The following is a 57,671-nucleotide window of genomic DNA, read 5'->3' as shown; positions in this document are numbered from 1 at the left end:
GTGATTTTGGTTATCAGCGTTCGCGCTGGAGTACGGAGCTACTGGCAATAAAAATCAATGAAATAACGGGTTGCAGACTGCATGCCTCCACCGTGCGGCGCTGGCTTCCCGCTGCCGGGCTGGTCTGGCGCAGGGCTGCACCTACCTTACGCATCCGGTATTTTATGAGGACGAGGTGGATATTCACCTGAACCCAAAAATCGGTGCCGACTGGCAGCGCCGTGGTCAGCAAAAGCGGGTGGTCACGCCGGGACAGAATGAAAAGCATTATCTTGCCGGAGCCCTTTACACCGGTACTGGCCGGGTCAGTTATGTTGGCAGCAGCAGCAAAAGCTCCGCGCTGTTTATCAGTCTGCTGAAGCACCTGAAAGCCTCATACCGGCGGGCAAAAACCATCACGCTGCGTGGATAACGACATTATCCATAAGAGCCGGGAAACGCAGCGCTGGCTGAAAGAAAACCCGAAGTTCAGAGTCATTTATCAGCCTGTTTACTCGCCGTGGGTCAATCATATCGAGCGGTTGTGGCTGGCATTACACGAAACCGTAACCCGCAATCATCAGTGTCGCACAATGTGGCATTTACTGGGCAAAGTACGCCACTTTATGAAAACGGTCAGCTCGTTCCCGGGAGGAAAACACGGGCTGGCAAAAGTGTAGCGATATTAGGACTTATTTAGGCTCTCTGCGCTGAATGCCTGATACGATGCGGGAAAGAGGAGAGGATGACGAGACGGGGGCTGGCCTGAGCTTACGTGCTGCTGTTTGCTCCTTTCCCTACCGGCGATAAATGGTACTCTGTGACTGAATTCATAGACTCTGTGTAACGGCTCTGGCATCGGGATGATAATGAACGAAGAAAAATATATCTGTCACGCCTGTGTGGGCGAGGAATACATCAGTAAGTTGATTATGAATACAGGTAAAGCGAAAAGAAACTGCAGCTACTGTCGGAAAAGAAAAAAGAATGTACCTCTTGAGGAATTAGTTCCAATTCTTCACAAGATGTTTATGGAACATTATGAGCAACCCGAGGATGGGCCATTTTATCACCAGGCTGGAGATCCCGCTGTTGATATAATACAGGATCAACTTTCAGTTGATGAGCAAGCAGCCAAAGATCTTCTCAGTTCTCTCGAAGATGAAAATAACGATTTACATGGACTCGAAATAATTTATGACGAAACCTACAATTACATCAAAGTGAACCGTTCTGAAAATGCTCTAGGCATAGCCTGGGAGAAACTGGAGGAGTCATTAAAGAAAGAGTCACGATATTTTAACCACCAGGTAAAAGACTTTCTTGACCAATTGTTCACCGACATTGATAAGCTGCAGACAAAGAAGAATCAGAGCGCGATCCTTACGCCCGGCATCGATATGACGTTCTATCGTGCAAGGGTGTTTGAGAACGAGGAAGACGTGGTAAAGGCACTTCAGCATCCCGAAAGGTATTTCGGGCCGCCCCCACACGATCTCGCCCCGTCAGGCCGCATGAATGCACGCGGCATACCGGTATTTTACGGCTCCACCTCGCCTGAGATTGCGGTGGCAGAAGTTAGGCCCGTTGTCGGCAGCTTCGTAGTGGTGGTGCCGTTCAGAACGCTTTGCGAGATGCGCATTCTGGACATCTCCGCGCTGAAGAGCCTGAGGGAAGTCGGAGGCAGCATCTTTGATGATCAGGTGGCCATACGGAACGACAAGGCAAATTTTATGCGTACCCTGGCGAGAAAACTGACTCTCCCGGCCAGCGGAAGGAATCCTGAGAACGATTACCTGATTACACAGGCCGTGGCGGAATATCTGTCGCAGTCAGAAGAAAGCAGGCTTGACGGTATCAGTTTTAATTCGACTCAGCACCCCACAGGAAAGGGGGAGAGAGAAAAGCATCAGAACGTGGTGTTATTCAGCAAATCTGCCAGAATTATGGGAGCTGAACCCAATTCCCGATCCTATCAGGTTGAGTTGTACGATAATGTAGAAGATGATCGCTGGGTTTTTAGTCCGACCATTGAAAAGGTTGAGGTAAATAAAAGAACTAAATATTCCTTCTCATACTTCTCTGAAAAATTAAACCCCTCACTGCAAATAAGGTCTGACCAGATTGTGATTCACAAAGTGAAGGGGGTCAGCTATGAGACAAGCCAGTCGGGAATAACCCTTATAGTCCCCTTGCAGCCTGAATAACCGTCCCGAACAGACTCAGACGATGAAATCAGTTTCATGTAAGAACCTTAAATAAGGATAGGTTGTGAGTAAAATGAAAGATGTATACGAAACCCTGATTAACCATAACATATTGAGAGCCCATGCGGATGGTCTAAAAGATGAGGTGCGAATTTCAACAAATATGTGTGGGTCCCCGGGAAGGTTCGAGAAAGTGATGAATAAACGCCGTCTGGCACTGCATGGATATAAGGTACGGTGCTTACGGCTCCGTACGGTTATCCCGAAAAGATGAGTGGAATTTTTATCAGGATATTATAAGCTATATGTTTAAACCTGAAAAAATTCGGAAGTGAGATTGGTCATTTCATTTGGTCTCATGCTCGTTTAATTGAGTTGACTTGAAGGATAAACATCATGGATTTTAATTACATTAAGACATTACCCTCAGCAATTGAGACTATAAAATCTAATTATGAGGCCTTCATTCTAGAAAATTATAAATTGGATCACATTGGCTTATTTCATGATGAAAACAATCTATATGCAGTTGTAAATAATCTAACAGCATCTGGTCTTTCCTTGCAGGAAGTGAATAAGTTATATGATCATAATTTCAGAACAATCGGAGTTCCTGGCCCTCTATTTGTTGAAAAGCAAGAAGAGAGTTTTATAAGGGTGCCTTTAAGAAATACGTTTGAAAGAGTGAACCTCTTTGGACAGTTTTTCAACGTGTCAGATTTCAACAATAAAATGAATATGTCACTGCCTCTTGAACGGCATCCGTTTAAGGTGAAAATTAGTTGGGTAGATAATACGCTAAAATTCACTTTTAAAAAAAAGGTTACTGAATCAGAATTCCAAGACATTGTTTTGATTTGTGAAGGGCTGGGGTTTTATGGATATAACTATGAAAACAACACTGATGAAGACCTACCAGATTATGACTTTAACATCGAAAAAGCCAGAAAGTCGCCGGGAAATCTGACGCTCATTTCAAGCAGTTATCAGAGAAATGTCCTCCCTACATTAGTGTCAGAGAAGTATCAAGAAGATCAGGATTTTTGGTCTCAGAATAAGTTTTCTGTTTTTTCTGATGTCTCCATGTCACGAGAGGACTGTCTGACCGAATCTTTCAGGAATACTGTAAATAGCTGTTTTGTTGATGCTACTGTTTTTCAAAGAAACAACATACGTGAATATCTCTCACTTTACGATACCGTTATCATTGCCGCTCCGCTCGCTGATTCTTCAATGTGCCATGAGTTTTATGAAACCTTCAGGCTTAACCGGACTGAACTTTTAGAACTTGTGAAAAGAGGGCGCGTGAAGTTTGTAACTTATCAGAACCTGCATCGCTACGACCTCGCTTTTATTGCCGATGTGCTCAATGCTGATCCTGATTGTGTGCTGTTTTCAAGGAGGTTAGCCTCAGCGTCTCTTATTGAGATCAGAAAAAAAACCGGTTTATTTGGTTTCTCCTTTGATACTGACATGCAATACCGTATTCAGAAAAGCTGCTGGGAATCAGGAAATCTTGCCCTCAAAATTCTGGCAGAGACATTATCGCATAATGGTTCCTTCCTCGAGCACTCATTAGATTTCCGAGGGGCAATGGGTTTAAGTCACTTTGGTGCAGGTATATTTGCAGACAATATCTACAAGCAACAGGGGAAGGATTTTTCTATTGAACTAATTTCCAGCGCCATGAGTTTTGAATTCGCACAGGGGCTCAATGCACATCATTTCCCATTTGATAATCCAGGGTATTCTGAATTAAATGCGTGTCGAATTATTCATGGGATTTATAATGGTGTACAAGCGTCCACTCACAAGATAAGAGAGTCCGAGGTCAAAACGTTACTTTCTGAGGTGCTGACCATCAGCAATGATATGGGCGTTCTGGAACTTGACGATATCATGAGCGAACATGGCCGAAAGAAAATCCCGGAGATCTTATCAAAATACTCTGGGCTGTCCAAAGACGAACTGGCATTTGAAATTTATAATCTGAATAAAGAGATTAAAAGAATTGAAAAAAGAGAGGATCGCATTTCAGGCATGGATATAGCCGGACTGGTACCAACCGCGGCAGGTGCATATATGGAATATAGAGGGATTCCTGGCGGTGCTTATGTGGCTTTACTACCTTGGGTCATTAAATCACTGAATATGCCCCTCAGATTTCTGGACAGCTATGAGAGTGAAATCATTAACAGGCTTTCTCAATTAACCCGCGGTGGGTCATCCAATACTTTACTGATACAAAGAATACGAAAAGATATTAGCTAAAAGTCACTGTTCCACCTCAAAGCTTAGAGGTTGTGCCCTAAATAGCCGCGCCTAATACCGCTACACTTTTGCCACTCCATGTTTTCCTCCGGGGAATGGACTGATGGTTTCCATAAAACGATGAACCTTTCTCAGCAACTGCCACATTGAACGGCACTCATGATTGCGCGTTATCGAGTCATGAAGTGCCTGCCATAACCGCTCAACATGGTTTACCCACGGTGAGTAGACAGGCTGATAAAGCACGCTGAACTTTGGATTCGCTTTCAGCCAGCGCTGTGTTTCATGGCTTTTATGGATAATGTCGTTATCCACGATAAGCGTGATCATTTTTGCCCGCCGGTACGTGGCCTTGAGGTGTTTCAGCAGGTTGATAAACAGCGATGAACTTTTGCTGTTCCCACCCACGTAGCTTACCTTTCCCGTACCGCTTTGTAAGGCTCCGGCAAGATAATATTTTTCATTCTGGCCGGGCGTGACAACGCGCTTTGTTGTCCGCGAAGCTGCCAGTCTGCGCCGATTTTGGGGTTGAGATGGATATCCACTTCATCCTCATAAAAGACGGGATGCTCTGCGCTGCATTCGTCCAGCGCTTTATGGATTGCAGCCATCTTTTCCTCCTTATGCGGGTCACGGATACGCAGGGTTGGCGCGGCCCTGCGCCAGACCAGTCCGGCTACTGGCAACCAGCGACGTACGGTTCCGGCGTGCAGCCGACATCCGGTTATCTCATTGATTTTTATTGCCAGCAACTCAGTGCTCCAGCGCGAGCGTTGATAACCAAAATCGGCGGGTGTGTGTTTAATCAGTTCACGTAACAATGTGCAGATATGCTCAAAAGGCCAGCGACGAGAACGGCCTGCGGGCAAGGATTTTGATCCATCAACACCCGACAACGTAAACCAGTTAATCCACCGGCCAACGGATGAACGAGCACAACATAGCGTTCTGGCAACGTCACTGACGCGGTCGCCCCGATGCAACATCAGAATGGCAGTGAGCCTGCGGGCATGGTTTTTATCGCGCGTTTCAAGAATTGCTTTTTGCATCAGGCGTCGTTCGTATCGGGGAATGGGTGTTATGATCGGCATCGCTCAGTCCGGTTGGTGGTTTGTGATGTTTGGCGATTGATCAGATCGCACAATCCGGGCTGAGTTCCCTCAAGTGATCTACTATACCGTTTCCTACTTATCATCAACCTCTGGAATGGACTGGAGCTTTACGGCCAATGGATGCGGCAGTGGACAATCCCGGTGCAGCAACGACGATTCAGCATGTTCGCCGCAAATATAGTCAAGCTGGGGTTTACTTAAAAGATAGAGGAGTAATGAAATCCCGGCCAACAGACCTGATTACTTGTGGCTTTTCCGCTCTCGGCGCTGGTAAGCTTGTGGTTTAGAACAACACTTGCTTCTCACTGGATAATGTTGGACCAAAATCTAGGCAGTGACTAGGATGACATGGCTCCCACTTTAGCAAGAGCTTGGTGCTGTGTTTATCGCTGAATTTGTGGTTACACGTTTCCGGACGGAAATGCTGAGACACTCAGCAGCGAGAAGGGTTATAAGCCGCCGGTTTACGTCGCTCTGAATAACTTTGAGCTGGTTAGGTTCGTTCATCGTTAAAAACTCCGCAGCAGAGCCTGTCATCACAGGATGCTTAACAGGTAGCCCGAAGCGGTCAGGTAAACTTAGATAGCTTCATAAAGATGATATTAATCAATATGATACATGGCTTCGGATAATGCTAATTATGCTAAATAGGGTATCTGAGGCGCAGTACAGACTATGAGATGTTTCAACTACCATCTCTAATGTTCCCGAAAAAACTTAAACAAAATCTTCCCTTAAAAATCGCCCCCCTTTCGAATAAACTCTGTCAGCGCTCTCAGCGCAGGCGGCACCAGCCGGTGGCCTTGATAATAGAGACAGAGCGCACCCAGATTGACATGCCATTCAGGCAGCAATCGCACCAGCCTTCCAGCCTGCACATCTGCCGCAATATGTCGTTCCGACAAACAGGCAATCCCTAATCCGGCTATCGCCGCTTTGTGCATGGACGCTAAATCGCTCGCGGCAAAACGGGGTTCACCCTGCAATTTGTAGGATTGCTGCTGATGGCTCAACTCCCAGCGATAAAGACTGCCGTCGGACATGCGCATACACAAGGTTGCGTGTTCGCTGAGTTGCTCTGGCTGCGTGGGTGCCTGGACACGATCAAGATAATCCGGTGCAGCGACGACAATCATGCGCAAATCTGGCGTCAGCTTGACCGCAATCATATCGGCGGGAATGTCTTCCGCCAGACGAATCCCGGCATCAAATCCCTCGGCCACAACATCCACTCGCTCTCTCTGGCTGCAGATATCGACACGGATACGCGGATAGCGCTGCAAAAAGGGGATGAGCACTGACTCGTACCAGAGTGAACAGCTTTCCGGGGGCACATTAAGACGCAGAATACCGGCCGGATCGTGAGGCTCGCTGCTGACCTCCTCCGATGCGCTACGAATAATTTCCAACGCTGGTGCGATCTTCTGCATAAAGCGGCGTCCCGCATCTGTCAGCGCCACGCTGCGCGTGGTGCGGTTGAACAGGCGCACGCTTAAACGTTTCTCTAACGCGGCTATGGCGTTGGTGACAGCAGAAGGGGACATTTCCAGCTCGCTGGCAGCGGCTTTAAAGGTGCCACGCCGCGCGACAGCCAGCATGATTTCCAGTTCAGTGATACCTGTTCGGCTCATTGATTATTCCGTTAAACGTAATACCCCTTGCAGGGTTTCGCGGATTATTCCCGCACACAGAACATGATAATTTTCCTGCCAATTCATCTCAGGAGCAGCGTCATGCATGTTATCGAACACATCTACATTAATGGCCGTTTTGTTACCCCTGTCGGCGACGAGTGGCTGGACATTATCAAGCCTGCCGACGGCAGCGTCATTGGCAAAGCGCGTCTGGCAAATGAACAGGATGCCGAACGCGCTATTGCTGCTGCTCATGCAGCGTTTCCCGCCTTTTCCCGCACTTCAGTCACGGAGCGTATCACGCTGCTGGAGCAGATGTACGACGCCGTAAAGCGCCGTGAAACGGACCTGCACGCCGCCATCCTGGAGGAGTATGGCGCACCTTCATCACGATCGCAGTGGATGGCAAGCTATCCCGCGGATGTCATTCTCCAGGTGATGGAAGAACTGAAAACCTATCCATTTATACAGCAAGCCGGGCGCGCCCGTGTCCAGATGCTGCCGCTTGGCGTCGCCGGACTCATTACCCCCTGGAACAGCAACGCGGGCTTTATATGCCACAAGCTGGCGACTGCGCTGGCAGCGGGTTGCACGACAGTGATTAAGCCCAGTGAATATAGCCTGATTCAGACCGAGGTGATCACCCAGGCATTGCACCGCGCCGGCTTGCCTGATGGCCTGTTCAACATCGTCACCGGACGTGGCGCCCAGGTCGGTGATGCCATCAGCCGCAGTGAGAAGGTGGCAAAAATATCCTTCACCGGTTCAACCGCCACAGGCAAAGCCATTTTGCGCACGGCCGCCGACACGTTCAAACGCGTCACGCTCGAGTTGGGCGGTAAATCACCGACGCTGATCCTGCCGGATGCCGATGCCTCCACCGCAGCAAAACTTGCCGTTCAGGCCGGATTTATCAATAGCGGACAAGCCTGTATTGCCGGCACGCGAATTATGGTGCCTGAAGCCCGCAAAGCCGAGTTCGAACGTGCATTGGCGGCAGAAGTTGAGGCACAGCATTCCGGCGATCCCGCCGATGCCAGCACCACCATCGGCCCGATGATCAATGAAAAGCAGTGGCAGCGGGTACAGCACTATATTGGGCTCGGCGAGCAGGAAGGGGCGCGCCTGTTGAGCGGGGGTGCGGGACGACCGGATGGGTTAACTCACGGTTGGTATATCAAGCCCACACTGTTCAGCGACGTAAACCCGCAGATGCGCATTGCCCGTGAAGAGATCTTTGGCCCGGTGCTCAGCCTCATCAGCTATCGCGATGAAGCGGAAGCAATTGCGATCGCTAACGATACGGAATATGGCCTGTCCGCGCTGGTGATCGGCGCAGATGAGCAGCATGCGCGTGACGTGGGCGAGCAGATTCTGGCGGGCCGGGTGATGATCAATACGCTGGCGCACGAACCCCGCGCGCCTTTTGGTGGCTTTGGCCATTCCGGAATAGGTCGGGAAATGGGGCAATGGGGTATCAGTGCCTTTCTGGAACCGCGCGCGGTGACGATTGCTTAAACCGATCAGGATGCGCAGAAATGCGCACCCTGCGATCATCGCGACGGTACAAGCAAGGTCGCCAGCAATGGCGACCTGCATTTACGTCCTTGCCTCTTTGAGCAACTGCTGAATCACGCGTTCCTGCTCCGCGTAATTACCTTCACCAAAGGCGGTGTACCGCAACTGACCATGCGCATCGAAAATATAATGTGCGGGCCAGTATTGATTACCAAAACGATTCCAGATGCTGTAGTTATTGTCCGCTACCACGGTATACGGCAGTTGCCACTGTTTGATCGCGCGGTTCACCGCTTTCTCATCCCGTTCCCACGGATATTCAGGGGTGTGAACCCCAATGACCGTTAATCCCTGAGACTGATACTTGTTGGCCCAGTCACGTACGTGCGGCAAGGTGTGTTGGCAGTTAATACAGTCGTAGGTCCAGAAATCCACCAACACCACTTTGCCTTTTAATGTCTCAGGCTTCACCGGTGAACCGTTCAGCCATGACGTACCACCATCCAGTGAGGGCAGGTCGCTGCGAGTTTTTGGCATCACGATAGGTTCGAGGCGAGGTGTCGTTGCGGGCCGAGGTGTCCACTCACTGAGACGCTGCTCCAGATGCTGTGCAAACGCAGGGCCACTCTGTAACTGACCTTGTGTTCCGCTAGCGATCAGCGCGACCGCTGCCAGCATGAATATCCCCGCCACCTGGCGCAAACGTGTAGTGAATGCCAAACCCGGCCGCAATCGTGTGACTAATCCCCGTCCTGCCACGTAAAGCAGTGCCAGCATCAGTGCCGCACCGCTGCCATAGGCTGCCAGCAAAAGGCCAACCGAGACAGGATCCTTCCCCACCACGGCCAGGCTGAGAATCGCACCCAGCACCGGCCCGGCGCAGGGTGACCACAGCATTCCGGTCGCCAACCCCGCCAAAAATGCGGCCGTTAAACCGCGACGGCGATGGCTGGCATTATTGATGCGATTACCCAACGCCACAAAGGATTGGGTAACATGCTGAGCAATACGCGGTGACAGTAAGGTTAGTGCGGTTACCGCCAGAAAGGCCAGCGCGAACCAACGTCCAGCCGCCGTGACACTGGCAACCCAATCACTGGCTACTGTCACCAGCAATGCCACGGCGGTGAACATCATCACCATACCGCTCAACAGTGCCAGCAACTGCCCTTTTTGACCGCGCACGCTGGCAAACACAAACGGAATCACCGGTAAGGTACAAGGGCTGAGTAACGTCAACATGCCTGCAAAGAAAGCAATAATGAAAGACATACGGCCTCCTTAATGGGCGTTAACCGCAGCGGTGATTACACGCACCACGCTATCCGGCTGGCTCAACATCGACACATGGCTTGCCGCGACTACACTCACGTGCGCGTGAATTTTTTTCGCCATCGCACGCTCAAGATCGGGGTTGATCATGCGATCCTGGCTGCTGACCAGATACCAGCTCGGCTTTTCCCCCCAGGCGGCTTGCGTCACTTTGTCGCCAAAGGCGGCAGCACGAATGGGGCCTTGCGTCACGGCAAGCAGTCGTTGCTGTGCGGGTTTCACATCTGGCGCGAAGTCCTGCGCTACTACATTGGCTGGGAGCGTGAGAAATCCCTGTGCCGTTTTGCTGATCCTGGCGCTGCCTGGGGGAGCCGCATAGCTGTCGGCCAGTTCAGCCGTGGATTCCCCCTTATCCGGCGCAAAGGCCGCAACATATACCAGCGCTTTGACTTTATCGTTATTACCGGCTTCGGTGATCACCGTACCGCCCCATGAGTGACCGACCAGCACCACGTCGCCATGCGCCTGCGCAATGGCGCGTTGCGTGGCGGCGACATCATCCTGCAGTGAGGTGAGCGGCAGCTGTACGGCAATCACTTCATCATGTTTGGCCTGCAGTTGTTCAATGACGCGATTCCAGCTACTTCCATCAGCGAAGGCGCCGTGGACAAGTACCACCGAGTGCAGATTATCGGCCTGCGCGAAGGGGGTAACTGAAAGTGCCAGCAGGGTAGTGGCGAAGAGTTGAGACAATGCTTTCATAGGAACCTCGTGACAGTGGTTAAAAGGCTGCGTGCTTTAGCAGTGCGCTCATTTAACCAGGCTGATGTGTTCACGAAGTGTCTGATACCGCCCGTATTGTCAGTCTGTATGTGTACGGGCGGCGCAGATACAAAAGGCTACAAATCGGTTTGTTGCAGAGTGATGTGTGCGTCGAGCCCGCCTTCAGGTCGATTGGATAGATGCAGCGTGCCGGACATCTGACCCACCAGCTGCGTGGCAATCGCCAAACCCAATCCAGTGCCGCCGGTGTGACGATTGCGAGAACTCTCAACGCGATAGAAAGGTTCCAGCACAGCCTGCAGTTCCGCTTCAGGAATACCCGGTCCGTTATCCAGTAAGTGAATCTCTACCCGATCCCCTTGCGGCGCGCTCAGTACAATGCCAGCCTCGCTACCAAACTTCAGCGCGTTATCAATCAGGTTGGTCATGATGCGGCGCAGCGCTTGAGGCCTGACGGCAAAATTATCTCTGCCGTGACAGGGCGTGAAACTGACCGCTTTGCCGATGTCCTGATAGTCGTAGGCAATACTGTCGAGAAACGCATTCAGACTCACGACCTGCCGCGCTTCCTCCAGCACTTCCGATGAGCGCGCATAGGCAATGCCTTCCCGCACTAAGCGGCTCATGTTATCGAGATCGCCGAGTAATTTATCGCGCAATTCCGGCTGTTCCGACATCTCCACGCGCAGCTTCATGCGGGTAATCGGCGTTTGCAGATCGTGGGAGATCGCCGCCAGAATCTGGGCTCGCTCTTTTAGATGATCCTGAATGCGCGTCTGCATGGCGTTAAACGCACGCGCCGCCTGTTGCACTTCTTCCGGACCACTCTCTGGCATCAGTTGCGCGCTGTTTGACGCGGGTTTCAGCCCTTCGACGGCCTGGGTGAATCGCATGAAGGGTCGCACCACCTGACGTACCGCCAGCCAGGCACAACACAGCAACAGCAACAGTTGGCCGATTAATACCGCTGGCAGCCAGCGCGCGATGGCGGGCATGCGCGGCCAGAGATCCAGCGTCAGCGGCGCGCCATCGTGGAGTGTCAGATGCACCTGAATATGCTCTCGCGGGCCGGGAATGGCGTGAATGCTCATCTGATAACGTCCACCGAGGCTCTCCTGCAGGGAACGGACGGCATCCCGTGCACGCCAGCTACTGGGATAAGGGCCAGGCAATCCTTTTGTTAATTCATAGCGATAGTTACCGCGCTCCAGTTTTGCCAGCCAGCCTGGTCGCTCTGCCGCAGGGAGACGGTCGAGAATGGCGACGCTGGTTGCCACATCATATTCGAGGTTGCCGAGCATCACCGTTTTGGCACTGCTCATACGCTCGATCATCAAACTCACTAAGGTGGTGGCATTCGCCAGCAACAAGCCACCCAGCACGATAATCAGCAGTCGCGCCAGTAACGATCGCGGCCAAAGCTTCATTCATGCGCCTCTTTTATGATCACCGGTGCAGCCAGCACATAACCTTCGCTGCGCACTGTTTTGAGGTAGGCGGGCTCACGCGCATCATCACGCAGGCGCTGGCGTAAGCGGCTGACCAGCAGATCAATGGATCGTTCGAACAGCTCGGCATCGCGGCCCTGTGTCAGATTCAATAGTTGGTCGCGGTTTAATACCCGCTGTGGATGATCAAGAAACACGCGCAGCAGGCGATATTCAGCCCCACTCAATGCCACAATCACGCCCTCGTGATCGATGAGATGTCGCGCAGAGGTATCTAATTGCCAGTCGCCAAAAGCGATAATACGACCGACCTCGGTGATTTGCAGATTTGGCGGCAAGGCGCGGGTGCGGCGCAGAATGGCTTTGATGCGCGCTAGCAGCTCGCGGGCGACAAAGGGTTTGATCAGATAATCATCCGCACCCATCTCCAGGCCAAGAATACGGTCGGTATCCTCGCTGCGCGCGGTGAGCATCAGAATCGGCAAGTTTCGCTGGGGATCGCTGCGCAGCTGACGGCACAATGTCAGGCCATCATCGCCTGGCATCATGATATCGAGCACCACCAGGTCGATAGCATTCGCTGATAACATCGCGCGCATCTCCCGTCCATTGGCAGCGCCCGTCGCACGATAGCCGGACTTGATGAGGTAATCGGTAATCAGTTCACGGATATCCCGGTCATCATCGACAACCAGGATGTGATCAATGTGCTCCAAAACAACCTCCTGTTTTCAACCTACGCAAAAAAGACCGGCATCATGGATACCGGCCCTGAAAAATCATTGTTATAGCGCAGCGGCATCGACCACCGCTTTGACAAAGTCCTGCGGATCTTCCGCTGGTGGATTATGTCCGATGTTGCCGGTGAACGTCCGATGCTCATATTTGCCGCTGAATTTGGCGCGATACGCCTGCGGTGCCGGATGTGGCGCACCGTTGTTGTCTCCTTCAATGGTAATCGTTGGCACGTTAATCACCGGCAAGGTGGCTAACTTTCTCTCATAAGCATCATACTTTTGCTCGCCTTTTTCCATGCCAAGACGCCAGCGGTAGTTGCTGAGGGTCACCGCTACCTGATCCGGATTATCCAGTGCTTTAGCGCTCACGTTGAAGGTGGCATCACTAAATTTCCAGCCCGGTGAGGCTTGCTGCCAAATCAGTTTGGCAAAATCATGGGTGTTTTTCGCATAGCCTTGCGCGCCGCGTTCAGTCGCGAAATAGAACTGATACCACCACTGCAATTCCGCCTGCGGCGGTAAAGCTTTTCTGCCAACGTCCTGGCTGCTGATCAGATAACCGCTCACTGAGACCAATGCTTTCACGCGTTCAGGCCAGAGTGCCGCCACAATATCCGCCGTGCGTGCGCCCCAGTCGAAGCCGCCAAACACCGCCTGTTTGATGCCCAGCGCATCCATCAATGCCACCGTGTCGGCAGCCAGTGCCGAAGGCTGGCCATTGCGCGGGGTTTTATCGGAGAGGAAACGCGTACTGCCGTATCCGCGCAGATAAGGCACGATGACGCGATAACCCTTTGCCGCCAGTTGTGGCGCAACGCTGGCATAGCTTTGTATGTCATAAGGCCAGCCATGCAGCAGAATCACGGCCTGTCCATCGCGTGGACCGATATCGACGTAACCCACGTTCAGCACGCCTGCTTTCACCTGATGAATAGTATTGAAAGCGGCAGCATAATCCGTTTCCGTTGAGGTGGCGGCAAAGGCAGAGGTCGTTGCGGTTAACACCAGTGCAGCCAGCAGCGATTGACGGAAGATTTTTTTCATTATATTTTCCTCGAATAATCAATGATGTGCAGCTTGCGCAGGCACGATGAAGTGAATGGTTTTGCTATCGATAGGTTTATGCGTGGGATCGGCGAGAATAATCTTCACCTTATGTGGCCCAGCGGGCAGTCCAACCAAAATGATCGGTTCGCCGCTGGTATCCGCCCAGTGCCACGGGTTGCTATCAACGATTACGTGGATATGGCCAATGCGTGGAGTCACCTTTAGCGCTTCGGGACCGAAAACCGGCTCGATGCGCAGGTTTTCAGCGCGATATTGGATGAACACCGCGCCCTTGCGCAGCGGTCCCGCTAACGGCGCGTCCACGATCAATTTCGCCGGAGGCTGTGGATTATCGAGTGGTGCCACGGCGGCAGCGCCCAGTACATCTGCGGCGCCGAGGTCGTTGAGTTTTTCGGCCCAGGCACAGGTCGCCGAAGCGGCCATCAGGAAAGATGAAATCAGGAGTCGGGTTAACATCGGGTTATCTCTACGCAGTTGTTGAGTGCGTACAGAAGAACACGGCAATGTACGTGGGATATGTTCAGAACGGTGGGTTGTGCAACGCGGTGTATGCGTGCAGCAGACAGATACACTGCGATACAAAACGACTATAATTTTTTTGAATTTCTGCTTTTCTGAAAACTCACAAGGATTTCGTGAACATGAAGAAGTTGCTTTACCCCCTATCCATGATCTTAATCGGTGTTGTTCTCACACTGGCATCACTTTTTATACTCATGGCATTCCACAAAGCTATTCCGGCAAGTAAAGAGTATCAACAAGAATGTACAAAGCTGACTGACTCACAGATCAAAACCAGTTTCATCAAGTCATGGTTCAGAACGGCCGCTGAGGGTGAAGGAATGGATTCGATTGGATTGTCCAGCATTCGGTTTGAGACAAACCCAACGTTTTCCGACAACAGTTGGTCTGGTGAACTGAAGGTATTTGGCGAGAAAGGGCATTACTCTGCGCATGTTTATTTAGATTGTTATAACGGTTACTTCGATTATACCGGGCCGTTCGAAATTGAACCCTGATCCTTGTTCGTTTCGCCATCAGGCGAAATCCACGCGGATAACCGTGATTATCGTGAGGTGCGCATAAATGCGCACCGATTATCCTGATTAGCTTTATTGCGGGTGCCGTGCGTCCGTTAAGTGACGGAAGGGCGGTTGCGCATGGTCGCGGTAAGCATCGTCATCACTTATTTTATCCTGCACTACAGCGGGTCGCGTCGACCATATGTAGTTGGCAGATGCCAGGAAGCAAATGCTGTAACCCAATAGCTCTGTACCTTCTTCCGCCATGTTTTTTACCACGCGGTTATAGCCGTCCAGCATAAGATTTTGCCACAGCTGATGCATACCAAATAACCGGGAAAATACCAGCACGATTAATAATCCTGTAGCTGTCATCAGCCAGGTTTTATGCCCGGTAAATCTGACCAATCCTGAAAGAATGCTTTCTGGCGCTTTCATTGCAGTTGCCAGGCTTGCCAATGCTGTCAGCAGCGCAAAAATGACCCAGCTGCCATGAAATATCATATCGAAGATAAAATCGAGTTCCCTGATTAACATACATGTGTAAAAACCGCCGATGAGAATAAGCGCACCGCGTAGTTCAGGACGGCGTGACGCCGAAAAGAAAAATCCACCTGCAATTAAAGCCAGCATCACTTCCTGAGCAAGTTCAGTTATTGATGATTCATGCAAAGCGTTATGCATCCAGTTTACGTCTATATAGATCGACGACATCATCAGGGTTATAAAAATGGCAAAAAATAAAATAGCCGCACATTGGCGGCTCAAAAGTCTAATGTGTTCGCGCATGGAAATCTCTTCATGATAATTAGCGCGCTTATTATATTGATGTCTGAGTTATTTCCTTCTCATTTTATGCGTTAGCCGGCAGCGATTTTCCCGCCAGATGTGCCTGATAAAGCGTGGCGTAGACACCTTGCTTAGCCATTAACGCATCGTGGCTGCCTTCCTCCAGGATCTGCTGCTCACCCACCACCACGATGCGGTCAGCATGTTGAATGGTAGAGAGACGGTGAGCGATGATCAGTGAAGTGCGGCCTTGCGAAAGCTCATTCAGCGATTGCTGAATGGATTGCTCGGTGGCCGTGTCCAGCGCCGAGGTGGCCTCATCAAGGATCAAAATAGGGGGATTACGCAAAAATACGCGGGCAATCGACAGACGCTGTTTTTGACCTCCTGAAAGTTTCACCCCACGTTCACCCACGACGGTATCTAATCCGTCAGGCAGGCTTTGTATCAGACTATCGAGATGGGCACGCTTCGCGGCTTGCCAGATTTCATCTTCACTGGCGTCCAGTTTGCCATACGCAATATTTTCGCGGATGGTGCCGCCAAACAGAAAGACATCCTGTTGCACGATGCCTATTTGATTCCTCAATGCGCGTTGCTGGTAATCACGCACATCAATCCCATCAATACGAATGGCGCCATCCTGCACATCGTAAAACCGTGGGATCAGTGCACAAAGTGTTGTTTTGCCTGCTCCACTTGGCCCTACGAATGCCACGGTCTCCCCGGGTTTGATCGTCAGCGTGATGTCTTTCAGTACTGGTGTGTCGCTATAACCGAAAGTGACATGATCAAAAATGATGTCTCCCTTGAGGGCCGTAACGGCCTGGGCATCGGGTCGATCAACAATATCAGGCAGGGTATCGATCAGATTGGTGAAACGGCGAAATCCCGCGATCCCTTTTGGATAGCTCTCCAGCACCGCAGAGATTTTTTCGACCGGGCGGAAGAAGACCTCGGTGAGCAAAAGAAAACCGACAAAACCGCCATAGCTCAACTCGCCTCGCAGCACATAAGCCGTGCCAGCCACCATGATGACCAACTGGGTTAAGCGCGTTGAGAGGTAGCTTAAGGTCATGCTGGTGGTCATAATCCGGTAAGCGCGCAGTTTGGTCTTTTTGTAGAGCGCGTTGTCTTTGGCAAACAGTCGGGTTTCCTGCTGTTCGTTGGCAAAAGCTTTGACGACGCGAATCCCCCCGATGCTTTCCTCAATACGGGTATTAAAATTCCCCACTTGGTGAAAAAGATTTTGCCATGTCTGCGTCATCTGCCGGCCGTAACGACTGACCAGCCAGACCATGCCCGGTACGAGAACCAGCGTGATCAATGCCAGATTGAGATGAATATTGGCCATCAGAATAAATGCGCCGATAAAGGTCATCACGGCAAGGAACAGATCTTCCGGACCGTGATGGGCTATCTCGCCGACTTCTTCAAGGTCCTTGGTCACATGCGTGATGATATGACCGGTTTTCGTATTATCGTAATAACGGAGCGAAAGGGTTTGCAGGTGTTCAAAAGCTTCCCGGCGCATATCCGTTTCAATACCAACGCCTAATGCATGCCCCCAGTAATTCACGATGGCCATAAGGCCAGTGTTAATCAGATATATAGCTAATAATGCCAATGAGGCAAGCAAGATGAGCTCCCAGTTTTGCGCAGGGAGTAATTTATCAATAAACATCCGGACTGCCATGGGAAAGGAGAGTTCCAGCAACCCGGCGACAATGGCGCAACCAAAGTCCAGAAAAAATAGACGTTTGTAGGGAAGGTAGTAATTAAAAAATCGGCGCAACATAGCGTCTTCCTTGTTATTTCGAAGCCAGAAGTTTCATTAAATTTTGGTACTAAACAGTTCCCGATATACAACCCTCGTCCATCATTTTTCCATCCCAGGTGCTTGAAACAGACCTTAACCATACGCTAGCCATGCCTTCCGTGCCGTGTACAGTTGCCAGACAGCAGCAGTTAAGAAGATTCAGCGATCGGTTAATAATCTTTATTGATAACGATACTGATAGTGATTATCATTCCGTTTCGTGTAATTAACTGTAAATAAATATCTCATGCTTATCAAAAAAATTACAAAGCGTACTCTACTCTCCCTCGCAGTCTCGCAACTGCTGTTATCTTCCTACGGGATGGCTAAGGCTATGAATGAAATGGATTTTAAGACGCAGCCTTTAGGCCATGGTGTTTATGAAATGGCCTATGTGAAGGAGCGTAACGCCCTGTTCGCCGCTTCATCGCCCTCGTTTGACGAGGATAAAAGGGCAGGAGTGGTGTTTGAACTGGCTGCCGATACGTTGCGGATTGATAAGAAAATCCCCACAAATCGTCGTGTCTTTTCCGCGGCACTCGATGAAGAGAGCCATATCCTGTATCTCGGTAACGCGCTGGATGGTTCCGTCACCCTGCTGGATAGTCGTACCGGAAAAGAACTCCGCACGCTGCAGTTAAGCGATGATGCCGTTGCGGAAAAAAAAGCCCATGTGCGTGAAGTCGTTCTGGATAAAAAACATCATCGTCTATATGTGTCGGGTATCGGTGGGAAAGACAAAGGGTTGCTCTGGGTTGTCGATACGCAAAAACAACAGGTTATTAAAACGCTCGATAACATGGAGCCGGTTGGCTTTGCAGTCGATGAAGCGGGTAATAAAGTTTATGCCGTTACCGGAAAAGGCGAGATCATGACATTGGATGGCGTATCCTCCCGTCTCATTTCCACGGTGAAAGTCGACCCTGCAGAAACCAATCACTACTTCCTGAATATCGCCCTCAATACACGCGAGGGACTTGGCTATATCGCGGACTCCAATACACGTGACGTGCTGGTGGTCCAAATGGATTCCGGCAAGCTTCTGCACCGCATACCCACACCCAACTCTATTGCGGTGCTCTTCAACGCTACCCGCAGTGAAATCTATGTCACCCACCGCAACGCGCGTCAAATCAGCATCATTGACGCCAGCAATTATCAGGTGAAGCACACCATAGATACCTCTGGCATGCCCAACAGCCTGGTGCTTACACCCGATGCCAGCACGCTTTACGTCAGCGTGAAGCAGGACGAAAAAACCAATAAAGACGATTACGTCCTTAAGATCGATTTAAACCAATTTTAAAAGGGATTTTGCTGTGAAAAACCAAACACGCCTGGCCGTGGCGATTGCGATCGCCCTGAGCCCTCTCCCCGTTGTCGGCTATGCGCAGGACAACACCTCGAATAACGAGAATGATCTTGTTGTGACCGCTTCTGGCTTCAGTCAGGAACGACGGGACGCGCCAGCGAGTATTTCAGTGGTCGGTGAGAAGGAGTTAAACACCCGATCTAATCAGAATGTCACGGAAGCGCTACGCGAAATCCCGGGTGTGCTGGTCGGCAATGGACACGGCAGCCTGGCAACCGGCGATATTCAGATGCGCGGGATGGACTCGACCTATACCTCTTACATGGTGAATGGCATTAAACAGGCCACCCGTGAGTCCCGCCCTTACGGCCATCACATCGGAACCGAAGCTGCATTTATGCCACCGCTGGCGGCGATTAAGCGTATTGAGGTGATTCGCGGACCGATGTCCTCACTCTATGGTTCCGACTCGATTGGTGGTGTCGTCAACGTCATTACTAAAAAAGCTTATAACCTCGATAAATGGACAGGAGTACTGGAGGATAATTACTTCCTGCAGGAAAAAAGTGAGTACGGTAATACCAATCAGACCAACGCATTCGTTATGGGGCCGATTATTCCAGGCAAACTGGGTGTGAGTGTGGGTGCTGACTATCTTGATCGCCGTGATGATGACAGCCAAAACGATGAACGCTTCGTAAAGCATCAGTCTGGGAATCTTGATGCCACGATTTCCATGTCTCCAACCGACACCCAACTCTGGGATCTGAGTGCCTCTCGCGGGCATCAGGAAAAAACCCACAGAGCAGCAAGTCCTTGGTACTGGGGCTTTGATCGCGATGCAGCTTCGCTCTCGCAGCATGCCTGGTATGCCAACGACATGATCGAAGCGAAAAACTTCATCAGCTATGAAAAGGCTCGCACGGAGTACCGTGTTCCTGAGATGTCACCTCAGTTCATTGAGCAACGTAATTTTGAAGCGAACAGTGCCAATACCTTCTCGCTGGGCGATCACAAACTCACGCTGGGGGCTAACTTCACCCGTAATGAGCTGAATGACACCTTTGATGTCGAGGATAAGGTGGCGCCCGGCGTCACCCCGGTCAGCAAAATATCCCGTAATGGCTGGGCATTATTCGCGGAAGACGCCTGGATGATCGTCCCGGACTTTACGCTGACAACCTCTGCTCGTCTGGATCATGACAGTTACTTCGGTTACCACGTCACGCCTAAACTTTATGGCAACTGGACATTGAATGAAAACTGGTCGCTTAAAGGGGGCGTTTCAGCGGGTTATAAAAAGCCGGATTTGCGTGAAAACAATGCAGGCTTTACCAGCGTATATGGCGCCTATCCATACTCCTACATTGGCATCGGCAACGATGAACTCAAACCGGAAAAGAGTATCAATACCGAGTTGGGGCTTTACTGGCAGCAGGATGCCCTGGCGCTGGATGCCACCATTTTCCACACAAAATTTAAAGTAAGATCAGCGATTACACCATCTGTACCCAGTCGGCTACGCAGCAGTGTGTTTACAATGGCTATGTTGCAGAAAGCGTCTCGCAATATTTCAACGTCAGCGACGCTGAAATCTACGGGTTAGAGCTGAACGGTGACTGGCAGGCCACATCAAACCTGAAGGTGAACGCCAACTACACCTATACCCACAGCGAGCAGAAAAGCGGTGAGTACAAGGGGTATGCGTTAAGTGACTTCCCGACCAGTATGGCCAATCTCTCGGTGAACTGGATGGCAATGAGCGATCTGGAGTTGTGGACACAGACAAGCTGGCGCAGTAACTCTCCGGACATTGGCAAGTCGAGCTCGACTGAGGCCTATGCGCTGGTTGATTTGGGCGCCCGCTACCATCTGAACAAAAATATTACGCTGATGGCGGGTATTTATAATCTGTTCGATGCAAACCCGATTTATAAGACGTCCTATAACCAGTCGGCGATGCTGGAAGGTAGACGTTATAATTTAGGGGCACGCGTCGAGTTCTGATATGAGCCGGGCCAATGTGCCCGGCATTTATTTCTGATGCGCCATATAAACTCAGGCCAGCAATTCATGACAAATTGCGCCGATCTGGTCCACGGCATTGAGCAACTGTGCCGTCGGTTCGTTGGCACAATTTAATCGCAGGAAGTTCTGTAACTCCGCTCCCGGTGAAAACAGCGGCCCAGGGCTAACCCCAATGCCCAGCGCCAGCGCGCGACGATGCACTTCCAGCGCATTGATCGGATGCGGAAGTTCAACCCACAGCAAAAAACCGGCTTCCGGTGCAGTAACGCGTGTGCCAGGCGGGAAACTCGCTTCAACCCGTGCGATGACGGCTCGCACACCTTTCTCAACGCGAACCTTCAAACGCCGCAGGTGCCGATCATAGTCCCCACTGGCCAGTACGTCGCTGGCGGCGGCTTCAAGCAGCGGTGCGCCCGCCCAGTCGCCCGCCATGCGCGCCTGCAAAACCTGGGTGTGATAGAGGCCGGCGGCAATCCAGCCAATGCGCCAGCCCGGTGCCAGAGTCTTGGATAACGAACTGCAGTAAATCACATTGCCACGCTGATCAAAGGCCTTGCAGGCAGGAGGTCGCTGCCCATCGCCAGCCAGATCGCCATACACATCGTCCTCAATTAACGTGATGCCTGCACGTTCAAGCAATGCGACAAGCTCCTGCTTGCGCGCGACCGGCATACTGGCGCCAAGCGGGTTTTGCACGGTAGGCGAGGCCAGTACGGCAGCGGGTCGATGCTGTTTAATGGCGTCAGCGAGCGGTGCCAGCAGCAATCCTTCAATGGGATCGGTGGGGATTTGCAGTGCCTTCAGGCCCAAATCCTCCAGCAGCAGGAGCGTGCCGAAGTAGGCGGGCTGCTCAATCGCGACGGCATCGCCAGGCTGACACACGGCGCGCAGTGCCAGACGCAGCGCCTGGGTCGCCCCAGCGGTAATAACAAGGTCGTCTGCGCTAAAGCGTGCGCCCCATTGCGCGGCACGTGTGGCTATCTTATTGCGCAGGTCGGCCCGGCCCGGTGGCAGGCTATAGCTTTGGCCATGCGCATCCAGACGGCGACCTGCTGATTGCAGCGCCCGCTGGAGTGTCTCCGTCGGCAACCAGTGGGGATCGGGCAGCGCAGCGCCGAGCGCTATCAAACGGCTTTCTGCGCTACTGAACAGTGAACGCGCAACGGCTGACAGGGTCACGGGCACGGGGCCCGACAGAGCCGGCTGTATTTGCCGTTCGGTGTTTCGCGGGCTGACGAAATAGCCCGAGCGCGGACGCGCAATAATCAATCCTTCCGCTTCCAGACAACGCAGCGCTTCCAGAGCGGTTGGCAGACTTACCTGTTCGCGTTCGGCCAGTTTGCGTGCGGAGATCATACGATCGCCGGGTCGCAGCGCACCGGAGGCGAGGGTGTGTCGCAGACTCTCAGCAATGCGGCGGTAATGTGGGGACGATAATGGCAGGACGGACATGTCGATCTGTACAGTCTGATTTTCGATAAATCTGACTATACAGACGATGATGAGCGCCATCTATAGTATCGGGCATGAACCAGACAAGGAGGCACTATGCATTGCGATAACTTCGACCTTTCCCGCTATTTCCGACGCATCAATTATACCGGCCCTGCGGCCGCCGATTCCGCCACGCTGCACAACATTATGCGCCATCAACTGTTCACCGTGCCGTTTGAGAATCTCGATGTGCAGGCCGGGAAAGTTGTCTCGCTGGTGCCTGAAGAGATTTGCGACAAGATTTTGCATCAAGGGCGAGGGGGCTACTGTTATGAGGTCAACGGACTGTTTGCCATGGTGCTGGAAGCGTTAGGCATTCCCTATAAATTTGTGGCGGCAAGGCCGATGTTCTATCCGGTGCGTCGTCCCAAAACCCACATGGCGCTGGTGGCGGAAGTCGATGGGCGTCAATGGTTGTGCGATCTCGGTTTTGGTAGCTATGGCATCCGCGCGCCAATGGCCTTAGATCAGCTCGATTGCGATATTAAACAGGATTTCGATACGTTCAAACTCACTTGTGACGCGCATGGCGAGTATCTGCTGCAGGCGAAGGTAGAAGGGGTGTGGTGCAATCAGTACGGCTTTGACCTGTCACCGCAAGAGTGGATTGATTTTGCCCCGGCGAATTACCTCAACTCGACCCATCCTGATGCGATTTTTGTGCAGAAACGACTCATTGTTCAGCATCGTCCGGAGGGACGGATGATCCTGCTAGGAGATATGTTGAAAACGGTGACGGCTAATGGCGTGGAAAAGCAGCTGCTGGCGGAAGAGGAAATTGATGCTGTGCTGCAAAGCCGCTTTGGGTTAGTCAGCCGTACATAGGATCGTCAAAAGAACGAGGCAGGAAATTTTTGGGGATGAATATCCTAATAAGCCAGACCCTTTGTGCGGCGTTAACTGAGCATATTTTGACGATGGTTATGGCTCCAACGAAATTTTGATTTCCATATGATCAAACGTTTCTAGTCCTTGTTGGCTCAATACAAGCCATGAGCCTCACATAATAGGCTCATGGCAATGCACATTCTTCTCAACGTTTTTTTAGAAGATATGACTCAAAACTTCACTCTTTCCGCTGCAACGTAATCCGCGTCAGTTCAGAAGGGCGTCCCAGTCGTATTGCCATGCCTGGCCAGAGCGCAGTGCCGTTATTCACATAGAGTTGCATGCCATCCACATCATAAAGGCCTGAGACAAAGCCCGCGTTGGGTTTTGCAAACAAGCGGTCAAAACCGACGATCAGTCCGCCGTGGGTGTGACCAGATAGCTGCAAATCGACTTTGTGCGTTGCGTTCTGGCGCGCATTGCGCGGTTGATGATCCATCAAGATTACCGGAGCGTCAGCAGGAACACCCTCCAGCGCCAGCTCAAGGTTAGGGCCAGTGGCATCTCTGCGGGGGGCTGAAACATCGGGCAGACCGGCGATCGCTAGCTCCGTGTCGCCGCGTTTAATGAGGGTATGGCTGTTGAGCAAAGGTTGCAGTCCTAACGCTGCAAGATGATCGGTCCAGCGTTGCTGTTCAAAGAAATACTCATGGTTGCCAGTGATGGCATAAACGCCGTCCGGCGCATGTAACCCTCGCAGCGGCTCCACGTCATTTCTACGATTTTCCAGAGTGCCATCTATGACATCGCCCGTTACCAGGATCAGGTCAGCATTCAGCGTGATGGCCTTTTTCACCATGGCTGCGGTCCATGCGGCGTTGAACACTTTGGTGATATGCAGGTCGGTGAGCTGAAGCAGCTGGTAGCCTTCAAACTCGCGCGGCAGATTATCGATTTTTATCGTCACCTCTTTTACGGCGGGGACGCGTATGGCCTGATGGACGCCGACCGCTGCCACAACCATGGTTAAAAGCGCAGCGCCATATCGTATGCCCGGCGTCATCTGCAGCGGGTGCCGCACCAGCAGGGAAATGAGTGTCACCACATCAATCAATATTTGAGTGAACGCGAGCAGTAGCACTGTGCCAAAGGCCCAGCTGAACAGGATGGTGACGGCTCGTGGCATTTCAGGTGAGAAAATGCCGCCCGGGGTAAATCGGCTAATTAATAGATATTGAGAAGCCAGTAAAACCACCAAAGATAGGATGATCTTCAACACTAACGGCATGGCTAATGGGAAAACGAATCGTGCGATAACATACCAACTCGGTATGCTGAAAATCAGATGAAACATCACTCTCTTCCCTGTTTTTAAGGCGCTGAATCAGCGCGAAAATCAAACTTATCATCGTAAGTGATGACTATAGCAAAAGTTTATTTAGAGAATGTCCGGTTGATGTTCTTGCGTTGGTATTATCATTTTCATCAGAAATGGCGATTATATTAGTGTTTTTGGTCTTGAATTACTGGGTCTGTATCGCTTAATTATTATTTTCGCGTTATAGTGCGGATAAATTATCATTTTCAACTGAATATCAAAGGATTCAGCCGATGCTGGTGGGATTTAAGGCGCTCTGCAAGCGCTATCACATTGAACTGGTTCAGCCACTTCGCGTGGAATCGGCTATTGGCACGGTTCGCGCCACCCATGAGAACCAGGGACGCATCGAAAAGCGCTATCCTCCAAGCTATCAACCTGACGATAGCTTCTCAGGTCATTTTGCCTTTGGCCTCAAATATGAAGAGATCCATCTGGAGTTTTTTGCCCGGCTCTTCGCTGCCACCGGACCAGAACCGATCGAAAGCTGGTGCCTGCGCGAGCCCTTTGGCCAATACGCCCGCCGTACCGGTTTTCTCTATGAATGGCTAACAGGTAACACGCTCACCAACGTGCCCGATGTTGCTAACGGCGGCTATATTGCGGCGATCTCCGCAAAGGACTATCTGACGCGGACTTCAGCGATCAAGAATAAACGCTGGCGTATCAATGATAACTTACCCGGCTCGCCTGACTTCTGCCCTGTGGTTCGCCGCACGCCTGAGATTGAGAATGCCATTTCTTTCGATGTGACCGCCGCACTACACGAACTGGATGATACCTTTGGTGCCGATGTTCTACTGCGAACCGCCAGTTGGCTGACTTTCAAAGAGTCCCGTGCCAGCTTTTTGATTGAGAAAGAGGCGGAGCAGGCCGATCGTATTCAGCGATTTGCGCATGTCATTGCGCAATATTGCGGCCAAATTGACGATCCACTTAGTGATGAAAGCCTGCATATTCTGCAAAGAGGCATTCTCGGTCACGATGCGTTGGGACTGGGGCTGCGTCGCTCGCCGGTGTTTGTCGGACAGGCGACCATGCGCGAAGATATCGTGCATTACGTGGCACCGCAGTTTGAAGATTTGCCGCAGTTTATGCGCGGATTGCAGGAGTTTGAGCTCGCCACCCGTGGTGCAGAGCCTCTGGCAAGAGCGGGCGTGATTGCCTTCGGCTTTGTGTATATTCATCCGATGCGCGACGGGAATGGCCGTATTCATCGCTTCCTGATTAATGATTCCTTAATTCGCGACGGCGCCATTCCTGAAGGCGTTATTCTGCCGGTATCCGCCAGCATTACCAGCTCCCTGGATTTCCGTGTTGGCTATGACCGCACGCTGGAAGTGTTCTCGAAACGCCTGATGCGCCGCTATGCGACCTCCTGCCATTTTGGTGAGATCGTGACGTATGACGACGGTACACCCAGCAACTTCACCTTCTCCGACTACGAAGATGCGCGTTACGCCTGGCGCTACCCGGATTTAACTTCTCACGTGCTGTATACCGCTAAAGTGATTGAGCACACCGTGCGCGTGGAAATGGCCGATGAAGCCAGAGTGCTGACGATATTTCAGAAGGCGCAGGAGAGGCTGAAGGAGGTGCTGGAGATGCCGGATCAGGATGCGAATCGGATAATCCGATCATTGAAAGAGAATGGCTGGCAGGTGTCAGGAAAGTTGAGAAAGGAGTATCCGCCGCTAGAGGATACGGCAAGGGCGGAGAAGATCGTTGAGGCGGTCAAGTCGGCGTTTGACGAGGGGAGTTAAGAACAGTTGGGTTGGACGCAATTCTGAACATAAACGCCCTTACAGGAGAACTGCATGCATCATCTTGATGTGCAAGTGTTGAACGCAGCACTGGCATGGGCTGAGGAGCATCCGGTGTGGCTATGTACGGTGCTCAGTACCTTTGGCTCGTCCCCGCGCCCGCCAGGCGCAATGATGGTGATCAGAAGCGATGGTCGCTATTGCGGCTCGCTGTCGGGCGGGTGCGTGGAAGAAAGCTTTATCGCCCGAATTGGCGACGATATTTTTTCCTTGCCCAGCCAGATTGTGCGTTATGGAGACGGTGGCTTTGAGCCGGACCAGGCGCTGCCCTGCGGAGGCGCGCTGGACATCCTGGTGGAAAAGTTGATGCCGGTTAAAGCGTCGATCGGCTACCTGCGACAGATGATGTCAGCGTTGACGGGGCCGCATTCCGTGGTAAAAGCGCTGACAATACCCGAACCGTGCCGTTCGCTGCTACCTGGGGGGTATCTGAGCCGGACGCATACTCAGGTACAGGGCGCGAACATCGTGCTGACGTTGTGCGCCCCTCCCAGGGTGGTCATTGCGGGCCTCTCCAGCGTCGCACTCTACTGCGCTAACTTTGCTCAGGCTTTAGGGTTTGAAACACTGGTGTGTGAGCACCGCGAGGATGTACTGCTGAATCTGGCCGATCAACTTGATGACACTGTGAAGTTAATCAAGCAGTTTCCCGCCAGCTACCTTGAACGTGAAGGGTGTCACTCAGGCACCGCGATTCTATCCCTTACCCATGACCCTCGCATCGACGATCTCACGATGATGGAGGCTGTAAATCTGCCCGCTTTCTATATCGGCGCCATGGGATCGCAGAACAACAGTCTGAGGCGAAAAGAGCGGTTAGTCAGGATTGGCGAACTGAATCCCGAAGAAATTAACCGGATTCATGCCCCGATTGGGATGGATATTGGCAGCAAAACACCCGCGGAGATCGCGCTATCCATTATGGCCGATGTCGTTAGCCACAAAAATGGTTTGATGGGCTCACCGCAGGACAAGGATGGCGCATCGTGAATATTGTCATTCTGGTCATGGCCGCTGGGTACAGCCGTCGCTTCAGGCAATCCGGTCGGGGAAATAAACTCGCTGCGGTAATGCAGGGTAAGCCAGTGCTTCAGCATACGCTGGATAATGTGCGGGCTACTGGTCTTGACTGCTATGTGGTGGCTCGGCCTGATGACAGGCAACTGCATGCGTTAATGTCGGAAGAACGCATCGTGCGCTGTTCGAGTGAGGGGCTGGGGGAATCTATCGCGGCGGGCGTGAACGCCACAGCAGATTATGACGGATGGTTAATTACCCTGGCGGATATGCCTTTTATCCAGCCCTCAAGCTATCGGGCCATCAGTGAAGCGCTGCGCGACTCCCGATTGGTACGCGCACAAGTCGATGGAATACAAGGTCATCCCGTCGGTTTTCAGCGATCTTTTTACTCTCAGCTTTGTGCATTACAGGGAGACAAAGGGGCGAGGGAATTGCTAAACCCTGATGCTGTCACGTTTGTTGACTTAACCGATCGCGGCTGCATCACGGATATTGATACTATTGAGGATATTACGCGGGCTAACCAGGCTGAATGTTGATGTGGCTAAAAGCAGACCCGCTGCACGGACTTGCAGACCGCACAGCGGGTAAATTTATTTGGCGAACGTTAAGCGGTCTGGGGTAAAGCTGCTAAGAGTTTATCCAGCGTAACAGGATAATCTCTGACCCTGACACCCGTCGCGTTGTAAATCGCGTTCACAATGGCTGCACCGACACCGCATAATCCCAGTTCACCCACGCCTTTGGCTTTCATCGGTGAAGAGACCGGATCGGTATCATCAAGGAAGATGACTTCCTGCTCGGGAACATCCGCATGAACGGGCACCTCATAGCTTGCCATATCGTGATTCACAAACAATCCCAATCGGGTATCCACCGCCAGTTCTTCCATCAGCGCGCCACCTAATCCCATTGTCATCGCGCCAATGACCTGACTTCGCGCGGTTTTGGGATTGAGTATTCGACCTGCCGCACAGACGGCCAACATGCGGCGTACCCGCACTTCCCCTGTGTAAACATCCACGGCCACCTCAGCAAAATGCCCGGCAAACGTGGATTGCTGATACTGCTGATCGAGGTCGCCAAACTCAATCGTGTCTTCTGCCGTCAGAGTGCCATTAGCCGCTGCCGCAGAAAGCGGGACGCTGCGATGACCTGAGCGAACTTCGCCCTCCACGAACTCGGCTTCATCAGGGTTGATGCCGAGTGCTGTTGCTACCTGTTCTCGAAGCTTGACGCAGGCGGCATAAACGCCTGCCGTCGACGTGTTCGCACCCCACTGGCCACCGGACCCCGCTGAGACCGGGAAAGCGGAATCTCCCAGTTTCACTGCTACTTGTTCAAGGGGCACGCCCATCATTTCTGCCGCCGTCTGGGCGATGATGGTGTAGCTACCAGTGCCAATATCCGTCATGTTGGTTTCGACGGTGACGATGCCATGCGCATCCAGATGCACTCGCGCGCCAGAAGGGGCGAGGAGATTGTTGCGGAATCCAGCGGCTACGCCTAAGCCCACCAGCCAGCGCCCGTCTCTTACCTGGGCAGGTAACGGATTGCGCTTTTGCCAGCCGAATTTATCTGCCCCGGTGCGCAGACACTCAATCAGCTGGCGGCGCGAGAAGGGGCGTTTGGCATCAGCGGGATCAACCTGAGTATCATTCAGGATGCGGAATTCCACCGGATCGATGCCGGCTTTCTCCGCTATCTCATCCATCGCCATTTCCAGCGCCATTAACCCCGGCGCTTCACCCGGCGCGCGCATCGCATTGCCTTCCGGCAGATCAAGCGTTGCCAGACGCAGGCCGGTCAGACGGTTAGCGCCGGCATAGAGGAGTTCCGTCTGTTGCACGGCGGTCTCTGGCGTGCCGTTCGGCAAGTTACCCGACCAGCTAATATGCGAGATGCCCGTGATATGCCCGGATTTGTCGGTACCGATGCGAATATGCTGGTGCGTCGCGGGACGATGAGTGGTGTTATTAGGGATCATTGGCCGGGGGAGCATCACTTTCACCGGACGTTTCACAACGCGAGCACCCAACGCTGCCAGCAGGGCATCACTGCGCAGAAACAACTTCCCGCCAAAACCACCGCCAATATAAGGCGACAGCACCCGCACTTTTTCCAGCGGCAGGTTCAGCGTCTTCGCAAGATCGGATCGGCACCAGTTTATCATCTGGTTCGACGTCCACACCGTTACCTTGTCCTTGTCCCACATGGCCATAGAAGCATGAGGTTCCATAGCCATGTGACTCTGATCCGGCGTGCTATAGGTTTCATCAAGCACAAACGCCGCTTCGCTCAGGGCACGCTCTGCATCACCCACCGTTTTATCCGGCGTATCTTCCGGTGGCGTTGTCACGGTGGGTATTTCATGAGCAAGGCTGTAAGCGCCTTCTTCTTGCTGATAGCTGACCTCCACCAGCTGGGCCGCCGCACGTGCCTGTTCAAACGTTTCAGCGACAACCAATGCAACGGCCTGATGGTAATGTTCAATACGATATTCAGCCAGCAACGTTGCCGTGTTCATCTCCCCCTTGCTGAGTTTGCCCGCATTTTTGGCAGTAACAACGCCTAACACGCCCGGTGCGCTTTCAGCGGCTTCGGTATTAAGCGAGGTAATTTTGCCTTTGGCAATCGGGCTGCCCACCACATACCCATACGTGACGTCAGGCGCCTCATCATGCCATTCATAGGCGTAAGGCGCGCTGCCGGTTGTTTTTAAAGGCCCATCAATGCGATCAAGCGGACGGCCAACGTATCTGAGTTGATCGATGGGATTCAAACCGGCGGGTTTCTCAAATTTCATGCTTTTGCCCTCGCTTCTGCCAGCACTGAAGCCAGAGTGCGCTTCGCCAGTACCAGCTTAAATTGGTTATCCGCCGTAGGTTGTGCACCCTCAAACAACTTATCGAAAACCGGCTGAGTACCATTGGGCAGTTCGCTGTCTGCCAACGACCGTCGCCAGGGTTGATGCGCCACACCCCCGACGGCGATCCTTCCTGTGCGATCACGCTGTACGATGGCCGCTACGGAAACCAGTGCAAATGCATAAGAGGCGCGATCGCGAACCTTACGGTAGATATGCGTGCCTCCCACTGGCGGCGGCAGGACCACCGCAGTGATAAATTCGCCCGCATTAAGCACCGTCTCAAGATGAGGCGTCTGACCCGGCGCGCGGTAGAAATCATTAATAGGAATCGCGCGCTCGCTGCCATCCGGGCTGACCGTTTCGATAGTTGCATCCAGCAGACGCATTGCCACGGCCATGTCGCTGGGATGTGTTGCAATACAATCTTGACTGGCTCCGATAACAGCAAGCTGGCGGCTGTAACCCCCAAGCGCCGCACAGCCGCTGCCGGGCAGACGCTTATTACAGGGCTGGTTGGTGTCATAGAAATAAGGACAGCGCGTGCGTTGAAGCAGGTTTCCTGCCGTCGTCGCCTGATTGCGTAACTGACCAGACGCACCAGCCAGTAACGCACGTGAGAGCACCGCATAGCCCGTCCGCACACGCATGTCTGCGGCAAGGTTGGTATTTCGCACCAGTGCACCAATACGCAGTCCGCCTTCGTCGGTGGGTTCAATCTTATCCAGCGCCAAACCGTTCACATCAATGAGATGAGCGGGAGTTTCGATCTCCAGCTTCATCAGATCGAGCAAATTGGTGCCTCCGGCAATAAACCTGGCACCGGGATTTTGCAGCGCGCGCGTGGCGGCTTCCAGGGAAGAGGTGACTTTTTCATAGCTGAAGGCTTTCACGATGTCTGACCCTCCGCGTAGTCATCAATGGCGGCGAGGATGTTGGCATAGGCCCCGCAGCGGCAGATATTACCGCTCATGCGCTCGCGAATTTCATCTGTATGTCGTGTCGGCTGTGCCAGCAGGTCCGGGGAAACGTGGCTGGGTATGCCGTCTGCAATTTCCTTCAGAACCGCCACGGAAGAGCATATTTGTCCCGGCGTGCAGTAACCGCACTGATAGCCATCATGTTTGATGAAAGCAGCCTGAAGCGGGTGCAGATTGTCAGGCGCCCCCAGGCCTTCAATGGTGGTGACCTCAGCGTTTTGCTGCATTACCGCCAGTGTGAGGCACGCATTAATGCGTCGCCCATCGACGATAACGGTACAGGCACCGCACTGACCGTGATCGCAGCCCTTTTTGGTTCCGGTGAGGTGCAGATGTTCGCGTAAAGCATCCAGCAGAGTGGTGCGGGTATCCAGATGGAGCGAACGTTCTTTACCATTCACTTTCAAACTTACCGGCATCATGGCGGGTGGGGGTGTGGTAGCTAGCGCGTGCTGACTGAATGTGGTCGCAACTGAATCGCTAGTGGCTGTTGCGGCGTTTTCTCGATCACGATCCTGCTGGTGGTTGACATCATGTGGGGTGCTCATACCCGGCCTCCAGTGACAAAATTAGGGTGCCTAAGGCACCTCAGTTTATAAGGTTTTTGTAAGCACTAAGCATAGACGTCAATTGGACATTGCGGGTGTGGCGGGCTATTTCTTCATGAAAGGTAAGCGGAGCGAGTAATAAAATGGATTTTTTCATAACCGATTTTAAAAAATATACCGTATCGCTTATAAATTTGAGTTCCCCGCATTGCTTGACGTAGCACTAGAATGTGCCGTAATGATGATTTGTTGAATGGGGAAATCGTTATGACGTTGCCACCCTTTCTCAGAGCAGAGGAACAAGTCATCATATATGATGGTATTTGTAAGCTGTGTAACGCCTGGGTTATTTTTTTGCTAACTCATCGTATCGATCCGAAAATTCGCTTTGTCGCCATCCAAAGTGAGAAGGGGAAAATGTTACTTAGATACGCAGGTTTGCCTGATGAAAATATTCGAACAATTGTTCTGATTAATAAGAACCAACATTGGCTCAGGTCTCAGGCCATATGCAGGGCAATGGCATTTATGCCGTGGCCCTGGAAGGCGCTGTCTGCTATTCGATTTCTACCCAGTTTTATATCTGACTTCTTTTATAATCGTATTGCACTCAATCGCTATCGGTTATTCGGCCATTACGATGATGTTCATGAGATAGAAGGGGATTATCCTGGCAGGTTTTTATGAGCATTAATGATTGATGGTGATACTAATTTTTCGGTTCTAAACTCAAATGTCGATGGCTAGACAGGGGCATGCTTCTGGCAATTTAGCCATCAAAAATCATTGCCAGAATTTAACCGTATTATTAATTGGCAGTTCCGTCGTAAAAGGAAGGATAAAACTCTGTGCTATTTGAATATTATGCGCCGAGTAGTTTTTCACTAAATCAGCACTTTAATAAAAGTACTATAATAAATGTACACAACGGATGTTATGTTGAAAACTGCAGAATTGGCGACTTATCGAGTTCGGTGGGAGCAAGTCAAGAACATTAAATCGATCCGCCCGGGATTCCTTTTGGATCGGTTTTCCGGCTTTTCTCCTGTAAACGGAGAATAACCTGGACGGCGCGATATAAAAAGCGGGGCGATCGCAGGCGCCTCCGGTGTAAAAAGTCACGTAACCCTCTGACGGTAAAACGAAGTTCCGCGAAATGGCCCCGTAACGATCGTACCAGGCACTCTACCCTCCGTGCCTGGTGAGAACGGGATAATGCAAAATCACTCCGGAAGAGAGAGAAGGCTGACGTCAAAATGATCAGGCATCTTCCCGGTAGCAGAGGAGATGTTGCTGATCAGCTTCCGGTCCACGACGGAAGGCTGCTCCATGCTCCGGATCCATTTTTTTGCCGTAAATTTTCATTAATGGTAATCATAATATGTATCCCAGTAAGCCGGACCTGAAGGGATTTTTAACCTGCTCAATATCATTCTGAATAAAAGTAACGTCTTTTCCTCAATTTTCCGGCTGCACCGAAGCCGGAAAAAATTCAGGTAGATATTTTTTTGATTCCGCAAGGTGGGGGGGATTTCCGAAATGCGCGTAAAGAAAACCTGATACGCTGAGCAATGTTAAATAACGCACGTATGATATTAACGACGGTAAAACACGGCCGGCTTTTTAGGGTAATTGTAAAATTCGTTCAACTAATCTGTCAGGGGCATTGTTTCCTTCGCACCTTCATTAAAGACAATGTCTTTATCGGGAGCCCTTTTTCCCGCTGCAGGCATAAAAATAAGGTTATGTGATCCTCTTACTTTACTGGCAGTTTGCCTTATAACGGTATTCTTTAAATCATACGGCTGCATTCTTATTCCTTATTGAACTGAAAGAGTCAAACTGACACAGACTTCGGGGGGCGGGGCATATCAGCCAGCCTGCGTCTGACAAAAGATTCAGTCACAGATAGCGGTGTTTTTTCAGAAGCAAAAGTGCCTCATCCATCGGTATTTTGTAAGATCGCTTTCGGCATACACTGAATGAAAGGTTCCGCTTCAAACCGGTTAAAGCGATTGTTCATACCGTCGATAGACGGGGTCAGCATCGCCAGGAGGGCGCGCTCCTGATTTCAGGAGCAGGGCTGTCCGGTGGCAGGCGGGACGCGCGCGCGAAGTGCATTGATCGGATACTCCCGCGGCTCCTGACCTGGCCCATCAGGGCGTAATCGCTGTGATGCGCTTCCAGGTTACAAATGTTATGTCATTAAATGATGGAGTTCCGCCGGGAGCTCAGTAAATTTGCCCGGTTGCACGCAAAAAAAAGCACAGGCTGCCCTTGAGTTCAGTCCTGTGCGGAGAGTTCATAATAATCTTTTATAGTTCTTATTGGCCTGCAATGATGCGTCGGGTCACCAGAGCATGGGAGTCCATTGTGCCTGCATTAAAAACAAAATCATACTGACAAGTGCCATGGTCAAAGCCGGAATAAACAGGTATCTCACTCAGCCCTCTGCAGACACAGCATCAGTCTTTCACGCCGGTAATAAATGTAGACCATAGCAGTAAAAAAGCCCGCGCAGCGAGTGAGCTAAAGCACGGGCAATCTTTGGGGGTAACTATCGAATCTTCTGGTTTGTTATCATCATGCACTTTCCAGCAACAAAAGTTGCGATCTGAGCCGCCTGGACGAAGAAAAAAACCGCTTACAAAAATGGAGCGGGCGTTGAACTGGAGTTTGTAACGTACATCATCACATCACTCATATTGAAGTGAATATTGAACGCTATTAACACAAACTGAAATCGTTATATATCCCGAAGTTAGTGTAATGGTCTGATTTTTAGCAATAAGAATTAAGCTCGTATGTAAAGTCTTAACTCTGGGATCTTATTGTAAATATCAGAAATCCTTAAGACAGTAAATCCCGGTTAAACCTGAATACAGATGAGACAGTTTTTGGGAAAAAAAAGCCCGGAGCAAGTGAGTCCGGGTGGCATATTTAAATGCATGATATAGCAATAGAATGTTGGTAATTCCGAGGAGAACCGGAACGCTCTTATGATAATGGTGGTTCCTGAATAGTCCAGTCGTTAGTCATAAAAAAACCCGCGCAGAGGCGGGTAAAAAAATTCGTTCAACTGGAAATTCTCTTTTCGTACGCATAACGCTTGCTGTGTGTATATGAACACGTCGCTATTATAGCAACAGAAGCTTGAACGTTTTGAAAAGTTCCATGATAAGAATTTACTGAACGGATTAGCCGATTTGGTACCGTTTCAGAAGTGATAGTTTCGAAATGCAAAAAAGCCCGGCACTGATGGCGTCCGGGCTGCACACAGGGTGCCAGTCATGATCAATCGGAGTATGCCGTTAATACAGGGAAGTAGAAGCGACATTTTGATATTAGGATAAGCTCGTAAAAATTCCAGCGAAGCGGTAAAATCAGTGGCTCAAATCTTTAGGTCAGCCAGCTCACAAACACACGCGCTGGTAGCGCGGTTGCTGAATTTTAATGGCGCATTGTCTGCAGATCCAGAGGGATGACTGCGTCAGCAGTATTCGCACAATATCTATAGACAATACAACGCCGCGCAGCCCGGCCAGCTTCTCGCTATTAAGCGTCGGAACAAATCAGGATAGCGCTCGCGCATGAGCTGAACTGCACGTTCAGGAAGGCCTGCAGGCGGTTAATATTTGCTGGGCCAGCCGCGTCACCGTTCAGCCATGACCGTCGAACCGTCTGTACGATAGCTCTGAAGCAGTCGACGACTCTGTATGTTGAAATACCAGAATCCTCAGCAGCGGCATGGATTGTCATTCGCCCCAGACAACTTCCTGAATGCCTTAAGACGGTTAACTGTTTCATCGTGAAATATTCCGGACAAAAAGCTGCCACATCAGGAACATCATCAGGTGCCCCGAATCGGCCAGCTCAGTTGAGCCTCTGTGTGACCACTGCGCATGATTATACTTATCATGAAAACTCCAGGTTCTGCTGCCTGTCAAGTTTGGCAGCCATGAATTAACTAAAAGAATCTATTTCAAATATTCATCGGATCGCACATTCTGGATGTCCTCTCCCATTACTGGTAAGAAGAATTTTCAATATCAGATTGATTAACCCGATTTATTATCGATCCCGCCGAGCGGCTTTCCGCCACTTAGAAAATTTAGTCTGCTCCCTGTCAGTCGAAAGTATTTTTTCACTCAATATGTGATTAAATTAGAAAAATGAAAGTGTGACGTGAAAAAAGTCAGTTTTACGCTAAAATTCATTTCCTGTTCTTGGAAAATCAGGTCATATCAGACGGCTATGAACTATAACGACCTTCTTCCCCGGGAAATGGTAGGGAAATATTTCTCTGGCAGTTTATCACCTTATAAGAAACTCATGACGCAGGTTATCTCTGTAGAACGTCACGGTGGAGGTTTCCTCGTTACACACACTTTCAACGGCCACCTCAGGAAAACCGCCTTGTCTGTATTCCGGCTTCGCTTTCCTTTTATTTCCTAACCGTTTCTGCTCACGTGCTGTCATAGATATTCGATTTACACGACTGGGAGCTCCGATAAGCGTTGCGCTGAAGGCATCATGTCTGCGGTACGAAATCTCACATTTTTGAAAAGGGAAACTGCTGAGGTATCCTGACATCAGAGAATATTACGGACTCTCACCGGACAGTTCAGCGTTACCGTATCGCTGACGTAAACGGAATTGGTTATTATTTCAGATAAACCCCATATCTTTCAACATATTCCTGAATAATTAAAGTGTCCCGTGGGCAGGTAATGTCATCATCAGCGCATGAGGCAGCATGCCTTGCGATCCGCAGTTAACTGGAATGACCACATCTGGCCTTGAAAGGTTCTATTTGGGAATTTTAATTTATACAGTCTCTTTAACCTATACTTATCGTTAATTCCGGGATTCAGATGAGGGTACAGATGAACAGTTTACTTACGGTTGAATATGAAGTTCAGATAAAAAGACTGGCTTGTCTGCATCAATCAGGAGAGGGATATCAAAGCATCAAATCTGATATAAATGCAGCACTGATGCATCTGAGCGGAGAGATTGGTCTAGATCCCGGAGACCGGGTTGCGACATGGAGTGAGCTGCACACCTCTCTTAAGCGGTCTCTTTTAATCTCTGCTGACCCGCAGTGGATTAATGTCATCCGGTTTGCCCTTTCAAGGATAAAATCCTACAAGCAAAATGCTCTTGTGTCCCGTTCTGGTAAAAGAACGGCTCATACTTGATGGCTATTCAGGCGCTTCAGAGGCTTAGTGGCTAACGCGATTTTTAGCATTAGATATACCCCGAAAATCCCTACTTTAGTTTAAAGGTCCCCGTTTGCGCGGGCTGTTTTTCTGTGTGGTCACTGAAAATTTTCTCTCAGAAAGACGCGCTCCAAAGCCGGTGAGCGGGGTTTAACTCTTGTGTCGGGGTGGAGGTGTGACAGCATTGTGGCATAACGTCCGGCCTGAAGACCGGTCAGTCATGACTCATTGATTTGAGCCCCTGACAAATTCCTGCCAGTTAAGATAGCCGGGCTTTTGATCGGGTCGGTTGCGGTGCAGATATGAAATCAGCCCGTTTCAGAGATGGCTTCCGGAAGCGAGCTTCTGCGATATGAGGCAGTGTATCTCGTACAGGTCATGCTATCTACGACACTAAACGGCAGCCTTTTACTGATGTACTTTCGGCTTCAATCAGGTGATTTATCGTTATATTGTAAAAATAATTCCTCCGGACTCTGGTCGTTATGCTTCCTGGTAAATTACGTCTCCGTACGTTGCTCATATTACTCTCCGTCGGCGGAGTGATCCTGACCGCCTGCCTGCTGCTCGGATCGCTGCTGATTTTTCAGAAGGGCAACATTGAGGACAGCCTGCTTGAGAGTAACATCGCCTATGCGCGCAAGCTCGCCGACACCACCGATCGTTATCTGACCACGGCGCAGCGTGAGCTCGTCTGGAGCGCCGGGCAGATTAAGGGGCTTAACGATCCGGGGCACCTTCGGGACGAGACCGATCGCCTGCGGCTGCAGTCGGGCTTTTTCAATACCGTCGTGGTGGTTAACCGCGACGCCGTTATCGCCGCGACCTCGCCGGAAAGCCTGAGCCTCATCGGCATAAAGCTGCATTCCGACGCCAGCAGACAGGCCATTACCACGCAGAAGCCGTTTATCTCTTCGCCCTTTACCTCTGCTACAGGTAACTACGTGATCTTCCTGTCGCAGCCCCTGTTTACGCCGGACGGCAGTTATCTGGGCTACATAGGCGGCACCATCTACCTCAAAAAACAGAGCATGCTGAGCGACATTCTCAGCCTGCATTTTTACGCCCGCGGATCCAGCGTTACCGTCGTCAGCAATGACGGCCTCATCATATTCAGTCACGACCCGGCACGAGTGGGAACCAGAATGGCGCTGAACTCAGCGCTGCAGAAGCGGCTGGCCACCACGGAAAGCGGGCGGTTCAGCACGGAAGCTGACGGGCAGAAGTTCCTGACGGGCTACGCCAGCCTGCATATTACCGACTGGAACATTTTCATTGCAGGAACCTCTGAAACGGTCCGGGATATCCTGGTGCGAACCGCAAAAAATGCGCTGTGGTTCCTTTTGGGGATCACTGTCCTGACGGTCGCTCTGGTGACCCTGGTGGCCGGGCGTATTGCCTCTCCGCTGGAGAAGCTGGCCGGTATGGTGCGGAATGAAGGCAGTGAAGCGTCGTTCGATTCGGTACCGGCCTGGTATTATGAAGCCGACAGCCTGAAGGAAGCTGTACAGTATCACCGTCACGCGGTGGCGGCTCGCATGGCTGCGCTCAGCGACGAGGCCATGAGCGATCCGCTAACCGGGCTCTGCAACCGCCGTGGCTTTACGCTGCTGGCAGACAGGAACCGTGATGACGCAACTCAGTGCGCCATAGCCATTGACATCGACCACTTTAAAAAAATCAACGACTGGTACGGCCATGAAGCGGGTGATGCGGTACTGGTAAGCCTTGCCGGCCTGCTGCGGCAGACCTGCCGCGCGGGTGACGTGGTCAGCCGTTTTGGCGGAGAAGAGTTTATTGTCCTGCTGCCCCGGACGTCTGTGGAAGATGCGGCCCGGATGGCGGAGCGCATCCGCGAACTGGTGAGCACCACAACGTTCCCGTACGTGGGAGCCATGACGGTCTCTGCCGGAGTGGCCGCGCAGGCAGACAGTGCCGGAGACAGGGATACGATGCTTCGCCGGGCGGATGAAGCACTCTATCAGGCTAAGAGCGAAGGGCGTAACGCGGTAATTGTAGCAAGTCCCGGGAGTGTCTGACGTCGTGAAGAGCAGGGATCATGAGGACTCTTCTTTTTTGGCAGCATTTCTGCCGCTGGGGGCCCGCGATGAAGGTCCAGAGCAGTGTAACATTTTTTGTGAGGGGCCCCCCTCTGGACTGTTGTTGTTTGCTGCAAAGCAACCGGAAATAGTGTGAGGAGTGACTCTGTTCTTTAACTGCATTGCTGCAATCAGCGCCATACATTAACAGAAAGAGCCTGTGCGGTTATAATCTGCATCTCTATGACCTGATTCACCGGATAAGCAACAGCAATGTAAAAAGGTTATGATAAAACTGGCTCCGAAGCATTTTCGTCTTCTTTCCCTGATGCTGGAAAGAGAATCGGTACCGGCAGACATAATGCCTGCCGTAATGGCGACGCTGGTAAGACTGCGCCTGGCCGAATTTTTTTGCGGCGAAGAATGGCGAAGGGTCAGTGAGCGCTACCGCCTGACGGCGAAGGGTGAAAGGGTTCTCATGGCGTATGATGCCAGGATTAAGCGGGACCAGCAACTCAGCAAATGTCAGGGAAGCAGCAGGCGGTGCGAGAAAAAAACTGAGTCTGACATAAAGAAATTTGGCAGCAATTAAGCCAGTTTACGTCAGCAGGCCGTACTTTGTTCCGGACTGCACACATTCTCCCACGTAAATAACTTTTTTTATAAAAATCGTTTTTCTTTTCATTTTTCCTGAGCAGAATAAGTCATTATCTCTGAACCCTTAGAGAGCCGTGTGCTACCACGCTTATTGCAGCAGTGTTTTTTCTGCATTGATTTAAAGCCTACACGCTCCCGCTGATATGTAGCAGGATATTCATCTGAGTCGCCCCCACAAATGACAGTCAGTAAAGTCTGCAGATAAGGGGGCATAAGGCTTGACTAAGGATTCACACGAACTAAGCTTCTCCTGATTCTAATAACAATTGCAGTATGAAATCCGCATTGCTATGCCGCGCCCATCAGCGCGGTTTTTTTTATGCTAATAATCACCTTCCTGACTGTTAAGACTCTAATCGTCAGGAGTGAAACAAATCATTAACTGTTTTTTTCATCTGTGTTACCGTCATCCTGCGATGATCCTTGTCGCGAATTTCTTTGCTTTTTTCCGCCCGACATACCTGGTCAGGTTGCGGGACTTTTTTATCATCTCCCTGAGTCAGTGCCCCTTTTTTTGCTTTTGCTGCCTGTTAACGGCGTAGCAAGTTGAGCCTGGACTTCAGTAGCCCGCAGAATCTGATCCAGCTCCCCTTGAAGCTGTTACTGGCTGTTATGTTGACGCGTTGCGCCATCAATGGCCATCAGCACGGTTGCCTGCATCCGCGCTTACCGGCTTAATACCGGCAACCGTATCATTGTCGAGCTTTAGGCGCCTGAAGAGGCATTGCGCAGCATGCACAGCCAGGGCATGTTGATGAGGTCATTGTGCATTCCCAGGCAGCCTTCCGTCTGCAGGCTAGCTCATTCCTGCGCGGCCGGTGTCAGCACTGACCACGCAGCTTCCAGCCCAGCCACTCGTCGAGTTCCGCTTCCGGCAGCGGCCGGGAATAGAAGAAGCCCTGCGCCTGGTCGCAGCCGTACTGCGTAAGTGCGGTAACCGTTTCTGCATCCTCCACCCCCTCTGCCAGCACCGTGTAGTCCAGCTCCTTCAGCATCGCGATGATACTGCGCGCGATGATGCGCGATGCGGTGTCTGACGATATTTCGCTGATGAGCGTGCGGTCCAGTTTGATGACGTCCAGCGGCATGCGCCGCAGGTAGCTGATATTGCTGTAGCCGGTGCCGAAGTCATCCAGCGAAATGCCAAAGCCCCTGAGCTTCAGCATCTCCAGCCCCTGCATCGCCGCCGGGCTTTCAATAATGCGCTCGGTCTCCAGGCACTCTATGCCCAGCAGCGAAGTGGGCAGCTTTGCCCTGATCATTTTTGCTTCCAGCGCGTCGGCAAAACCCTCACGCGAAAAGTCCCTGCAACTGACATTGATGGTCACCGGGAGCTGGATGCAGCTATTGCGCAGGCGGGCAAGGCGCGCGATCGCGCGATCGGTTACCCAGGCTGTCAGCGTGCTGAGCAGCTCAGTCTGCTCAGCCAGCGGCACAAACAGCGCGGGAGAGAGTTCGCCGCGCTGAGGGTGACGCCAGCGCGCCAGCACCTCCAGGCCCACAGGGCGGCCGCTCTGCAGGCAGATTTTGGGCTGGTAGGCGAGCCACAGGCCTTTGTCTTCCTGCAGAGCAGCTGCCAGATCGTTCATCAGGGTAAAGTCCTGGGTGTGGCGGGCATCGGATGCCGGGCTGAAGCGCATCGCGGGAACGCCGCGCCCGATGGCCTCGTGCAGGGCACTGACCGCGCGGCGCAGCACCTCCTGCGCCGTAATGCTGCCCGTGGTAAAGGCCACCTCGCCGGTGTGGGTGCTGAGCGCCACGGCTATGCCGTCGCCCAGGTCGGCGCTGATCCCCTCCAGTCGTCCTGCCACCCAGTCCGCGGTGAGCCGGCTGTCGTCACGCGTCAGCACGGCAAAGCGGCCGGTGGCAACGGTGTAGAGCAGCTCGCCAGTGGCAGGACGCAGCCGCAGCGGCAGCAGCGTGGCGACGTCCTTCAGCAGGCTCTCCACCGGGCCCATGCCCATCGAGCGCGCGAGTTCATAGGCGCGCGGCATGTCGATGCAGTCAATCAGCACCAGCCGGCGCGGCGTATTGTCCCCCGCCACTGCGAGATATTGCAGGTCGCGGATAAGGCGCTGGCGGTTAGGCAGGGCAGTGACCGGGTCAGCAAACCCGGCGGAGTGCCAGGCCTCCAGAAACGACATCACCAGAGCGGCCAGCAGCTTCAGGGTGGTAACCTGCTCAGCGCCAAACGGGTGCGGTGCGGTGTCCGTGACGCACAGCGTGCCGAGCACGATCCCCTCCCGGTTTTTGAGTGGCACGCCGGCATAGAAGCGGATGTAGGGCGCGCCGGTGATGAGCGGATGCGTCACAAAGCGGGCGTCCAGCCAGGTGTCGGGCACCACCACTGCACAATCATTGTCCACCGCGTGGCGGCATAGGGAGTCTTCACGCGAGGACTGCGCGAGGGCGAAGTTGTGTGCGGCCTGCACGTGCTGGTGTTCGTCGTCCAGCACTGAAATAAAGCTGCCGGGGATGCCAAGCGCCTGGCTGGCCAGCCGGACAAACTTGCGCAGCACGTCATCGCGACTTTCATCGGGACTGCGCAGCGCTTTCAGCGCCCGCGCGCGGCGATCGTTGTCGCCGTTAAGATTCATCAGCATGGGTTCCTCCGCCCCGGCCTGGTTCCGGTGCGAAATTATAAAGATAAAGTGGACGGTAACGAACCGTTATAAAAGGCAATAACTGCGAAAGGAAAAAACGATTAAAAACTTTCTTATGGCGCTTACTATAGGCGCTGTCTGGTCTTATGTCATGCTTATTTTGTTTAGAAAATTATTTAGCGCAGCGCGATTCTTTAATTTTATCGTCGGGGAGTGTCCTTTTTTAATTATTCCTGCCAGAATCCTGTTAAATAAATGTAGCGCGCAACTTAATCACGCGCGCAATTAAAAATAAATGATAATGCTTTTTATTATTCAAAATAATAACAACACCGGGGAAACCTCATGCAGCTACTCAGACACTTTACCATCCGCCGCGTCGTGCTGTGGATGATGATCCTCTCCCTGGCCGTGGTGGCACTGGCCGGCAGCTACGGCGCGCTGACGCTGCGCGAAATGTACCGCCACGCCGACCGCGCCGACGCGCTGACGCAGCAGTTGACCTTTCTGACCCGCGCCGGCCTCGTCATGCAGGACGGGACGGCAGCCGAGAAAGCGGCCCTGCTGAACGCCGCGCCGTCTGACGCAGCGTGGGACAGTTATCGGGCAGCGCTGAGCGTGCCGGGCCATTATCCGGCCGCCGCCCGCGAACGGCTCGACAGCCTGACGCAGCAGCTGGCCGCCGCCGACGTGCCGGTGATGGCCGAGCGCCACCGGCTGGAAGTGATTCTCATCAGCGCGCTGCTGGCCGCCGCCGCCCTGCTGGCGTTCTGCGACCGCTATCTGGTGGTGCACCTCGTGCGTCCGGTGGCGAAAATCCGCGCGCACCTGAGGACCATCGCAGAGGGCGACCTCACTCGCGAGCCGGAAGACCTGGGCCGTAACTGCATCGGGCAACTGGTGCCGCTGGTCAGGGAGATGCAGCGCAGCCTGCTGGACGCGGTGGCAGCCATCCGCGACAACGCGTTGATCCTGCACCGCGAGGCCGGGAAGATTGCGGCCGGCAACGCCGACTTATCTGACCGGACCGCTACCCAGGCCGCCGCGCTGGAGCAGACCGCGGCCAGCATGGAGGAAATCACCGCCACCGTTGCCCACAACGCCGAAAACGCCCGCGAGGCGCGTGAGTTGGCGGCCCGCACCGCCGGCACCACCCAGCGGGGCGCGGAGCTGGTGCAGACCGTGGTGGACGCCATGGGCGGCATCGCGGAGGGCTCAGAAAAAATCCGCCAGTTCACCGCGACCATCAACGGCATTTCCTTCCAGACGAACATTCTGGCACTCAATGCCGCCGTTGAGGCTGCCCGCGCCGGCGAGCAGGGACGCGGCTTTGCCGTCGTGGCCACTGAGGTGCGCGCGCTGGCGCAGCGAAGCGCGGCCGCCTCAAAGGAAATTGAGGGTCTGATTGCCGACACCGTGGCGCGAGTCAGCGACGGCCGCCGGGCCGCCGGCAGCGCCGGTGACACCATGAGCGAGGTGCTGCACGGCGTCGTCGGGGTCAACGCGCTGATTGGCCAGATAGCGCTGGCCTCGGTAGAGCAGAGCAAAGGCATAGCGCAGGTCACGCTGGCGGTCGCGGAGCTTGACCGTGTCACGCAGCAGAACGCCACCCTGGTGCAGGAAGTTACCGCCACAGCGGGCAATCTGAGCGGGCAGACGACCGCGCTGGGCGGTGCCATTACCCGGTTTACGCTGCCGGCAAAAGAGGGCTATACGGCTGCCGCAGCGTCCGCCCCGCCGGTCAGCTCACGACGGGCTACCCCGCCACCCAAAGGCGACTGGGTGGCCTTCTGGCATCATTAACACGTCGTACGCGGCGGGGGATTTTTCTCCAGCCACGCCCGCACGCGGTCGGATTCCGGGCCCGCCTCCCGCACGGCCCGGGTCAGACGCTCCTGGGTCGTGCGCAGCTCCAGCGTCCAGAAGGTGATCTGCCATTGCTCCCGGATGTCTATGCGGCTCAGGTCGGCGGGTACCCGCCGCTGGATATAATCACGGTTTTTCATCAGGTTATCCTTTTTATCGGTACAGGGTGTGGCGGCGCCTTAAATACGGCCACCGGTAAGCCCTGCCTATCCTGGCGAATAATCATCCGGAAAATACCGGAATAATCCTTCTGTCAGGATTTCGTAAAAAAAGGAGAGGATTCCTGGTCGTATGGATAATATGCCCGTTAGGCTGTTTGTCTGATTTGACTTAGCAGAATAAAAATAAATGAAGTGCCTGCTGTTAATTATCCCGTAGACAATTCATGACGCATTGAACTATAAGGTTAATGTTAAGAGAATGTAATGAATTGGGGCGAGCCCCGGTATTTTTTATTCTGACGGTCCGTTGTGATCCGCCAGTCCGAAAGGAGTGTCTTCTGGGAAATCAACTTTTGTACCGGCCCGTTGCGGTCGGTTCCGACGTCCGCGAGCTCAGGCTTGCTGCTGGCCTGTCGCAGGAGGCCGCCGCAGAGCGATTTGAGCTCAGCCTGCGCGTCTGGCAGATGAAGGAGGCGGCAAAAAATCCCGCCCCCCTCAGCCAGGGGGAGTATGAACTCCTGCTGCTGCTCGCCGGGCGTCATCCGCATTATGCCCTTGTGCCGCAAAAGAAAAAGTAGCAGGCTCTGTCCGCTGACGGCTCGCTGAAGTTCAGTCGGGCGCGGCCGATAAGAGGATAAGGACATGAGCGGTAAATACTACTACGCGGTGCGGCGCGGACGCACCGCGCTCCAGGAAGTGCATTGCGCGGGGTGTGTCGAACTGGCTGAGGCCGGCGGAGTCCGCTTTATTGGCACGTTTTACTCGCTCAGGCATGCGCTTCAGTCCGCGCGCCTGCGGCACCCCGACTGCGTTATCTGCCTGCGGTGCGCCGCCCTGCAGCGCTGAACGCGGCCAGGAATGGTCCTGAAATGACGTTTTTGTGACACCGGTACAGCCGGGCGTCACTGTTATCCCTGACCCTGCCCGCGGCGGCGGGGCAGCCTGACGGACCTTTCTTCCGGCGGCGGGGCCGCAGGTATTTCTGCGGCCCCGTCTGATTGAACGTGTCCACTTTTTGCTGTGTCATGCCGGCCACAGCTCATTCGACCTCTGGGGGGACAGACCCTGAAACGCCCGACATCAGACAACGAGGTTGCCCGCCTCGCGGCGCTGGCATCCTATCAGCAGGCGGATACGCTGCCGGAAAACGCGCTGGACCGCCTCACCACGCTCGCCGCGCGCCTTTTTCGCGTACCCACCGCCTTCGTTTCTCTGATTGATGACCAGCGGCAGCTTTTTGCATCCCGCTACGGGCTGAATATCACCGGCACCGCCCGCAGCGTCGCCTTCTGCGACCACACGCTGGCGCAGGGGGAGATCCTCTGCGTGCCCGACGCCCTGGCCGATCCGCGCTTTCGCGACAGCCCGCTGGTGCATGGCTACCCGCACATCCGCTTCTACGCGGGGATCCCGCTGACTACCCCGGACGGGCACCATATCGGTACCGTGTGCCTGACCGACACGCAGCCGCGCCCGCCGCTCACAGACGATGACCGGCAGCACCTGGCCGACATTGCTGTGCTGGTGATGGACCGGATGGAGGTTCACCGGCTTGAGCTGCTGCGCCACGCCAGTCAGCAGCGGCTGGAGTCCATCTCGGCCACTTCCCCGGACGCCATCATCTGCACCGACCTGCGCCGGGGAATCACCTTCTGGAACCCGGCCGCCACTGCGATGTTCGGTTACGGCCCGGAGGAGATGGAGGGCCAGTACGTGGCCGGGCTTATTCCCGAGCGCTGCCAGACCGACTACCGCAACGAGCTGGATCGCCTGACGGCCGACGAGGCGGCGATTTCGCAGCCACGCACGCTGCAGATATGGGGGCTCAGGCGCGACGGCCGGGAATTTCCGGCCGACGTATCGTTCTCCGGCTGGCGGGAGGGCGGAGAACGCCTGGTGGGGATGATCATCCGCGACGTCACCGCCCGGCACGAGAGCGAGGCCCGTCTCTGCGAACTCGCCTCACTGGACATGCTGACACGGCTGGCCAGCCGCGGTGCGTTTATGCAGCAACTGGGGCAGCTGACGGAGGCCGGTGTGCCTTATACCCTGCTGATGATCGATCTGGACGGCTTCAAGGAAGTCAATGACACGCTCGGGCACGCCGCCGGCGATGCGCTGCTCTGTCACGTGGCGGAGCAGATCCGACAGGCTTGCCCCGGGGCGGTTACCGCCGCCCGGCTCGGCGGCGACGAGTTTATCATCCTGCTGCCGGGCGGAAGTACCGGTGCCGGCCTGACGGCGGATCGCCTGATTGCCGCGGTGCAGAGGCCCTTCAGTTACCACGGCTCACCCGTGGTGGTCGGCGCCAGCACCGGCATTGCCGCCTTTCCTGAACACGGAGAGGACACGTCGGCCGTGATGTCGGCGGCGGATCTGGCGCTCTACCGGGCAAAGGCCTCGGGCAAGGGCTGCAGCGTCCTGTTCCGGCCCGAATTCCTGGCGGCGGAGCAGCGCCGCCGGCGCTTTGAGCGCGAGCTGGAAACCGCGGTGCGCCAGCAGCAGTTCATTCTGCACTACCAGCCTCGCTATGACGCCGGTAGCGGCCGCCTGCTAGGCTGCGAGGCGCTGGTGCGCTGGCAGCATCCTGCCCGCGGCCTGCTGCTGCCCGCTGATTTTATTGAGATGCTGGTGAAAAGCCCGCTGTCCGTGACGCTTGGTGAATGGATTATCCGCACCGCACTGTCGCAGGTCCGCCAGTGGCAGGTCCGCTGCCCGGAGCTTCGGGTCAGCGTTAACCTGTTCCCGCGTCAGCTTTCCGCACCCGGGCTGGAAAGCGTGCTGCGCGAGTCGGCAGGCGGCGACGCCGTCTTTGTGGACCTGGAGGTCGATGAGCCGTTGCTGGCGGAGCTCGTTCAGGATGCTCCGGCGCAGTTCGCAGCCATCCGGCTCACGGGGGCTGCATTTGTTATAGATCATTACGGCCGTACGCTGGGCGCCATCAGCCTGCTGCGGCACGGCTTCGTCAGCGGCTTCAAGATTGACAAGTCGCTGACCCTTGAGCTCGGCACCAGCATGCGCGTGCGGATGATGTTCCGGGCCATCGCGGCGCTGGGGAAAAGCCTGGGTCTCAGCGTGGCGGCAGAGGGCGTAGAGGATACGGCGCAGCGGGCGTTCGTGACGACCGCCCAGTGCGACATCATGCAGGGCAACGGGCTGTGCAGGCCGCTCACGGCGGCGGCGTTTGAGGCGCTGCTTCACACGGAAGATGACAGCATGAAGCTGACGGACGGCTGATGGTACGCGCCCTCAGCGGCCCATCAGCCAGTGCGCCAGCTTATCGAGCAGCAGGAAGGGCAGCGAGCCCGGAAACAGCAGGCCCCGGCCGGCCCTGCGCAGGGCGGTGCCTTCAGAACAACCGGCCTCGCCACTCCTGCTGAGCGTCAGCCGTTCGTAGTTTGCCAGCTCATAGTTGGTGGCAGGCGCCAGGCTGAGAAGCTCTTTCAGGGCCGCTTCCGGGCTTTCGGCCGTCAGGCTGCTGTCCCACCGGCGGTGCAGGCGGAGACCGGCTACCGTCAGCGGCGGGTCATCCCCTCGTGCCTCAGCCCCAATCCCCGCGCGCAGCCGGCGCTGCCGCGCCTCCTCCAGCGGTGATAAGGGGTCAGACGGATTAAGGCCCTGAAGCTCAACCCGGGTAGCCGCCGGCAGGTGCCAGGTGAGCCTGAGCGTGCGCCCGGTTCGGGGGCCTGCGAAAGGCGGGTCTTCCCGGGCAGATACCAGCAGGCGAACCGGCGCGTCAGGTTGAATGCCGGCGGGTAGCCGGCGGATCGTCAGGACGTGTTCCGTGACGGGTGCAGATTGTGCGGCAGCGGACATGGAGCAGCTCCTGATGATATTCAGGGTATCCTGATGCCGTCCGCTGGTGCTGTACAGCAGAGAGTGGTCTTAAGGGCTTAATTCAGCGAAATCTGTAGCGTGAGAGATATATTTCCGCACGGGTCAGGATAAAAGAAGCAGAATCAGAGAGTTCCTGGCATCATTTTTCCAGGGTTGTATTAGGGTAGGCCTGTGCACCCGGCCACGCAGAGGGCCGTCCGTGACGCCTGCAGTTCGCCTCTCAGGACCCCTGGTCCGCTTTACACAGCCGGCGTGAGACCGGTTATGTGAAATCCAGCCTTGATCCCGGGACGGAACACCCCGGGAGATTTTTTATATCCTTCCTGCCCGCCATCCCTCCGTCTCTGTCTGAAACGCGGGAGACACATTTGTGACGCAGCGCATGCTTCTCCTGACCACAGGGTGCCGGGGGGATATCCGTGCATGCTAAAGTCTGTTCAGGAGCGGGAAAACCATGCCTTCATGCACAGAGGAGACGTCATAATGAAAAACGGTGCCACGCCCTATCGTGAAGCGCTGATACGCCTGAGCGCGCTCCGGATCCGTTACCGGCGGGCAAGCCGCAACCCGGCGGCCGGAATGGTGGACCTCGCGGCGCTGATGTCCGAGCTGGAGGAGGCCGAACAGGACGTGGCGCGATATGAAAAACAGTAAGCATCACAGAAGACCGGGCTAAAGTTTTTCAGCGGATAGCCGATAGCATGAAGGTGGTTAATCCGATGGCCACACTCCACGACACGAGTAAGTCCGTTTATCTCATTGATGTTCTCAGGGGCTGACCGCCCCTGTTTTTTTAACGTCTGTTCAGCCTGCCTGCGCTGTGTCTTCAGTAATGAATATCTTCTCCGTGCCCTGAATTTCCAACCTATCTGACAAAAATTTTTTCTGAACATTAAGTTCTGCTCTTCTGTGTTGCCTGTACGGCGGACATTACGATCAGCTTCGTGGGAAAGGGTTCAGAATCCGGGCGCTGGCGGTCCCGTACAGGAATTAACTGTGCAGGCAGCGTAATAAAAAAATGGCTTCCGGAAGGAAGCCATCAGCACAATCAGTCGCAGTATCAGATGTGTACCCTGATGAGGCACATTAAAGTTATCGGCACCTTGCTCCGAAACCTGAGCGCAACCGGCATTTTTTATAAACCTGCCAGGCAACACGCTTTTGATAAGCAGGTCCCGGCGGGTTTAGGAACATCAGTAATCTCCGCCCCCTCAATCGAAGAAAACGTAAATTCTGCCTCAGAAGCTCTTCCAGTTATCATCCCCCACTGCCGCAACGGCAGGGGTGGGCCGTAATAAAGCAGCCCTCCGTATCGGCCGGACAGCCTGAGCGTCCAGAGTGCCTGCCTGGCCCGAGTCCGGAACCAGCGTAAAGTTACTCACCAGCCTGTTCAGCGCCGCCGCCTGTTCCATCAGCGAACGTGACGCGGCCGAAGCTTCTTCAACCAGCGCAGCATTCTGTTGTGTTACGTCATCCATTTGATTCACGGCAATATGGACCTGCCCGATACCCTGAGACTGTTCACTGCCGGCAACCGATATCTCATCGACAAGGTCGGCGACCTGCCGCACGGCGTCGTTCATACGGGACATATTTTCTCCTACGCCCTCAGCCTGCGTCGAACCGGCTTCGACAAAACCCATGGATGACTCAATCAGCCCCTTGATTTCACGGGCGGAGGAGGATGAACGTTGCGCGAGGTTACGAACTTCTCCCGCTACCACCGCGAAGCCGCGACCCTGCTCTCCGGCACGCGCGGCCTCGACGGCTGCGTTCAGGGCCAGAATGTTGGTCTGAAATGCAATGCCTTCAATCAGCCCGATAATATCCGTGATTTTTGCAGAGCTTCTCCTGATGTCACCCATTGTATCCAGAAGCGTGCGTACCCGCCCGGCGCTGTCCTCTGAAATATCCCGGGCATTCTTCGCCAGCTGGCTGGCAAGCTGAGTGTTTTCAGCGGTCTGACGCACGGTCTCACTCAATTCTGACATGCTTGCCGCCGTCTGCTCCAGCGAGGCAGCCTGCTCCTCGGTTCGTGAAGAGAGGTCCTCATTACCGGCTGCTATTTGCGCTGAAGCCGTGCTGACCGACTGTGAAGAGGCCTCCACCTTCGACAGCGAGGCTGAGACGTTTTCTATAAGATGATTAAACGCTTTTGCGGTCAGGCCGATTTCATCCCGGCGCGACTCGTCCACTCTGAGCGTCAGGTCAAGCCGGTGGCTGGCGTTTTCCATAGTCTGCCGCATGCCGTTGAGTTGCCCGCGGATACCGAAAACCGTTTTGAGCGCAAAGAAGGCCAGAATAGCAATGGCCAGTGCGGAACCCCCTATTAAGCTCCAGACTGTCACCTGATAAGTCCGGTCATTTTCCTGACGCAGGGTGCTGCCGATGTCCACGTTAAGTTTGAGCTGTTTCTGGTAGCCTGCAATCAACTGGCGGGCGGCTTCGCCAATGCCGTTATTGCTCTGGAGCGCCCCCAGTGCAATGGCGTCATTCTGTGCGCGTGAGCCAGCAAGAAATTCCGGAAGCGAGGATTCAACCTGTTTGATGGTGGAGAACGCTCTCTCTGTCAACTGCCGGTCCTCCTCGTTCGATATGTCATTATTCAGGTAATAGTTGTTCAGTGATTTAATATTACTTATAGCTTCATCGATTTTCTTTTCGACTTCAGCCTGTCGCCGCGGATCTGTTGCGCTCTGGTGGCGGTAGAGCCAGATAATGAGGGAATTACTGCCGTCTACCAGTTTTCCCAGATCCAGCAATGACGCAACGGTATTTTCCTGTACATACTGAAAGCGGGACTGAAATCCGCCGGCAACCATGACGGCCACGATGACCATCGCGACCAGCGAGGCAGAGAGAAGTGAAAAGGTAAGCAACAATCGCTGTGTAATCGTCATCTGTAATTCCTGCCATTGTAAGTGACTGATAATTTATGAAATCTGAAAATAATAAAAACTTTCAGCATATTTATCGGCAGAAATGCAGGAAACGTTATTTCAAATTAAGCGGACCCGCGTCACACGGGTATCGCGTTTTCCCCCATTGACCAGCCACCACCGCCCGGACTGGATGGACGGAGCTGCAGGGGCAGATAAATGGATGCTGTGACTATGGGTAAGTGTCGCTGCAGAGCAAGAGGCCTGCTGCTTCTTTTACCTCCGACCTTCTGACTGATAAGCTGCTGACAGGCCGCTAAAGCGGCATTCACAGCACAGGCTTAGCACTGCTCGCCCGTCTGAATATCGGCTTCAGTAGCCTGCTGACCGCCGCTACAATTTTCAGTAAGCTGATAATAGCAGGCTCTGCCTACGCCAGTATGCTCATATGCATCAGATTCAAACGGAAGAAACGCGGATGAAAGACTCAGAAGATGAACTGACAGAATCCCTCTACTGGGAGGCTTGCCGGATTACCGGCATGATTTGCCTGAATCTGGCCGACCGGGGCCAGCAGACCGATCGTAATCGATTGATCCGGGAGCTGGTCACGCTCGTAAAAGCCAGCGAAAAGGAAAATGAAGTCTGTCATCCCTCGCTGATTTTCGCGATTGAACAGCTCCGGGGCGACGACCCGGATGAAGTCAGACTTCACAGCTGAATCGGGTGCAGACTCAACAGACTACTCCGGGCAGGGATGATGTCATAAAATACCGCATTTCAGTGCCAGTTTTTAATGTGGTCCTGCATGAAGGATGCCTCTTATGGATAACGACAATCTGAACGTCAGTCACCTGGCCTGGTGCGGGCTGATTGCACTGCACACTGCCCGCCGCGACGGGGTCGCGACCTCCCCCGCGCAGGACAACCTCTTTCTGACCCGCTGGCTGGCTACCGCCGAGAAGCAGCGGCGTTTTCCCCGGGAGCTTGCCAGCGACATCAGCTGGCTGCTGAAAGAAGGGCGGGTGAAGGGACTGCGTGCCGACCTGCCCGGCAAGCTCGACTATCTGTGGCGCGCCGGCAACGGCAACCTGCAGGGGCAGAACGACCTGTTCCGGCTGCAGCACGCCCTGCACGCGGTGAAACTGACCGGATGGATTTACATGGTGCTGGCAGAGAGTGAATGGCGCGGCCGCCGGCAGCTTCGCCTGAGCCCTTCGGTATCGGGCATTTACCTGAACCGTCACGCGCTCGACGCCGGCTTTGACGAGCACGGCCGCCAGCGCATCCCCCTGCCCGCGCGCATCACCGGCGAGCTGCCCGCGCTCGATAAACTGCTGCAGCGGTCGGGCTGGCGCCGGGAGGCGGCCAGAAGTGAGGATGAACATCTGCACCTTCTCCTCGCGGACGGATTCCGGACATCATAAGGCCGGAACAGCAAGGGTCACGGACGTTACAGGCTACAGTGAACCTCCACGCCGGCTCAGGTTTAAGGGCGGGCGGCCGATAACTCCCGCGTAAGCAGAATAATAAATCGGTTGTTTTCATTCCCTGAACGGGGAGCCGCCCGGCGGCACCCCACTTTTTTGGACGGCGGCCACGTGCGCGATCGCCATGACAGGAACCACAGCATGAACAGGCATGAAGTCACGTCTCAGCTGTTTCGCAGCGCGGGCTACGATCCGACCAGCGGCGTACTGGAGCTGGAGTACCGGGACGGCGCGTGCCGGCGCTGGCTCGCGGTGCCGGCAAAGGCGTATCAGGCGTTCTGCGCGGCTGCGGACGCTGACGCATTTTTCAGGAGCAGCATCGAGGGCCGCTACCTTTCCCTGCGGGGCAGCCTCAGCCTGCGGCGCGGCGTCTGACGCCATCATCTGCGCGTACGCCTCATAATCTTCAGCTGTCTACTGTCGCGCGGTTATCATTATCCCGACTGGCCACGCGCCGGCCGCGGCCACGCCGTTCAGTCAGGTGGCCGTTTCCCCTCGGAAAGTAGCGTTTCAGCCATTACTGATTCGGGCATCCGGGAATAACGAGTACGGATGCTCCCGGATAACATAAGGAAAATTACGTCACGAAAAATGGATTTCACCCACAGCTGCTGGAAGATGCGGCAGCCTGATTTTCCTGGACACTGGTATCCCGTGACGGGTTTGAGCTCACACATTAAAAATGTTTTACAGACCCGCGGACAGTCACTCCTTAACCATCCTGAGCGGAAAATCATTTTCCGGCGCTATCCGCTCGGGGAGATGCCAGCATCTACGTTCAGCGCCTTCTGCAGCGCTGTTGCTGAACACGCGCACGCCCGGGCTGTCCGGGAAGAAAATCTCACCGGCATGATTCACAGCGAGGACCGCTTTAGCTGGAGGACGTCTTCCGCCGCCGGTATTCACTGCGGCACATCTTGATTCTCCTGTTACGGTCGAGGGTGACAGCTTTCCCAGGTGCGGTTCTCTCTGCCTGCGTGCTCCTCTGCCCGCGGTCGTGTTTGCCGATTTACCGCCACCTGAGGGGGGCCTGCGGATTGCGGACACCCGCGCCCTGGGTTTCAGCATGCCGCTCTGGTTGTCACCTCAGACAGTCAGTCGGGTTGAATCCCGCCTGTGGCTTCTGACGGGGATGTTTTTTATCCCCGTATATCCGGAGCTGACAGACCGGCACTGGAAAAAAGTCATACCCAACGGCGTCTGTGCCAGAGAACGGATAATAATGGAGAAGGACGGGGAGGCCGTGAGCCTCGATTTCCACTGGCAAAGTCGCACGCACTGAAACCTTTGAAAGAGTAAATTCCGGTGCTGCCGAGAGCATGTGTGTCAGCGGGAAAGTGCAGCAGTACTTAGGGGGAGCATGATAAAACGTGTTATATACCCGATCTGCAAAAGCATGGTCAGGCTGCCCCCCAGATATCTGATGCAGAGCCCGTAACCGGCACCGGCAGCATATCGGACCAGATGAACATAAGGCCGCCCCAGGGGTTTCTGGCTCCTCCACACCGCTAAACCTTCCCTTTATATCAGTCAGCCCATCAGGCATGTCCCTCTTTCACTGAATGTGCCACATCCCTGACGGCTTTCTCCACGCCTTCTGAGTTTATCTGAATACTGGCAATGACCTCACCTGCCTCGCGCATGAGCGCCACGCCGTCCTTTGTGTTTGCCATACTGCCCTCTATACCACAGAGTATTTTTTTGGCCAGCAGGTTGTTATCCACCACGACCCGTTCGATTTCTTCAGTGGCAGCACTGACGCTTGCTGCAAGGTTGCGGACTTCTGCGGCGACAACGGCAAAGCTTCTGCCTGAGGCACCCGCCCTGGCTGCTTCAATAGCGGCATTCAGGGCAATCAGCCTTGTCTGCATGGCAAAGCTTCGGATTGTTTCGACCATACCGTCAATGCTGTCAGACTGACTGTTGAGTCGGGATATATCCGCTGAAACCGAGCTCATCCCAAGAGCAATCCTGTCTATCATTCTGATGCTGTTCTCGATTACGTCTGCACCTGTCTGGGCACTTCCCCGTGTCTGGACTGCCATATCCCACGCGTGCACGGCTGCATCCTGCTCTTTCTGATTTCTCAGGACCTGACCGGTAACGTCTGAAGCAAATTTCACAATTTTATACAGTTTGCCATCTGGGCTGAATACCGGATTATAGGTGGCACGTAACCAAAGCGGGGCACCACGACTATTCAGTCGTGGGAACTGGCCAGAGAAAAATTCACCCTGATTCAGTTTTTCCCAGAACTGCCGGTACTCATCACTTTTATACAATGATTCGCTACAAAATAGCCTGTGATGCTGACCGATGACCTCCTCCCGCTGATACCCGGTGGCGCTAAGGAAGTTTTCGTTAACATCAAGTACAAGTCCGGCTGGATCGAACGTAATGACGGCCATAGAGCGGCTGATGGCATTGACGACTGACTCCAGTTCCAGTGCTGACTGTACGCGCCCGGAAACGTCTGCGGCTATTTTGATGATTTTAAAAACCCTCCCGCGCCTGTCAGCAACGGGAATGTAGCTTGCCTCTAGCCATACGGGACGGTTGCCCTTTGCCAGCCTCATATACTTACCACTGAAGCTCTCACCGTCCGCAAGGCGCTGCCAGAAATGGCGGTATTCAGGTGTACTGATTAGCGAAGGGGCACAAAACATGCTGTGGTGGTGTCCGATTATTTCGTCGGCTCGGTAGCCCATAGTAGTAAGAAAAAGCGGGCTGGCCTTCCGGATTATTCCGGCTGGGGTGAACTCAATAACTGGCATAGCCTGCTCAAGCGTGCCTACAGAAGCGGATAAACGTGAGCGACTTAGGGAAAACAGATTTTTTAACGTATGCAGGAGCATGATATGTTCCGGATTATCCAATGACTGCTTCGGTTATCGGCAAACCGAATGTGGACATTATGTATTGCTGTGATAGTCACGGGTTGCAATTGTTTCGAACTTTAACAAGATTGCTAAACACCTCCTGGAGCTAACTACTGTCTACTAACCAGATTGTCGGACACCATGAATCTGTTGGCGTGCAACATGTAAGTCAGGTCAGCATACCTTCCGTGTGAGAACCTTACAGCTGTCTGAGCAACGGATGCGCTTTTAGCCAGACACGCTCTGCTCGGTGGACCTTCACCGTTTATAGCCCTTCTGCATAGGAATCTTTTCCTGATTGATATCCAACACAACTGCATACCCGTTTTCTATCCGTCCGTATCTGAAGTGACGAAACGCATGTTTCTCCTGACACTGCGAGCCGGTGTGATATGCCAGCATGGGAGAACCTCTTCATAAGCGGGAAAAAAACGTGCGTTCATGAACAGAGGTGTCGTCATAACGGAAAACGATGCCTCGCCCTAGCGTGAAGCAATGATACGCCTGAGCGTTCTCAGGCTATGTGCCCGGTGGGCAAGCCGCAATCCGGCGGCCGGAACGATAGATCTGGCGTCACTGATGTCCGAACAGCAGGAGTCCGAACAGGAAGTAGAGCGATGTGACAAATAGTGAACATCCAAGCTTTCCGGGCAGCACCACGGAAGAGAAGGGGTTGTGATTGTGACGTCGCCCAGCCACAGGGGGCATGGTTGATATTCATGACAGGCGCCCACGGGTGATTGCCCCTGACGCCGTTCGCGAGTAATTGAGTACCAGCACGTCTCCCACTCGGCTAAAGTCCGGTGCTTATTTTGGCCTGCAGAGTGGGCAGTTGAGGCAGTATTCGACAGGGTCGGTTGCTTTGTAATAGAAACAGCAGGTGCGACGAAAGCGCACAGGCTTTCCCGCCGCGTTTAGCTGGAGAGGTCGGCGAAAGCGTTGCAGCGGGTTCCAGGACAGGCCAAAGAGAGAAGGTGAAGCCTGTCCGATCAACCAGTTAAAATCGGCATCCCTGCGCTCGTTCTGCGTTTCATCGAGCCTGTCCATTCGGCCCTGATAAAGTGAAAAAACCCGCATCGCGGTATTTTCCCAGAGTATCTGTATGGGCAGTCCGCTCACTCCGGCCAGACTTTGCCAGAGCGGAGAAAGAAACCCGCGGAAAAGCGCTGACACGACTTCTTCACGCCAGGCATCTCGCTCACCGGGAAGATAGCATGTCACTAGAGTGTCTGCCGGGAGCGACGATGTCCATAGCCCGTTATCGTGAGCATACTCAAGCCGGCTGCGAGAAAGAGAGAAGGTCAGGCCACTGTCAAACACGCTCATAGCATAGAGCACATTGCCCGTCGCGAGAAATGCCAGACGTTTTGCAAACAGCGAGGCGGCTATGGCCACATCCGGTGCGCCTGTCAGCGGCATCACGAGACGTAAAAAGGCATCGCAATGTTTCGCATTGAGCACATATTCTGCCGGCATACTGCGCGCGTCGGCCGCCGCGAGGGGCCGTAAGCGGAAATTCTTCTGCAGAAAGGCTTGCTCCTCAGGCGTCAGCATGTAGCGCCCCGGGAAAAGGAATACACAGCGGCGAGCGAAAGAAAGGATCTTCAATAATCCGGCACTGCAGGTTAAACACCTTATTCACCAGCGCTTCAGTCATGATATCCCCCGGCGCACCCTGTGCATAAACCCGTCCGTCGTGTACGGCGACCAGATGGTCGGCGTAGCGGCTGGCCAGATTAAGATCGTGCAGGACCATAACGATGGTTTTACCGTGCGTCTGGTTCAGGTCGCGCAACAGTTCAAGCACCTCAACCTGATGGGCCAGATCAAGATAGGTGGTCGGCTCATCCAGCAGCAACGTATCGGTCGCCTGTGCCAGCGTCATGGCAATCCAGACGCGCTGCCGCTGCCCGCCTGATAAGGCATCCACAGGGCGATGCTGTAATGCATCAGTTCCGGTCAGTCGAAGGGCCTCGTCTACCTGCCTTTCATCTTCCGCTGACCACTGACGTAACCAGCTCTGATACGGGAAGCGTCCCAGGCTAACGAGCTGACGTACGGAAATTCCTTCGGGGGCGACGGGGATCTGCGGCAGGATCGCC

At 53.6% G+C, this 57,671-nt stretch carries 42 protein-coding genes and 4 pseudogenes (2 of these 46 running past the window's edge); 24 read left to right on the top strand and 22 right to left on the bottom strand.

Annotation, left to right across the window (positions count from 1 at the left end; translation table 11 throughout):
* The 3 genes and pseudogenes from AC6I8L_RS25225 to AC6I8L_RS25215 form a co-directional block, all read left to right on the top strand.
* Nucleotides 1–659: pseudogene (locus AC6I8L_RS25225) on the top strand (IS630 family transposase) (it extends 301 nt beyond the left edge of the window).
* A 189-nt stretch (nt 660–848) separates the two neighbouring features.
* Nucleotides 849–2,186: an RES family NAD+ phosphorylase gene (locus AC6I8L_RS25220; RefSeq protein ID WP_167347149.1), complete on the top strand. Its 1,338-nt coding sequence runs from the start codon at nt 849–851 to the stop codon at nt 2,184–2,186.
* A gap of 396 nt (nt 2,187–2,582) precedes the next feature.
* Nucleotides 2,583–4,457 carry a hypothetical protein gene (locus tag AC6I8L_RS25215; RefSeq protein ID WP_498014798.1) on the top strand — a complete coding sequence of 625 codons (1,875 nt, stop codon included), beginning with the start codon at nt 2,583–2,585 and terminating at the stop codon, nt 4,455–4,457.
* Nucleotides 4,458–4,517: 60 nt separating this feature from the next.
* Here AC6I8L_RS25215 and AC6I8L_RS25210 read toward each other — a convergent pair.
* Both AC6I8L_RS25210 and AC6I8L_RS25205 read right to left on the bottom strand, forming a co-directional pair.
* Nucleotides 4,518–5,548, bottom strand: a pseudogene (locus AC6I8L_RS25210) (IS630 family transposase).
* 755 nt (nt 5,549–6,303) lie between these two features.
* Nucleotides 6,304–7,200, bottom strand: coding sequence for a LysR family transcriptional regulator (locus AC6I8L_RS25205; protein WP_498014796.1), 897 nt, complete (start codon nt 7,198–7,200; stop codon nt 6,304–6,306).
* Between the two features lie 102 nt (nt 7,201–7,302).
* Here AC6I8L_RS25205 and AC6I8L_RS25200 point away from each other — a divergent pair, with 102 nt between their 5' ends.
* Nucleotides 7,303–8,721 (top strand): aldehyde dehydrogenase family protein, encoded by a 1,419-nt coding sequence (locus AC6I8L_RS25200; protein WP_058962447.1) that lies wholly within the window; start codon nt 7,303–7,305, stop codon nt 8,719–8,721.
* A gap of 81 nt (nt 8,722–8,802) precedes the next feature.
* Here the strand turns inward: AC6I8L_RS25200 and AC6I8L_RS25195 are convergent, their stop codons facing one another.
* From AC6I8L_RS25195 to AC6I8L_RS25170, 6 genes are all read right to left on the bottom strand, one after another.
* Nucleotides 8,803–9,993, bottom strand: coding sequence for a cytochrome c biogenesis protein/redoxin (locus tag AC6I8L_RS25195; protein WP_058962448.1), 1,191 nt, complete (start codon nt 9,991–9,993; stop codon nt 8,803–8,805).
* 9 nt (nt 9,994–10,002) lie between these two features.
* Nucleotides 10,003–10,755, bottom strand: coding sequence for an alpha/beta fold hydrolase (locus tag AC6I8L_RS25190; protein WP_058962449.1), 753 nt, complete (start codon nt 10,753–10,755; stop codon nt 10,003–10,005).
* 137 nt (nt 10,756–10,892) lie between these two features.
* Nucleotides 10,893–12,203, bottom strand: a complete 1,311-nt coding sequence (locus AC6I8L_RS25185; RefSeq protein ID WP_058962450.1) for an ATP-binding protein — start codon at nt 12,201–12,203, stop codon at nt 10,893–10,895.
* Nucleotides 12,200–12,940 carry a response regulator gene (locus tag AC6I8L_RS25180; protein WP_283227444.1) on the bottom strand — a complete coding sequence of 247 codons (741 nt, stop codon included), beginning with the start codon at nt 12,938–12,940 and terminating at the stop codon, nt 12,200–12,202. Before AC6I8L_RS25180 ends, AC6I8L_RS25185 begins: the two co-directional genes overlap by 4 nt.
* Before the next feature lie 69 nt (nt 12,941–13,009).
* Nucleotides 13,010–14,005, bottom strand: coding sequence for an alpha/beta fold hydrolase (locus AC6I8L_RS25175; protein WP_082678170.1), 996 nt, complete (start codon nt 14,003–14,005; stop codon nt 13,010–13,012).
* 18 nt (nt 14,006–14,023) lie between these two features.
* Nucleotides 14,024–14,485 (bottom strand): DUF6130 family protein, encoded by a 462-nt coding sequence (locus AC6I8L_RS25170; RefSeq protein WP_058962503.1) that lies wholly within the window; start codon nt 14,483–14,485, stop codon nt 14,024–14,026.
* Between the two features lie 185 nt (nt 14,486–14,670).
* Here AC6I8L_RS25170 and AC6I8L_RS25165 point away from each other — a divergent pair, with 185 nt between their 5' ends.
* Entirely contained in the window at nt 14,671–15,048 is a 378-nt protein-coding gene (locus AC6I8L_RS25165; RefSeq protein WP_058962504.1) for a hypothetical protein, read from the top strand.
* Between the two features lie 93 nt (nt 15,049–15,141).
* Here the strand turns inward: AC6I8L_RS25165 and AC6I8L_RS25160 are convergent, their stop codons facing one another.
* Nucleotides 15,142–15,840 carry a hypothetical protein gene (locus tag AC6I8L_RS25160; protein ID WP_236699813.1) on the bottom strand — a complete coding sequence of 233 codons (699 nt, stop codon included), beginning with the start codon at nt 15,838–15,840 and terminating at the stop codon, nt 15,142–15,144.
* A 64-nt stretch (nt 15,841–15,904) separates the two neighbouring features.
* The gene (locus tag AC6I8L_RS25155) at nt 15,905–17,638 is read right to left on the bottom strand and encodes an ABC transporter ATP-binding protein (RefSeq protein ID WP_498014793.1); all 1,734 of its coding nucleotides are present in this window, start codon (nt 17,636–17,638) and stop codon (nt 15,905–15,907) included.
* A gap of 268 nt (nt 17,639–17,906) precedes the next feature.
* Here AC6I8L_RS25155 and yncE point away from each other — a divergent pair, with 268 nt between their 5' ends.
* Together yncE and AC6I8L_RS25145 are read left to right on the top strand one after the other, a co-directional pair.
* Entirely contained in the window at nt 17,907–18,965 is a 1,059-nt protein-coding gene (yncE, locus tag AC6I8L_RS25150) for a 7-bladed beta-propeller protein YncE (protein ID WP_498014791.1), read from the top strand.
* 13 nt (nt 18,966–18,978) lie between these two features.
* Nucleotides 18,979–20,978 (top strand): annotated as a pseudogene (locus tag AC6I8L_RS25145) (TonB-dependent receptor domain-containing protein).
* 51 nt (nt 20,979–21,029) lie between these two features.
* On the opposite strand, the gene AC6I8L_RS25140 reads toward AC6I8L_RS25145, so the two are convergent.
* The gene (locus AC6I8L_RS25140) at nt 21,030–22,451 is read right to left on the bottom strand and encodes an aminotransferase-like domain-containing protein (protein WP_236699818.1); all 1,422 of its coding nucleotides are present in this window, start codon (nt 22,449–22,451) and stop codon (nt 21,030–21,032) included.
* Between the two features lie 96 nt (nt 22,452–22,547).
* Here AC6I8L_RS25140 and AC6I8L_RS25135 point away from each other — a divergent pair, with 96 nt between their 5' ends.
* On the top strand, nt 22,548–23,318 hold the full coding sequence (locus AC6I8L_RS25135) for an arylamine N-acetyltransferase family protein (RefSeq protein ID WP_498014789.1): 771 nt from the start codon (nt 22,548–22,550) through the stop codon (nt 23,316–23,318).
* Between the two features lie 241 nt (nt 23,319–23,559).
* On the opposite strand, the gene AC6I8L_RS25130 is transcribed toward AC6I8L_RS25135, so the two are convergent.
* A complete protein-coding gene (locus AC6I8L_RS25130) occupies nt 23,560–24,675 on the bottom strand; it encodes a metallophosphoesterase (protein WP_058962396.1) in 1,116 nt (371 codons plus the stop codon).
* A 257-nt stretch (nt 24,676–24,932) separates the two neighbouring features.
* On the opposite strand from AC6I8L_RS25130, the gene AC6I8L_RS25125 reads away from it, so the two are divergent.
* Genes AC6I8L_RS25125 through AC6I8L_RS25115 form a run of 3 tightly spaced genes read left to right on the top strand, consistent with a single transcriptional unit; the run spans nt 24,933 to nt 28,081 of the window.
* On the top strand, nt 24,933–26,462 hold the full coding sequence (locus tag AC6I8L_RS25125; protein ID WP_058962395.1) for a Fic family protein: 1,530 nt from the start codon (nt 24,933–24,935) through the stop codon (nt 26,460–26,462).
* Nucleotides 26,463–26,516: 54 nt separating this feature from the next.
* Entirely contained in the window at nt 26,517–27,512 is a 996-nt protein-coding gene (locus tag AC6I8L_RS25120; protein ID WP_058962394.1) for an XdhC family protein, read from the top strand.
* The gene (locus AC6I8L_RS25115; RefSeq protein WP_058962393.1) at nt 27,509–28,081 is read left to right on the top strand and encodes a nucleotidyltransferase family protein; all 573 of its coding nucleotides are present in this window, start codon (nt 27,509–27,511) and stop codon (nt 28,079–28,081) included. Before AC6I8L_RS25120 ends, AC6I8L_RS25115 begins: the two co-directional genes overlap by 4 nt.
* 68 nt (nt 28,082–28,149) lie before the next feature.
* Here the strand turns inward: AC6I8L_RS25115 and paoC are convergent, their stop codons facing one another.
* From paoC to paoA, 3 genes are read right to left on the bottom strand one after another with little or no spacing between them, the layout of a single operon-like run.
* Entirely contained in the window at nt 28,150–30,348 is a 2,199-nt protein-coding gene (gene paoC / locus AC6I8L_RS25110; RefSeq protein ID WP_058962392.1) for an aldehyde oxidoreductase molybdenum-binding subunit PaoC, read from the bottom strand.
* The gene (locus AC6I8L_RS25105; protein ID WP_058962391.1) at nt 30,345–31,301 is read right to left on the bottom strand and encodes an FAD binding domain-containing protein; all 957 of its coding nucleotides are present in this window, start codon (nt 31,299–31,301) and stop codon (nt 30,345–30,347) included. The genes paoC and AC6I8L_RS25105 overlap by 4 nt, the downstream gene beginning before the upstream one ends.
* Nucleotides 31,298–31,936, bottom strand: a complete 639-nt coding sequence (gene paoA / locus AC6I8L_RS25100) for an aldehyde dehydrogenase iron-sulfur subunit PaoA (RefSeq protein WP_058962390.1) — start codon at nt 31,934–31,936, stop codon at nt 31,298–31,300. The genes AC6I8L_RS25105 and paoA overlap by 4 nt, the downstream gene beginning before the upstream one ends.
* 267 nt (nt 31,937–32,203) lie before the next feature.
* Between paoA and AC6I8L_RS25095 the strand changes: the two genes are divergently transcribed.
* The 4 genes from AC6I8L_RS25095 to AC6I8L_RS25080 all read left to right on the top strand — a co-directional run bounded on the left by AC6I8L_RS25095 (nt 32,204) and on the right by AC6I8L_RS25080 (nt 39,789).
* On the top strand, nt 32,204–32,623 hold the full coding sequence (locus AC6I8L_RS25095; protein ID WP_058962389.1) for a thiol-disulfide oxidoreductase DCC family protein: 420 nt from the start codon (nt 32,204–32,206) through the stop codon (nt 32,621–32,623).
* Between the two features lie 4,199 nt (nt 32,624–36,822).
* The gene (locus tag AC6I8L_RS25090; RefSeq protein WP_153012369.1) at nt 36,823–37,137 is read left to right on the top strand and encodes a hypothetical protein; all 315 of its coding nucleotides are present in this window, start codon (nt 36,823–36,825) and stop codon (nt 37,135–37,137) included.
* A gap of 506 nt (nt 37,138–37,643) precedes the next feature.
* Nucleotides 37,644–39,197, top strand: a complete 1,554-nt coding sequence (locus tag AC6I8L_RS25085; protein ID WP_498014785.1) for a sensor domain-containing diguanylate cyclase — start codon at nt 37,644–37,646, stop codon at nt 39,195–39,197.
* Nucleotides 39,198–39,483: 286 nt separating this feature from the next.
* Nucleotides 39,484–39,789, top strand: a complete 306-nt coding sequence (locus AC6I8L_RS25080) for a hypothetical protein (protein ID WP_058962484.1) — start codon at nt 39,484–39,486, stop codon at nt 39,787–39,789.
* An 886-nt stretch (nt 39,790–40,675) separates the two neighbouring features.
* Here the strand turns inward: AC6I8L_RS25080 and AC6I8L_RS25075 are convergent.
* Nucleotides 40,676–42,457, bottom strand: a complete 1,782-nt coding sequence (locus tag AC6I8L_RS25075; RefSeq protein ID WP_058962497.1) for a bifunctional diguanylate cyclase/phosphodiesterase — start codon at nt 42,455–42,457, stop codon at nt 40,676–40,678.
* Between the two features lie 345 nt (nt 42,458–42,802).
* On the opposite strand from AC6I8L_RS25075, the gene AC6I8L_RS25070 reads away from it, so the two are divergent.
* Nucleotides 42,803–44,260, top strand: a complete 1,458-nt coding sequence (locus AC6I8L_RS25070; RefSeq protein WP_058962496.1) for a methyl-accepting chemotaxis protein — start codon at nt 42,803–42,805, stop codon at nt 44,258–44,260.
* On the opposite strand, the gene AC6I8L_RS25065 is transcribed toward AC6I8L_RS25070, so the two are convergent.
* Entirely contained in the window at nt 44,257–44,463 is a 207-nt protein-coding gene (locus AC6I8L_RS25065; protein WP_058962495.1) for a DUF3606 domain-containing protein, read from the bottom strand. The genes AC6I8L_RS25070 and AC6I8L_RS25065 overlap by 4 nt on opposite strands.
* A gap of 359 nt (nt 44,464–44,822) precedes the next feature.
* On the opposite strand from AC6I8L_RS25065, the gene AC6I8L_RS25060 reads away from it, so the two are divergent.
* From AC6I8L_RS25060 to AC6I8L_RS25050, 3 genes are all read left to right on the top strand, one after another.
* On the top strand, nt 44,823–45,062 hold the full coding sequence (locus AC6I8L_RS25060; protein WP_039328794.1) for a hypothetical protein: 240 nt from the start codon (nt 44,823–44,825) through the stop codon (nt 45,060–45,062).
* A gap of 64 nt (nt 45,063–45,126) precedes the next feature.
* On the top strand, nt 45,127–45,330 hold the full coding sequence (locus AC6I8L_RS25055; RefSeq protein WP_072215044.1) for a hypothetical protein: 204 nt from the start codon (nt 45,127–45,129) through the stop codon (nt 45,328–45,330).
* A gap of 264 nt (nt 45,331–45,594) precedes the next feature.
* A complete protein-coding gene (locus tag AC6I8L_RS25050) occupies nt 45,595–47,721 on the top strand; it encodes a putative bifunctional diguanylate cyclase/phosphodiesterase (protein WP_498014874.1) in 2,127 nt (708 codons plus the stop codon).
* 12 nt (nt 47,722–47,733) lie between these two features.
* On the opposite strand, the gene AC6I8L_RS25045 is transcribed toward AC6I8L_RS25050, so the two are convergent.
* The gene (locus AC6I8L_RS25045) at nt 47,734–48,300 is read right to left on the bottom strand and encodes a hypothetical protein (protein WP_498014781.1); all 567 of its coding nucleotides are present in this window, start codon (nt 48,298–48,300) and stop codon (nt 47,734–47,736) included.
* Between the two features lie 504 nt (nt 48,301–48,804).
* Between AC6I8L_RS25045 and AC6I8L_RS25040 the strand changes: the two genes are divergently transcribed.
* Nucleotides 48,805–48,975: a hypothetical protein gene (locus AC6I8L_RS25040; RefSeq protein ID WP_167347150.1), complete on the top strand. Its 171-nt coding sequence runs from the start codon at nt 48,805–48,807 to the stop codon at nt 48,973–48,975.
* A gap of 584 nt (nt 48,976–49,559) precedes the next feature.
* Here AC6I8L_RS25040 and AC6I8L_RS25035 read toward each other — a convergent pair.
* Nucleotides 49,560–51,221, bottom strand: coding sequence for a methyl-accepting chemotaxis protein (locus AC6I8L_RS25035; RefSeq protein ID WP_058962510.1), 1,662 nt, complete (start codon nt 51,219–51,221; stop codon nt 49,560–49,562).
* A gap of 427 nt (nt 51,222–51,648) precedes the next feature.
* Here AC6I8L_RS25035 and AC6I8L_RS25030 point away from each other — a divergent pair, with 427 nt between their 5' ends.
* The 3 genes from AC6I8L_RS25030 to AC6I8L_RS25020 all read left to right on the top strand — a co-directional run bounded on the left by AC6I8L_RS25030 (nt 51,649) and on the right by AC6I8L_RS25020 (nt 53,065).
* On the top strand, nt 51,649–51,921 hold the full coding sequence (locus AC6I8L_RS25030; RefSeq protein ID WP_058962511.1) for a DUF2767 family protein: 273 nt from the start codon (nt 51,649–51,651) through the stop codon (nt 51,919–51,921).
* A 103-nt stretch (nt 51,922–52,024) separates the two neighbouring features.
* Nucleotides 52,025–52,627 (top strand): DUF2913 family protein, encoded by a 603-nt coding sequence (locus AC6I8L_RS25025; RefSeq protein WP_498014778.1) that lies wholly within the window; start codon nt 52,025–52,027, stop codon nt 52,625–52,627.
* A 204-nt stretch (nt 52,628–52,831) separates the two neighbouring features.
* A complete protein-coding gene (locus tag AC6I8L_RS25020; RefSeq protein ID WP_058962439.1) occupies nt 52,832–53,065 on the top strand; it encodes a KTSC domain-containing protein in 234 nt (77 codons plus the stop codon).
* Between the two features lie 1,163 nt (nt 53,066–54,228).
* On the opposite strand, the gene AC6I8L_RS25015 is transcribed toward AC6I8L_RS25020, so the two are convergent.
* A complete protein-coding gene (locus AC6I8L_RS25015) occupies nt 54,229–55,545 on the bottom strand; it encodes a methyl-accepting chemotaxis protein (RefSeq protein ID WP_498014776.1) in 1,317 nt (438 codons plus the stop codon).
* A 672-nt stretch (nt 55,546–56,217) separates the two neighbouring features.
* Here AC6I8L_RS25015 and AC6I8L_RS25010 point away from each other — a divergent pair.
* Nucleotides 56,218–56,332 (top strand): annotated as a pseudogene (locus tag AC6I8L_RS25010) (SOS response-associated peptidase); the annotation flags it as partial.
* A gap of 44 nt (nt 56,333–56,376) precedes the next feature.
* Here the strand turns inward: AC6I8L_RS25010 and AC6I8L_RS25005 are convergent.
* Both AC6I8L_RS25005 and AC6I8L_RS25000 read right to left on the bottom strand, forming a co-directional pair.
* Nucleotides 56,377–57,123, bottom strand: coding sequence for an IucA/IucC family C-terminal-domain containing protein (locus AC6I8L_RS25005; protein ID WP_034831095.1), 747 nt, complete (start codon nt 57,121–57,123; stop codon nt 56,377–56,379).
* Nucleotides 57,110–57,671 carry the 3' portion of an ABC transporter ATP-binding protein gene (locus AC6I8L_RS25000; protein ID WP_034831093.1) on the bottom strand. Its footprint extends 233 nt past the window's final position, so only the last 562 of its 795 coding nucleotides appear in the window; its start codon lies off the right edge, out of view; its stop codon occupies nt 57,110–57,112. Before AC6I8L_RS25000 ends, AC6I8L_RS25005 begins: the two co-directional genes overlap by 14 nt.

Source organism: Type-E symbiont of Plautia stali (assembly GCF_059731115.1).
The sequence above is the reverse complement of the archived record's forward strand: the minus strand, read 5'-3'. Positions and strand labels throughout refer to the sequence as shown.

Coding starts and splice junctions, on each gene's coding strand:
- AC6I8L_RS25220 (WP_167347149.1), top strand. CDS start 849: ATGAACGAAGAAAAATATATCTGTCACGCCTGTGTGGGCGAGGAATAC.
- AC6I8L_RS25215 (WP_498014798.1), top strand. CDS start 2,583: ATGGATTTTAATTACATTAAGACATTACCCTCAGCAATTGAGACTATA.
- AC6I8L_RS25205 (WP_498014796.1), bottom strand. CDS start 7,200: ATGAGCCGAACAGGTATCACTGAACTGGAAATCATGCTGGCTGTCGCG.
- AC6I8L_RS25200 (WP_058962447.1), top strand. CDS start 7,303: ATGCATGTTATCGAACACATCTACATTAATGGCCGTTTTGTTACCCCT.
- AC6I8L_RS25195 (WP_058962448.1), bottom strand. CDS start 9,993: ATGTCTTTCATTATTGCTTTCTTTGCAGGCATGTTGACGTTACTCAGC.
- AC6I8L_RS25190 (WP_058962449.1), bottom strand. CDS start 10,755: ATGAAAGCATTGTCTCAACTCTTCGCCACTACCCTGCTGGCACTTTCA.
- AC6I8L_RS25185 (WP_058962450.1), bottom strand. CDS start 12,203: ATGAAGCTTTGGCCGCGATCGTTACTGGCGCGACTGCTGATTATCGTG.
- AC6I8L_RS25175 (WP_082678170.1), bottom strand. CDS start 14,005: ATGAAAAAAATCTTCCGTCAATCGCTGCTGGCTGCACTGGTGTTAACC.
- AC6I8L_RS25170 (WP_058962503.1), bottom strand. CDS start 14,485: ATGTTAACCCGACTCCTGATTTCATCTTTCCTGATGGCCGCTTCGGCG.
- AC6I8L_RS25165 (WP_058962504.1), top strand. CDS start 14,671: ATGAAGAAGTTGCTTTACCCCCTATCCATGATCTTAATCGGTGTTGTT.
- AC6I8L_RS25160 (WP_236699813.1), bottom strand. CDS start 15,840: ATGCGCGAACACATTAGACTTTTGAGCCGCCAATGTGCGGCTATTTTA.
- AC6I8L_RS25155 (WP_498014793.1), bottom strand. CDS start 17,638: ATGTTGCGCCGATTTTTTAATTACTACCTTCCCTACAAACGTCTATTT.
- yncE (WP_498014791.1), top strand. CDS start 17,907: ATGCTTATCAAAAAAATTACAAAGCGTACTCTACTCTCCCTCGCAGTC.
- AC6I8L_RS25140 (WP_236699818.1), bottom strand. CDS start 22,451: ATGTCCGTCCTGCCATTATCGTCCCCACATTACCGCCGCATTGCTGAG.
- AC6I8L_RS25135 (WP_498014789.1), top strand. CDS start 22,548: ATGCATTGCGATAACTTCGACCTTTCCCGCTATTTCCGACGCATCAAT.
- AC6I8L_RS25130 (WP_058962396.1), bottom strand. CDS start 24,675: ATGTTTCATCTGATTTTCAGCATACCGAGTTGGTATGTTATCGCACGA.
- AC6I8L_RS25125 (WP_058962395.1), top strand. CDS start 24,933: ATGCTGGTGGGATTTAAGGCGCTCTGCAAGCGCTATCACATTGAACTG.
- AC6I8L_RS25120 (WP_058962394.1), top strand. CDS start 26,517: ATGCATCATCTTGATGTGCAAGTGTTGAACGCAGCACTGGCATGGGCT.
- paoC (WP_058962392.1), bottom strand. CDS start 30,348: ATGAAATTTGAGAAACCCGCCGGTTTGAATCCCATCGATCAACTCAGA.
- paoA (WP_058962390.1), bottom strand. CDS start 31,936: ATGAGCACCCCACATGATGTCAACCACCAGCAGGATCGTGATCGAGAA.
- AC6I8L_RS25095 (WP_058962389.1), top strand. CDS start 32,204: ATGACGTTGCCACCCTTTCTCAGAGCAGAGGAACAAGTCATCATATAT.
- AC6I8L_RS25090 (WP_153012369.1), top strand. CDS start 36,823: ATGAACAGTTTACTTACGGTTGAATATGAAGTTCAGATAAAAAGACTG.
- AC6I8L_RS25085 (WP_498014785.1), top strand. CDS start 37,644: ATGCTTCCTGGTAAATTACGTCTCCGTACGTTGCTCATATTACTCTCC.
- AC6I8L_RS25080 (WP_058962484.1), top strand. CDS start 39,484: ATGATAAAACTGGCTCCGAAGCATTTTCGTCTTCTTTCCCTGATGCTG.
- AC6I8L_RS25075 (WP_058962497.1), bottom strand. CDS start 42,457: ATGCTGATGAATCTTAACGGCGACAACGATCGCCGCGCGCGGGCGCTG.
- AC6I8L_RS25070 (WP_058962496.1), top strand. CDS start 42,803: ATGCAGCTACTCAGACACTTTACCATCCGCCGCGTCGTGCTGTGGATG.
- AC6I8L_RS25065 (WP_058962495.1), bottom strand. CDS start 44,463: ATGAAAAACCGTGATTATATCCAGCGGCGGGTACCCGCCGACCTGAGC.
- AC6I8L_RS25055 (WP_072215044.1), top strand. CDS start 45,127: ATGAGCGGTAAATACTACTACGCGGTGCGGCGCGGACGCACCGCGCTC.
- AC6I8L_RS25045 (WP_498014781.1), bottom strand. CDS start 48,300: ATGTCCGCTGCCGCACAATCTGCACCCGTCACGGAACACGTCCTGACG.
- AC6I8L_RS25040 (WP_167347150.1), top strand. CDS start 48,805: ATGAAAAACGGTGCCACGCCCTATCGTGAAGCGCTGATACGCCTGAGC.
- AC6I8L_RS25035 (WP_058962510.1), bottom strand. CDS start 51,221: ATGACGATTACACAGCGATTGTTGCTTACCTTTTCACTTCTCTCTGCC.
- AC6I8L_RS25030 (WP_058962511.1), top strand. CDS start 51,649: ATGCATCAGATTCAAACGGAAGAAACGCGGATGAAAGACTCAGAAGAT.
- AC6I8L_RS25025 (WP_498014778.1), top strand. CDS start 52,025: ATGGATAACGACAATCTGAACGTCAGTCACCTGGCCTGGTGCGGGCTG.
- AC6I8L_RS25020 (WP_058962439.1), top strand. CDS start 52,832: ATGAACAGGCATGAAGTCACGTCTCAGCTGTTTCGCAGCGCGGGCTAC.
- AC6I8L_RS25015 (WP_498014776.1), bottom strand. CDS start 55,545: ATGCTCCTGCATACGTTAAAAAATCTGTTTTCCCTAAGTCGCTCACGT.
- AC6I8L_RS25005 (WP_034831095.1), bottom strand. CDS start 57,123: ATGCTGACGCCTGAGGAGCAAGCCTTTCTGCAGAAGAATTTCCGCTTA.